The organism is Arcicella sp. GW458-12-2-14-TSB2 (assembly GCF_059423785.1).
In genome coordinates this window covers 1-56326 of sequence record NZ_JBWKYN010000010.1, presented here as the reverse complement: position 1 = coordinate 56326, position 56326 = coordinate 1, and the positions used below count along the sequence as shown (strand labels likewise).

40 protein-coding genes are annotated in these 56326 nt (G+C 36.1%); 17 read left to right on the top strand and 23 right to left on the bottom strand.

What is annotated here, in order from left to right:
• Nucleotides 1–199 precede the first annotated feature (199 nt).
• The 23 genes from AC07XN_RS02650 to AC07XN_RS02540 form a co-directional block, all read right to left on the bottom strand.
• Nucleotides 200–1654 carry a sulfatase family protein gene (locus AC07XN_RS02650; protein ID WP_494741958.1) on the bottom strand — a complete coding sequence of 485 codons (1455 nt, stop codon included), beginning with the start codon at nucleotides 1652–1654 and terminating at the stop codon, nucleotides 200–202.
• Between the two features lie 2 nt (nucleotides 1655–1656).
• Nucleotides 1657–3225 carry an arylsulfatase gene (locus AC07XN_RS02645; RefSeq protein WP_494741957.1) on the bottom strand — a complete coding sequence of 523 codons (1569 nt, stop codon included), beginning with the start codon at nucleotides 3223–3225 and terminating at the stop codon, nucleotides 1657–1659.
• A 2-nt stretch (nucleotides 3226–3227) separates the two neighbouring features.
• Nucleotides 3228–3647 carry a rhodanese-like domain-containing protein gene (locus tag AC07XN_RS02640; RefSeq protein ID WP_494741956.1) on the bottom strand — a complete coding sequence of 140 codons (420 nt, stop codon included), beginning with the start codon at nucleotides 3645–3647 and terminating at the stop codon, nucleotides 3228–3230.
• A gap of 137 nt (nucleotides 3648–3784) precedes the next feature.
• Nucleotides 3785–5656 (bottom strand): arylsulfatase, encoded by a 1872-nt coding sequence (locus AC07XN_RS02635; RefSeq protein WP_494741955.1) that lies wholly within the window; start codon nucleotides 5654–5656, stop codon nucleotides 3785–3787.
• 15 nt (nucleotides 5657–5671) lie between these two features.
• Entirely contained in the window at nucleotides 5672–5845 is a 174-nt protein-coding gene (locus AC07XN_RS02630; RefSeq protein WP_494741954.1) for a hypothetical protein, read from the bottom strand.
• Nucleotides 5846–5963: 118 nt separating this feature from the next.
• On the bottom strand, nucleotides 5964–7247 hold the full coding sequence (locus tag AC07XN_RS02625) for a hypothetical protein (RefSeq protein ID WP_494741953.1): 1284 nt from the start codon (nucleotides 7245–7247) through the stop codon (nucleotides 5964–5966).
• 60 nt (nucleotides 7248–7307) lie between these two features.
• Complete coding sequence (locus AC07XN_RS02620; protein ID WP_494741952.1) at nucleotides 7308–8714, bottom strand: DUF1254 domain-containing protein; 1407 nt, start codon at nucleotides 8712–8714, stop codon at nucleotides 7308–7310.
• Nucleotides 8715–8749: 35 nt separating this feature from the next.
• Nucleotides 8750–10369: a sulfatase-like hydrolase/transferase gene (locus AC07XN_RS02615; protein ID WP_494741951.1), complete on the bottom strand. Its 1620-nt coding sequence runs from the start codon at nucleotides 10367–10369 to the stop codon at nucleotides 8750–8752.
• Between the two features lie 97 nt (nucleotides 10370–10466).
• Nucleotides 10467–11384, bottom strand: coding sequence for a DUF4350 domain-containing protein (locus AC07XN_RS02610; protein WP_494741950.1), 918 nt, complete (start codon nucleotides 11382–11384; stop codon nucleotides 10467–10469).
• 25 nt (nucleotides 11385–11409) lie between these two features.
• Nucleotides 11410–12177: a DUF2490 domain-containing protein gene (locus AC07XN_RS02605; RefSeq protein ID WP_494741949.1), complete on the bottom strand. Its 768-nt coding sequence runs from the start codon at nucleotides 12175–12177 to the stop codon at nucleotides 11410–11412.
• Between the two features lie 99 nt (nucleotides 12178–12276).
• A complete protein-coding gene (locus tag AC07XN_RS02600; protein WP_494741948.1) occupies nucleotides 12277–14586 on the bottom strand; it encodes a sulfatase family protein in 2310 nt (769 codons plus the stop codon).
• 115 nt (nucleotides 14587–14701) lie between these two features.
• Nucleotides 14702–16093, bottom strand: a complete 1392-nt coding sequence (locus tag AC07XN_RS02595) for a sulfatase family protein (protein ID WP_494741947.1) — start codon at nucleotides 16091–16093, stop codon at nucleotides 14702–14704.
• Between the two features lie 19 nt (nucleotides 16094–16112).
• The gene (locus tag AC07XN_RS02590; protein WP_309917377.1) at nucleotides 16113–16583 is read right to left on the bottom strand and encodes a DUF6841 family protein; all 471 of its coding nucleotides are present in this window, start codon (nucleotides 16581–16583) and stop codon (nucleotides 16113–16115) included.
• 96 nt (nucleotides 16584–16679) lie between these two features.
• The gene (locus AC07XN_RS02585) at nucleotides 16680–18248 is read right to left on the bottom strand and encodes a RagB/SusD family nutrient uptake outer membrane protein (RefSeq protein ID WP_309917380.1); all 1569 of its coding nucleotides are present in this window, start codon (nucleotides 18246–18248) and stop codon (nucleotides 16680–16682) included.
• A 113-nt stretch (nucleotides 18249–18361) separates the two neighbouring features.
• Complete coding sequence (locus tag AC07XN_RS02580) at nucleotides 18362–21433, bottom strand: SusC/RagA family TonB-linked outer membrane protein (RefSeq protein ID WP_494741946.1); 3072 nt, start codon at nucleotides 21431–21433, stop codon at nucleotides 18362–18364.
• Between the two features lie 145 nt (nucleotides 21434–21578).
• Entirely contained in the window at nucleotides 21579–22289 is a 711-nt protein-coding gene (locus AC07XN_RS02575; RefSeq protein ID WP_494741945.1) for a thioredoxin domain-containing protein, read from the bottom strand.
• A gap of 35 nt (nucleotides 22290–22324) precedes the next feature.
• Entirely contained in the window at nucleotides 22325–23227 is a 903-nt protein-coding gene (locus tag AC07XN_RS02570; RefSeq protein ID WP_494741944.1) for a sterol desaturase family protein, read from the bottom strand.
• A 179-nt stretch (nucleotides 23228–23406) separates the two neighbouring features.
• On the bottom strand, nucleotides 23407–23580 hold the full coding sequence (locus tag AC07XN_RS02565; RefSeq protein WP_309917390.1) for a hypothetical protein: 174 nt from the start codon (nucleotides 23578–23580) through the stop codon (nucleotides 23407–23409).
• Nucleotides 23581–23606: 26 nt separating this feature from the next.
• On the bottom strand, nucleotides 23607–23729 hold the full coding sequence (locus AC07XN_RS02560) for a hypothetical protein (RefSeq protein ID WP_309917393.1): 123 nt from the start codon (nucleotides 23727–23729) through the stop codon (nucleotides 23607–23609).
• 82 nt (nucleotides 23730–23811) lie between these two features.
• Nucleotides 23812–24735 carry a hypothetical protein gene (locus tag AC07XN_RS02555; protein ID WP_494741943.1) on the bottom strand — a complete coding sequence of 308 codons (924 nt, stop codon included), beginning with the start codon at nucleotides 24733–24735 and terminating at the stop codon, nucleotides 23812–23814.
• 463 nt (nucleotides 24736–25198) lie between these two features.
• A complete protein-coding gene (locus AC07XN_RS02550) occupies nucleotides 25199–26287 on the bottom strand; it encodes a formylglycine-generating enzyme family protein (RefSeq protein WP_309917399.1) in 1089 nt (362 codons plus the stop codon).
• A gap of 96 nt (nucleotides 26288–26383) precedes the next feature.
• Entirely contained in the window at nucleotides 26384–28012 is a 1629-nt protein-coding gene (locus AC07XN_RS02545; protein WP_494741942.1) for an arylsulfatase, read from the bottom strand.
• 262 nt (nucleotides 28013–28274) lie between these two features.
• Nucleotides 28275–29879: an arylsulfatase gene (locus AC07XN_RS02540; protein WP_494741941.1), complete on the bottom strand. Its 1605-nt coding sequence runs from the start codon at nucleotides 29877–29879 to the stop codon at nucleotides 28275–28277.
• Nucleotides 29880–30493: 614 nt separating this feature from the next.
• On the opposite strand from AC07XN_RS02540, the gene AC07XN_RS02535 reads away from it, so the two are divergent.
• The 17 genes from AC07XN_RS02535 to AC07XN_RS02455 all read left to right on the top strand — a co-directional run bounded on the left by AC07XN_RS02535 (nucleotide 30494) and on the right by AC07XN_RS02455 (nucleotide 56259).
• A complete protein-coding gene (locus tag AC07XN_RS02535) occupies nucleotides 30494–31831 on the top strand; it encodes a DUF8692 domain-containing protein (RefSeq protein WP_494741940.1) in 1338 nt (445 codons plus the stop codon).
• A 216-nt stretch (nucleotides 31832–32047) separates the two neighbouring features.
• Nucleotides 32048–33691 carry a TldD/PmbA family protein gene (locus AC07XN_RS02530; RefSeq protein WP_494741939.1) on the top strand — a complete coding sequence of 548 codons (1644 nt, stop codon included), beginning with the start codon at nucleotides 32048–32050 and terminating at the stop codon, nucleotides 33689–33691.
• Nucleotides 33692–33810: 119 nt separating this feature from the next.
• Nucleotides 33811–35130: a TldD/PmbA family protein gene (locus tag AC07XN_RS02525; RefSeq protein ID WP_494741938.1), complete on the top strand. Its 1320-nt coding sequence runs from the start codon at nucleotides 33811–33813 to the stop codon at nucleotides 35128–35130.
• Nucleotides 35131–35385: 255 nt separating this feature from the next.
• Nucleotides 35386–37026, top strand: a complete 1641-nt coding sequence (locus tag AC07XN_RS02520) for a TldD/PmbA family protein (RefSeq protein WP_494741937.1) — start codon at nucleotides 35386–35388, stop codon at nucleotides 37024–37026.
• Between the two features lie 121 nt (nucleotides 37027–37147).
• On the top strand, nucleotides 37148–38485 hold the full coding sequence (locus AC07XN_RS02515) for a TldD/PmbA family protein (protein ID WP_494741936.1): 1338 nt from the start codon (nucleotides 37148–37150) through the stop codon (nucleotides 38483–38485).
• A 130-nt stretch (nucleotides 38486–38615) separates the two neighbouring features.
• Nucleotides 38616–39230, top strand: a complete 615-nt coding sequence (locus AC07XN_RS02510) for a DUF4159 domain-containing protein (RefSeq protein ID WP_309917422.1) — start codon at nucleotides 38616–38618, stop codon at nucleotides 39228–39230.
• A 3-nt stretch (nucleotides 39231–39233) separates the two neighbouring features.
• Entirely contained in the window at nucleotides 39234–40208 is a 975-nt protein-coding gene (locus AC07XN_RS02505; RefSeq protein WP_494741935.1) for an AAA family ATPase, read from the top strand.
• 34 nt (nucleotides 40209–40242) lie between these two features.
• Complete coding sequence (gene tnpA / locus AC07XN_RS02500; RefSeq protein ID WP_494741934.1) at nucleotides 40243–40704, top strand: IS200/IS605 family transposase; 462 nt, start codon at nucleotides 40243–40245, stop codon at nucleotides 40702–40704.
• A 208-nt stretch (nucleotides 40705–40912) separates the two neighbouring features.
• Nucleotides 40913–41773 carry a DUF58 domain-containing protein gene (locus AC07XN_RS02495; RefSeq protein WP_494741933.1) on the top strand — a complete coding sequence of 287 codons (861 nt, stop codon included), beginning with the start codon at nucleotides 40913–40915 and terminating at the stop codon, nucleotides 41771–41773.
• A 108-nt stretch (nucleotides 41774–41881) separates the two neighbouring features.
• Nucleotides 41882–43081 carry a BatA domain-containing protein gene (locus tag AC07XN_RS02490; RefSeq protein WP_494741932.1) on the top strand — a complete coding sequence of 400 codons (1200 nt, stop codon included), beginning with the start codon at nucleotides 41882–41884 and terminating at the stop codon, nucleotides 43079–43081.
• Nucleotides 43078–45288 carry a hypothetical protein gene (locus AC07XN_RS02485; protein WP_494741931.1) on the top strand — a complete coding sequence of 737 codons (2211 nt, stop codon included), beginning with the start codon at nucleotides 43078–43080 and terminating at the stop codon, nucleotides 45286–45288. The genes AC07XN_RS02490 and AC07XN_RS02485 overlap by 4 nt, the downstream gene beginning before the upstream one ends.
• A 16-nt stretch (nucleotides 45289–45304) precedes the next feature.
• Nucleotides 45305–46948 carry a hypothetical protein gene (locus AC07XN_RS02480; protein WP_494741930.1) on the top strand — a complete coding sequence of 548 codons (1644 nt, stop codon included), beginning with the start codon at nucleotides 45305–45307 and terminating at the stop codon, nucleotides 46946–46948.
• A gap of 202 nt (nucleotides 46949–47150) precedes the next feature.
• Nucleotides 47151–47840 carry an RNA polymerase sigma-70 factor gene (locus tag AC07XN_RS02475; protein ID WP_309917440.1) on the top strand — a complete coding sequence of 230 codons (690 nt, stop codon included), beginning with the start codon at nucleotides 47151–47153 and terminating at the stop codon, nucleotides 47838–47840.
• A gap of 133 nt (nucleotides 47841–47973) precedes the next feature.
• On the top strand, nucleotides 47974–48981 hold the full coding sequence (locus tag AC07XN_RS02470; protein WP_494741929.1) for a FecR family protein: 1008 nt from the start codon (nucleotides 47974–47976) through the stop codon (nucleotides 48979–48981).
• A 73-nt stretch (nucleotides 48982–49054) separates the two neighbouring features.
• The gene (locus tag AC07XN_RS02465) at nucleotides 49055–52390 is read left to right on the top strand and encodes a SusC/RagA family TonB-linked outer membrane protein (protein ID WP_494741928.1); all 3336 of its coding nucleotides are present in this window, start codon (nucleotides 49055–49057) and stop codon (nucleotides 52388–52390) included.
• Nucleotides 52391–52417: 27 nt separating this feature from the next.
• Nucleotides 52418–54097, top strand: a complete 1680-nt coding sequence (locus AC07XN_RS02460; RefSeq protein ID WP_494741927.1) for a RagB/SusD family nutrient uptake outer membrane protein — start codon at nucleotides 52418–52420, stop codon at nucleotides 54095–54097.
• 266 nt (nucleotides 54098–54363) lie between these two features.
• Nucleotides 54364–56259 carry a pectinesterase family protein gene (locus AC07XN_RS02455; protein WP_494741926.1) on the top strand — a complete coding sequence of 632 codons (1896 nt, stop codon included), beginning with the start codon at nucleotides 54364–54366 and terminating at the stop codon, nucleotides 56257–56259.
• Nucleotides 56260–56326 lie beyond the last annotated feature (67 nt).

Below are 56326 nucleotides of genomic sequence, written 5' to 3'. Positions count from 1 at the left end.
AGAAGCATTTGCTTTTTTTGTAAAACTATCGTTTTTTTGTATATGTGCCTTGGGCATAATAAAACCTCCTGTTTTTTGTGTTTGTCGTAATTCACAAAATAAACAAGGAGGTTTTTATTTGGCAAGCCATCCACAAAATTCGGGATGACTCATGTTTGATGATAAAACTAATGAGGACTGAGGTTTTTCTCATGAAAAATCAACTATACCCATTCCAAAAGGAGCTAAAGGTATCAGCAAACTCAACCTTCAATTTCAATAACTCAGCTTTTAATGCTAGCTTTTTAGCCTTGAATTCAGGCTTATCTGCCAAATTGTGCATTTCCCAAGGGTCTTCTTTAAGGTTAAATAATTGCGTATGTCTATTACCATCCACGTTATATTCCAACAATTTAAAACCGTCTTTTTTCACGCCTCTTTGAAAATGTTTGAAGGCAAAATACAAAGCAGGTCTTAAAGGAGTTTTTGGGTCTTTAAAAGCTTTTGCTAAACTTATACCTTGTACAGAAGACGGAATCTTAACATCAGATTTTTCTGCCAAAGTAGCATAAATATCAGAGAGATAACAATAACCATCAACCTTTTGATTTTTAGGAATGCCTGGTCCTGAGAAAATTAAAGGTACTCGGTTACTATGCTCATAAATACTTTGTTTACCAAATAAACCATGTTGCCCTATAGCTAACCCATTATCGCCAGCAAAAACAATAAGCGTGTTTTCAGCTAAACCATTCTCTTGAACGGCTTTCACAATACGTCCAATCTGGGCGTCTAAGTGAGAGATAGTTGCATAATATTCTTTTATCTGACGTATAGTGTCTTCTTCTGTTCTTGGAAATGGTGCTAATAATTCATCCCTTACTTTTAATTCTCCGTTATCAAAAGGATGTTGTGGTAAAAAATTAGGTGGTAGGCTTACTTTTTTATCCGCATACCATTGATTATACTCGGCTGGAGCCAGTCTTGGATCATGGGGCGTAGTAAAAGCCGTATAAATCAAAAAAGGTTCTTTTTTATACTTCTCTATGAAATGAATCGTTTCGTCTGCAAACAATTCTGAGCTATGCTTGCCTTTAGACTCATTTACTTTATTTGGAGCATAATTATTGTCTTTTGGCCCTCCGTAATTGTTGTCTGCCTTGTAGTCTTGTACAGGAAGATTATACTGGTCGCCCATGCCGCCGAAAAATACCTTTGCACCATCAGAAAAAGCACGATTATAAATAGTAGTACCATTGTGTTGCTTACCGATTCCAACGGTGTTATAATTATTTTTTCTCAACAACTCTGGAAAAGTCACATAGTTGTTGAAAATATCAAAACTGAATTCTTGATTATCTCTTGCCTGACGGTCAATGCTAAACAGGGTTCTGCCTGTCAATAACATGGCTCTGCTGGGCTGACATATTGCTCCTGATAAACCGCCAAAAACGTGAGCTTGTGTAAAAGCTGTTCCGTTCTTGACCAATGCATCTAAATTGGGCGTAATAATATCTTTATTCCCCAAAGCCCCAATGGTATCATGGCGTTGGTCGTCTGATAATAAAACGATAATATTTAATTTTCGCTCTTCCGCCAATCCTTTTAAAAAAGGATGCAAAGCCAGAGAGGCTCCCAATAAGGAGCTATTTTTGATAAAATTTCTACGGTTCATACTCATTTGATTTTATTCCAATCTTGTACACCTACTTTTTTAGACCAGATTTCATGTTCAGCCACTAGTTTTTGAAGTATAATTGGGTTGTCTTTTGCCTTGTTTTTTGTTTCAGTTCTATCATTGACAAGGTTGTATAACTCCCAAGGTTGGTTATTTTCGGCCACAGCTTTCCAATTTCCTTTTCTGATAGCTTTACTACCTTCATGTTCCCAGAATAGCGTTTTTTGTGGTGTTGTTTTACCTTCAAAAATACCTTTAAGACTTGTACCTTCTAAAGGAGTTAAGCTTTTCTCTTGAAAAGTAGTTGGGTATTTAACGCCCGCTAAATCTAAGCAAGTGGGAAATATATCAATCAAATGGCTAGGTCGTGTACTTTTGCTACCAGCTTTGATATGATTAGGGAAATACGCAATAAATGGCGAAGCTATTCCACCTTCATGGGTATTTTTCTTAAACAGCCTAAAAGGCGTATTGCTAACATTTCCCCAAGGGCTTTCGTAACTATCTATTGATGCAATCGAACCAGCTTTTCCATTTTTTTGAGTGACATAATTCCAGTTTTTTACATCGTCGGCACTGCCTCCATTATCCGAAAGGAATAATACTATCGTATTTTTGTCTTCTCCAAGTTGTTTTATTTTTTGTAACACTTCCCCAATACCAGCATCCATTCTATCAATCATGGCAGCATAAATTGCCATGCGAGTATCCCATTTGTCTTTTTCCTCAGGGCTTAATTTTTCCCAATCGGGCACATTTTCAAAACGATTAGATAATGCCCACTTTTGGTCTATAATACCCTTTGTTTGTAATGCTTTGTATCGTTTTTCACGAAGTTTGTCCCAGCCATCCAGATACTTGCCTTTGTACTTTTCAATATCTTCAGGTAATGCTTGAATAGGCCAATGAGGGGCATTATAGGTTAGATATAAAAAGAAAGGTTTATTATTTTTATGTTGTTTTTCTAACGCATGAATAGCAAAATCAGTAATGGCTTGTGTAAGATATTTTGAGGTATCTGAACGAGTAATTTCCTTACCGCCTTCTAAAAAAGTAACTATTCGCCCATCATTATACAGTGGTTGCGAATTGAAATAGCTACTGCCGTTGTTTTGCAAAGTAAAAGATTCATCAAAGCCACGATTGACAGCCCACGCTGATGGTACTAAACCCACGTGCCATTTACCTGAAACAATGGTTGAATATCCTGCTTGCTTTAATGCTTGCCCGATAGTAATACAATGGCCATTCAGATAGCCTTGATAGGACGGAAAACCTTTGTCTTGTACCATATCACCAATACCTGCTTGGTGCGAATACAAGCCTGTGAGTAAAGAAGCCCTAGAAGGGCAACACCGCCCAGCATTGTAAAATTGAGTGAGAATTAAACCGTTCTTGGCAAGTCTATCTAAATTTGGAGTGTTGATTTCAGAACCAAAGGCTCCAATATCAGAAAAACCTAAATCGTCAGCTAGGATGATGACGATATTAGGTTGCTTCTTCTGGGCTAATAATAGCTGAGGAATCGAGCTAAACAATAGCCCAATAAGTATAATTTTCTTTAACATTTTTATTTTTCTACAGGTAATCCTTTTACGACCAAACTATCTAATGCGCCAATATTATATCCAAAATTATAGCCAAATGTTTGTAAAGTATCTGCTGCTTTGCCACTTCTATTACCAGAGCGACAATAAAGGTAAATCTTCTTTGATTTGTCTAACTGCTTGATTTCATCCGCAAATTTTTCAGAACGAATATTGATATTTTGAGCGTAAAGTAGATGTTTTGTGCCATATTCTTCGGGTGTTCTGACATCAACTAAATAGGCTTTCCCTGTTTTGATTTCTTTCAGAATTTTCTTGCTCAATTGCTCTGTAACAACTACTTTATTCGCAGTTTTTTGGGTGTACGACTGATGTGTTGCCGTTTGTGCATTAGCCACGATTACTGTTGCAACAAGGATAAATGTTAAAAGATATTTTTTCATATATTTTGAGGGTTTTCTTTTTGATTCATGACTATCAATATTAAAAATCTGATGATTGAAAGCCTTATGCACAGAATTGTGAGTTAGTGATTATTACAAGATTAATAATCACTAACTCACAATTGACTAATTCACAATTACTTACCACCACCACTCAACTGAAGTCTGAATCGTTCAGCAGCGTGTTGTACATCAATTAATGGATAAACATTATACTTAGCTGCATCAGCATCAAAAAGAGCCTTCAATTCTTTAAGTTTTTCAGGGTACTTTTTAGCAAGGTTTACTCTTTCATTAAAATCTTCTGTCAGATTGTATAATTCCCATTCGTCTTTATCAGGATTGTTTTCGATAACAGGAAGTGTTTCGCCTTTAAAGCCAAAGGTTTCTAATGTATTTGGGTGATGTGCAGCACCCGCTTTCCAACCGTCCTTATAAATGGCTCTGTTGCCAAAAATAGTAAAGTACTGCTGTGTATGTTGCTCAGGAGCCTTAGCATTATCGAACGAATACACCAAACTTTTTCCATGAATTGGGTCTTGCTTGATACCTTTGATTACCTCTGGTTGAGTAACGCCTGTGATTTCTTCAATCGTTGGAAGAATATCAGTTACATGACCAAACTGAGTACGAATAGCTCCTTTTTCTTTGATACCATTCGGGTAATGAACAATTAGGGGGTTGTGTGTTGCACCTTCAGCATTGGCATCACTTTTCCAGAATTTGAAAGGCGTATTCGTTGCCTGAGCCCAACCTAAAGGATAGTTAGCTAAACTTAATACATTAGGTGTTCCGATTTTGTCGTATTCGGTCAAGATATATTTTTTGTATTCTTCTCGTGTTATTCCTTCTGCTCCAAAACGTAGATTTTTATTGGTTACACCATACTCAGTACCTTCTTTGCTACCGCCATTATCACCAATGATTACGAAGATTGCTGTATTATCTAATTGATTGGTTTCCTTCAAATGATTCACCAAACGACCCACTTCATAATCAGTATATTCCAAGAAACCGGCATATACTTCCATAAAGCGTGCATACAAATGTTGTTCTTCGGCAGGTAAATCTTTCCAAGCTTTGATAAAATCGTTTCTGTCAGGTAAAACAGCATTAGCAGGAATTACACCCAATTTTTTCTGATTGGCAAATACTTGCTCTCTGAAAGCATCCCAGCCAGCATCAAATTTCCCTTTGTATTTATCAGACCAAACCTTATCTACCTGATGCGGAGCATGTGTAGCACCCGGAGCGAAGTACAGAAAGAATGGTTTATTAGGTGCAAGCGTTTTTTGTTTAGTAATATAACTAATGGCTTTGTCTGTCAACTGTGCTGTTAAGTGTCTGCCATCTGGCTTGATATGCAAGTTATCTTCCACTAAATCAGGCTTGTATTGGTCAGTAGCTCCACCCAAGAAACCAAAATTATGGTCAAAGCCCTTACCTGATGGCCAGCGGTCGAATGGCCCTAAATCTGTACTTTCTTCGTCTGGGGTCAAGTGCCATTTTCCTAATTGATAAGTACTGTACCCATTTTCACGAAGCACTTCTGCAATGGTCCCTTTAGTAGACTTGATATGACCGTCATAACCAGGATAATCAGCCGAAAGATAAAAATGAGGGAATAGCCCCATGCCTACTGAATGATGATTACGACCTGTTAACAAAGCAGAACGAGTAGGAGAGCAAATGCCTGTTGTATGAAAATTAGTATAACGAAGACCACCCTTGGCTAATGCTTCAAAATTAGGCGTATTGATTACTCCTCCGAAAGCACTAGAAGCACCATAACCAACATCATCTAATATAATTACAACTACATTGGGTGAGCCTACTTTGGCTTTTTTCAAATAGTCTATTTTATATGGCGTTGAAGTGATGTGCGATTTAGTAATTTTCCCTTTCCATTCCTGCTCGGTTTGAGCAAAGACATTACTTGTCGAAGTGAGCAATATTGTCCCTGCTATAAGGGATAAATATTGATTCATTTTTGGTTTAATTTTTTTCATAATTTTATCAATGGGTTAATTGTATTGTTTATTCTGATTACTTACTTGATAACTACTGGTTGTTTTAAGTTTATTTTGTTGCTTTTTCTTAAATAAATCTGGATTGCTGATAACAGTAATGAGCAAGATGACAAGGGGAGGAATCAGCCCTATAAATCTTGTTGAAAAGGAAGTGATAGTTGCTTTCATGATATTTAACTATATATATTCTATCGAATTAGTATTACATTTTCAATGAGAATTTAACGTTGTTTAGCAATAAACAGCCTCTTTCCTCAAAAAATCATTACTGTTATTCAGCTTGGAATTAATGTTTTAATTCATCCGAAATAAAGGTTTTTAGTGCATTGGAAACTTCCAATAATAAAGCAGGAGAGGTATTGTTCTCATCATCAGTTTTCACATGGTGATAACGATGGGCATAAGCCAAACTAACTAGATTTTTATAGCCTTTTTCCTTGTATAAACCGCCTTCTCCACCTGCTTTTATCGTGGCTTTATTGGCTTCTGTTCCTTTCGCTTTTCTTGCTTTTAAATTAGCAAAGGCTTTTTCAAATGCGTTCGCTACTGATTCGTCATAATAGATTCCTCTGTTAGCATCTACTTCCTCTGTCTGGATATAAACGCCATTCTCTTTTTTCCATGCTTTTGCTGCTATAGCTGCCCCAAGGTGTATCCAAAGACGGGTTTCTTCTGGTTTAGGGGCTGCTTTCTCCGCAAATGTTAATGCGCCTAAATTGTCTAATTCATGACCAGAATTTCCTGTAAAGACAAAAGTATAATCAGTAAACTGAGAACGATTTTTACTCACCCATTCTGCTAAGCTTAACCATGTCGCCAAGCCCGGCCCACGTTCACCACCACAAGTGTACCAGCCACTGATAGGCGTTGAAATCACTACATATTGCTTCCCATTACCGATTTTCCCAACAATATTTCTAGCTTGAATTGGTTTACTATAACCTTTTATGGTAACAGCCACTTCTGTCCCCGACTTTATTACATCATTAAAAACCGTTGAATCTTTTGAGGCTACTTGCCATACTGGTATGCTCCAAGGTTTAGTATCTGCTCGTGTATTATGGGCTACAATTTCACCAGTATTACTGGGTGTAATTGCCACAATACCCTTCGCACCTGCTTGAATGATTTTTTCAAGGTGCTTTTCGATAGCCTCGTTCAATGCACCACCTGAAATTGGAAGCTTGGTTAATACTAATTTCCCTTTTAGCTTACTTACATCCGTTGTTTTATCACCATCAATTAATATTCCTTTTTGTGATTGATTTACCTTTGGGTCAACAGGCCAAAGCGGTAATAGGTCTAATTTTTTATTATCAGCAATAATATTACCGCCTTCAAAAAAAAATTGATTCACAGGAAAATTGACAAATTCCGTGCGGAAGCCTATTTTGTCTAATTCGGTTTTTAACCATTGTGAAGTAGCAAAATCAACCTTTGTGCCAGTGCGATGTTCGCCCAGAGAAACAAACTTTTTGACTGTAGCAAACAAATCTTCTCCTCCTTTATGCTGTGCAGATGCAACACTTATCACGCCTAAAAGGAGTATTGTACTTAATATTTTTTTCATATTTTTGATATTTATGCGATACACTATAGTCTCAGAGTATATTTGCCTATAGCTTATTATTTAAAGCACAATTTTTCTTATTGCTGGTTTTACCCAATTGCCCGTTTTTAAATATTCATCTGTTGCCCAATAGATTCTCACAGATAAATTGAAATCCTCTTTAGGAGCAGGTAGCCAATTGTTTTCTTTATCCGTACCTGGGCTATCATGTTGAATATAGATATCCAATGAACCATCAGCATTATATTTTAGGTTACTTCTGTCGCCAATGGCATATCTACGAATAGCATTCTCGGTTAGATAACCAGCTTTATCATAAAGTGTGATTGACCAAAAGGCTTTGGCTGGAGGCGTTTTATTAGGCTCAAAATGAATGACATACTGATTTTCACCATTGAGTGGTTTGTGGTCAGTATCTTCACGATAACCTTGGTAAACAGCATCTTCTGGTCCTAATGCTCCTAATCCAAAATAAGCTACCGCTGCTCTTTTTTGATAATTGGTGCCATAATGTCCAATGGTTACGTCAGGTTTGTTTTCGTTATTATTGGTAAGAATTGTTCTTGCTTTTTCTAAGGTATTTATTACTTCTATAGGTAAGTTTTGTAAAGCATTTTGAGTTGTTTGATCAAACGTATTTAGCGAGAATTTTTGTCCAGCTTTAATGCCAATTTTGGCAAATCTGTCTATTACTTTCTTGTCTGCTTCCAATGCAGGATTTTTTACTAAAAGCTCATTTAAATAAGTGAAATATTCTTCAGTGGTTAGTTTTTTAAGGGCTTCTACTACATTTCGTTTAGCTTTTAGTACTTGGATAGCTTCTGAAGATTCTACCGAATATGTAATTTTTGGGAATGTCGTAACTTCATTTTTGTCTAATTGACTTAATGGTCTCAATTTCAAACCATCTTGAATTTTACTAACAAAATTTTTTCCGTCTTCTGGACTATTTACTTGTATTCTACTGATAATCCAGACTACATCTGTGGGAGATTTTACTTCTTCAATCCCTTTTGGTAAAACACCTTTCCATTTCGGCCCTGTTATGATATATCGTTGGGCTTTTGTTCCAGTAGTTCTTTTGCCAAACGAAGCAAAAACATTTGTCCAAGCATCCATCAGTGGTACAACTGCATAGCGATCTTGTGTATCAGGAATCTCAAGAATGATAGGTTCTGTGCCTAAATCAAGAAAAGCTGAAGAATAAAAAGTATCATTATTAGGACGCACAACGGCTTTAAAAGTATGGTCAGGGAAAGCCCTGCTATGATGAAATTGATTAGAAGGTCTGCTACCTACAATTCGTGTTAAATCTGTCAGCACTAAAGGCAAACCATAAATATATGCTTCTTTGGCTATCGCCACCGTTTCTGTATCCGTACTATTAACGGTCTGAGCTTTCAACAAAGGGATTGATGAAAGGATAAGTGACGTAGTTAAAAATTGTCTTCTATTGATATTTTCCATTTTAATAAATAATGAGTTAGTGATTGCAGTATATTTTATAAATCCACCAAATACTTGTCTTTTCCAAAATTGAATTCATAGTGCATCAAGCTAGGCCACAGCGGTTTGATAAGTCCCTTTTCCCATGTTTGCAAAGCCACTTGTAGTTCTTGTACTTTAGCAGGGTTTTGTGATGCAACATTTGTGCTTTCAGATTTATCTTTCTGTAAATTGTACAACCATTGTTGTTTGTTTTTACCACTAATGACCAACTTCCATACTCCGCTACGAATTGCCTTGGCATCTCCCGAACGCCAGAAAAGCGCTTTATGAGCCTCTTGATTTTTATTTACTTTTTCTATCAAATTAACACCATCGTAAATACGGTCTTGTGGTAGTTTTGCACCAATGACACCAGCAACGGTACTGAAAATATCCAAGGAGCTAACAGGCTGTTGGTAAACAGTATTTGCTTTGATTTTACCCTTCCATTTCAGCACAAACGGGACGTTTATACCTCCCTCGAAATGCGAAAACTTTCCACCTTTAAGGGGTGTATTGGTAGTAGCATGTGTATACGTTGCTCCGCCATTATCACTAGCAAAAACAATCAGCGTATTTTCTTCTAATCCTTCGGCTTTTACTTTTTTCAGAATACGAGCAATCGCATCATCCAAAGCTGAAATCATCGCATAATACACTCGCTTATTTTCATCTTTGACGTGTGCAAAGCGGTCATAATATTGTTTTCTTACCTGAAATGGTGTGTGTGGAGCATTGAATGGAACATATAATAGAAAAGGCTTCTTCTTATTTATATCAATAAAAGCCTCTGCTTCCTCGGCAAATTTTTCTGTTAAAAAGGCTTTCTCTTCAATAATTGTCGTGTCTCTGCGAATTTTCCCTGTACCCACACGACCATTTCCCCAGATTACTTTATCTGTGAAATCTGTATGGTGATGGTTAATAAGGTCAGGGGAATCCTCGGGAGCATATAATGAAAATGCTTGATAAAAACCATAGTGATAGTCGAAGCCACGTTCTAAAGGAGTGAAGCCTTTTGTATGTCCTAAGTGCCATTTCCCGATAATACCTGTTGCATAACCCTCTTTTTTAGCTAAATCAGCAAAGGTGATTTCCGACTGTGGCAAGCCTTGTGATGCAATAGCATTGCTATTAGGATACTCAATTTTAGGATTTGGGTGCCAATCATTCGTATTGAGGATGTATTTAACCGTTAAATATTCTAAATTATTTTTGGGGTAGCGGTCTCCTGGCTGTAATTCATGTCCAAAGCGTTGTTGATATCTCCCCGTTAGTAAGCCTGCTCTTGAAGGAGAGCAGATAGGAGCAGATACATAGCCGTCAGTAAAGGTAACGCCTGAAGCAGCCAAAGAGTCGATAGTAGGAGTAGGGGCTGATTTGCCTCCGTACAATGAAATATCATATTTCCCTAAATCATCTGCCAATAAAATAATAACATTGGGCCTAGGTTTTGATGAACTGCTAGAATCAGGGTTGGCCAGAAACTCACGCTTCCCTTCTGCCAAGGCTTTATCAACTTTTACCAATGTATCATCTGTATTGATAGGACGAAGTAAATACACTGCTGCAATGCCCACTACTATTAGTATGGGTAATCCTATTTTTATTATTTTCTTTTGAAAAAGTGCCATTCTTAAACCGTGATATTTTTAAACTATTGAAAAGTGGATAGCTGTTTATTGTTTTGGAAGATATTCAATGATTTGATGATAATCTTGGCTATTCATGCTATTCTTTCTTATCTAACCAGTGAATAATATTTAATAGAAAAGCTAAGTTTTGGTCGGCCTCTGGGGCATTTAAACCAAAGCCTTTTTTATCTTTTCCTTTTAATTGCGCGGTAAACTGTGCTGCTTCGCCAAATACGGCTACTCGTCCTTTTCCAACTGATAAAACTGCTCCTTGGGATAAACCTTTGGCTGATATTCTAGGTGTTTTAGGACTAAATTTCCAAGCAGTATCAGGTAATAACACAATGTATTTATCATCAAATGTGAGCAATGATTTTGCCTGTGATGGAATTTTAAAGGCCTGTCCCGTAAAGGTTACTATGTGGTCAATTTTGTTAGTGATTTGATGTTCTTTTAAAGAGCCAGCTTTCTTTGTGAACGTGTCTAACTCTTTCTTTTTATTAGGGTCTTTGCCAGTAGTTGTGTCTGTTGCAAAACCATTATAGAAGGTAAACCCAAAGGCTTTACCTAGTTCACTTGCTGCCCCAGGAAAAGGCTGATGGTCGGCAATGAGTAGTAATGACCCTCCCTTTTCAACCCAATTTTTCACGGCGATAATTTCTTTTGGAGTAAAAGCCGATGGATTAGGCACTACCCATTCCGTAGTATCACTCGGATGAATGGCATTAGCAATCACTAGTATTTTAGCTTTATTAAGGCTTTCCTCGGAAAAAGCTTCCTTGTTTGCTGATACTTCGTAACCATCTTTTCGCAATACTTTGGCAAAAGCAAGGTAGCGATTACTAGCTGTATGAAAATTATAATGAGCTTCATCAATTTTTACAGATGAACCTTTCCCAAAAGGATAAGCTGGGGTACTTATATTAGGTTCATAAGTGGTATCCTGTATCTGTTGAGCAAAGCTAGCACTGGAAAAAATCAGAGCTAACAAGGCAATTATAACATTCTTTTGCATGACTTTAATTACTACGTTTTAAGCACTAATTTATCTGTTTCTTAAATTGGCTAAAAAGATTATCTAAGGTTAATACGCCCCAAATAATATTTGAATAATCTATTTCATTTCCTGAATTTCTTTCTTGTATGCCCCATATATAACCAAGACTTGTTTTTATATTTTTGGTTAGGGGATAGTTAAAGCCTAGGTAAACTCTGTTTTGGTCGAAAATATTGGGATTACCCTGTACTGCTTTCCCAAACTGGATAAATATCTCATCATTAGCTACCAAGGTTACAGGCTTTGGCAACCATGCTGGTTTAATGGCTTTTTCAAGTCGAAGCATATACCGAACGCGCCAATTGGGCTGAAATATTCCATTATTTAATAAATCTCTTTGTCGATATTCTAGCCCATATCTATTAATTAAATTGAAGTATCTACCTTTTACTTCATTATCAATTCTTGCTGAAACTCGCCATTCTGTAATTTCGGGTTTATCGGTGTCAGTTGGTTGAGCGACCAAAATCCAGCTTTTAAAATATCCAAGTGGAGAAAAAGAAAACTTTGTGGTTGGCGAAACTGTGAAATGCAACCAGCCCCAATAGCTTGTAAATTGATTGGTAGCAAATATATTTAAGTCTGATTGTTCAATATTTTGCCGTCTGTGCTGTAAATACAATTCCCATCTAACCTTTTTATTGATAGTATCAGTAAGGACTAATCTTCCCCACGAAAGATTATGATAATAGTTTTTTTGAGCTTGACTTGAAAATGCAACTAAGAGGAAAAAAAATAAGAATCGTTTCATATTGCCAATAAAAGCTCAAGTATTTTGGTTTAAATATTTTTTAGTCAGTTAACTTATAAGCTGGCAAACGGCATTTACCAGCTTATTAAGTTGCTTATTCTACTTCAAATCAATCGTCACATTATTTATCTTTCCTGCATAACTAAATGGTACATTGTATTTTTCTGTTACGGCAGTAATTTGGTCTTTTCCCACTTCGATGCTTTCATAAAAGCCAACAGTTGGTAAAGTTCTCGTTACTTTTATTTCACCTACTTTTTTCTCGTTGATGTACAAAATAGCCGTTGCAGGAGCATTGTTAGTATTTTCAGCACCTTCGTAGTTGAAATCTACTTTCAATAAATTTTTCCCTGCTTTGATTGGCTCGCTTGAAGTAACATATACTTTTTCTTCGCCATTGTTGTAAGTAAACCACAATTGATTTTTCTGAACATATAAACTCAATCCGCCTGCTCTTCCTCCAATCGCTAATAACACACCATCAGCACCTTTTTCAGGTACAACTACATCAGCACTAATGCTTAATGAACGACCGCCCAATTTTGGCGCAGAACCTTCAAATAACTGTGAAGTTTGCGGATATAAAACCAATTGTTTGCGGTTGTCAAAAATGGTTGGCGAAGGTGCAGGTACTGAACCAGTACCGTCTTTCAATGGGTATACATTGTATTTCCAAGCCTGAGCATCAAACAATTCTTTGAGTTCCTGTAGTTTCTCTGGATACTTGGTTGCTAAATTATTACGCTCGTTGAAGTCTTCGTTTAGGTCGTATAATTCCCATACATCTTTATCAAATGGCTGTTTTTTTACGTGCAACGTACCTGCTTTCCAACCATCTTTGTAAATCGAACGAGAACCCATGATTTCATAATGTTGTACAGTATGGCGAGAAGGCGAATTTGGATTGTTAATGCTAAAAGCCAAACTTGTTCCTTCAATTGGTTCTTGCGGATACCCATTAATTACTGTCGGTACTTTTGCACCAGTCAATTCAATCGTTGTTGGTAAAATATCAATCAAGTGCGTATATTGATTACGAATACCGCCTTTGTCTTTAATGCCTTTTGGCCAGAAAAGAATCAAAGGATTATGCGTTCCGCCCTCTGAATTGGCATCTTGTTTCCAATGTTTGAAAGGCGTATTAGTAGCCTGAGCCCAACCCAAAGGATAATTTGGACTTGAATATTCTGTGCCGATTTGGTCAATTAAAGCAAGATTTTTCTTCAAACGTTGTTCTGGTGTCAAATCTGGATCATAATTACGATGCGCTCTTCCTTCAAAAGTTCCTTCTTTACTTGCCCCGTTGTCACCAACCGAAACAATCACAAGCGTATTGTCTAGCTGACCGCTTTCTTTCAAGAAATTAAGTACTCTCCCAATTTCAAAGTCGATATGGGTTAAGAAACCTGCATATACTTCAAAAAATTTGGCATAAACTTTCTTTTCATCAGGAGATAATGAATCCCATGCTTTTAAGCCCGGTCCACGTTCTGGTAAAACGGCATCTTTAGGAATTACGCCTAAACGCTTTTGGTTTTCGATAACGATTTCACGGTATCTATCCCACCCAAAATCAAATTTTCCTTTGTATTGGTCACTCCAATATTTGTCAACTTGGTGTGGTTCGTGACCAGCCCCTGGGGTAAAGTATAAAAAGAATGGTTTTTCAGGAGCAAGTGATTTTTGCTCAGCAATTAGGTTAATGGCTTTATCTGCCATTTGAGTACTAAATAATTTACCTTTTTCTGGGACTACTTTCTTGGTATCTTCCCAAACCACTGGATAATATTGGTCGGTTGAACCACCTAAAAATCCATAGTAATGGTCGAATCCTCTACCCGTTGGCCAACGATTGAACGGCCCAATTGGCGTAGCATCTTTGGCTGGCGTCAAGTGCCATTTACCAACAGCATAGGTATTATAACCATTCTCACGTAGTATTTCAGCAATAGTAGCTTTTTCAAAAGGCATAAAGCCGTCATACCCTGGGGTTCCGCCACCTGTTTGTGGGAATAAACCCATGTGAACCGAATGTGAGTTACGCCCAGTCAACAAAGCTGCACGAGTTGGTGAGCAAATAGCAGTTGTATGAAAATTTGTATAACGCAAACCATTAGCCGCCAAACTATCCAACGTAGGCGTTTTGATTAAACCTCCATAAGTACTTACTGCACCAAAGCCTACATCATCGAGTAAAATCCAGACTACATTAGGAGCATTTTTAGGAGCTTGAGGAGAATGTTCTGTCCAAACTTCTTTCGTCTCTTGGAAAGTTTTACCCAATTTTCCTTGAAAAGGAAGCGTTGGGTCGTGTTGGGCAAAAATACTTGAACTGGCTAATACCCCACCTAATACTAAGGAAGTCGTCAGTTTAGAAAAACGATTTACTTTTTTTTGAATAATCATCATGCTTTTCAATGTTAATATTATATCTATCGACTTTATATATTAATTGAGGAAGTTCAAAGAGGATTTGAAAAGAAAGCCTTTATACAGGATATTATATTGCACTACCTGTGAATTGTTACTTCTTCAATTCTGGATGACGCTGGAAATATTTTTTGATATGTACATCATCAGCAGGTAAACGCTGTGGTAATGTTGCTACATTTTGACCAATGCTTTTTGCTTTTTTATCTAAAGCCGCTAACAATTCAGCTACTTTTTCAGGATTGCTTATGTATAAGTTTTTAGTTTCTGATACATCATCTTTCAAATTGAATAAAAAAGCTTCTGTAGCTGGAATATCTTTTCCGCTTAAATAATTTTTAGATGCTGGTTGTGCTAAACGAATTTTCCAATCTCCTTTTCTGAAAGCTTCTATTTTACCGTTTGAATAATAGATAAATTCGTCCCCTTTTCTTTTCCCATTGGCTGTTAATATTTGGCTAACATCTTCACCATCAATCGGATTAGGTAAAGTAGCTTGATAACCTGCTAATTTTAAGATGGTAGGAAAAATATCTAAATGCAAGGCTAAGTCTTCATAAACACTTCCAGCCTTTATTTTGGCTGGCCATTGAAAAACAGTTGGCACTCGCTGTCCACCTTCGAACGTTGTACCTTTGCCATTTCTTAAATTTCCAGCCGAACCACCTTCGATATCGAAGATTGTCCAAGGGCCATTATCACTTGTAAAAATCACCAAAGAATTTTCTTCGATACCATTTTTTTTCAAGGCTTCAATTACTTGTCCTACACTCCAATCCAACTCTTCAATCACATCGCCATATAATCCTCTTTGAGATTTCCCTTCAAATGCTGGTGAAGCGTATAAAGGTAAATGTGGCATTGTATGCGGTAAATAGAGAAAGAAAGGTTCCTTTTTGTGTTTTTCAATGAAAGTTATCGCTTCATCAGTATACGTTTTGGTGGTATAATGCTGATCAATATTGTATTGAACTACATCATTGCCACGCAAATAAACAGTTCCTTGCATATCGTTGCTGTAAGGAATGCCAAAGTATTCATCAAAGCCATTTTGTAGCGGTAAAAATTGGCGATGATGTCCCAAATGCCACTTTCCAATAATTCCTGTTGAATAACCTTTGGTTTTGAGGGCTTCGGCAATGGTCAGTTCTTCTTTAGGAATACCATTAAAACTTTCTGGAAAAAAAACACCATCAATTCCCTGACGACGAGGATAACGGCCTGTTAATAAGCCAAATCGTGAAGGACTACAAACGGGCGAAGTTGAATAGAAAGACGTAAATTTCAAGCCATTTGTGGCTAGTTTATCAATATTGGGCGTGCGTATATCCTTTGCTCCAAAGGTACCAATATCTCCATAACCCAAATCATCGGCCATGATGATAACAAAATTTGTTTTTTTGCTAGGAGCATTTTGAGCAATTAAAACCGAAGTGGATAATATACTGAAGAAAAAAGCAAAAATGCCTTTAATTGAAAATCTCATGATAGCTTTTGAGTAGGAATTATTCAGCGAAACTTGAACGTAATTTTACACCCCATTTTCCATTTTCTTTAGTGACAACATACAGCGATTCGTACGTCTGAATCAATGAACCATCCGCACGATAGCGTGAGAATTGTGTATCAACATGCACTTTATCATCTGATGCTTGAATGATATTTCTATGATTCCACTTGCTATGATGCCAGCCTGTTTTGCCCAGTTGTATAAACACCGTTGAATCTAAAATACCAGCTTTTTCTAATACTGACATTTTGCCACTTGCCAAACGATAATGTGGAAAATGGTAAGTAGCCTGCCAAGCTTTAGCATCCTTTGCGTTGAAGGTATTCATATAGTCGTCTAATACTTTAAATACTTCTTTTTTTACCTCAGGATTACTTTCATGTGTGCCTTTTCCATCAAAAGTTTTCTTGACAAATGAGAAAAGTGTTACTGAAAACAGCAACCCTATAATGATATTCTTTTGCATAATTGAATGAATTCAAAAAAAAATAAAGATGTGTCAGTAATTTGTGAGTTGTGGACGAATAGTTACTTTATTCGTCCACAACTCACTCAACATCAATTATTTCCAAAGCGTATTTTGTTCCAATTTTGGATTATTATCAATCTCAGACTGTGGTATTGGGTACAAGCGATGCTTGTCTGTCGCATTGGTTTTACCAACCTTAACTAGGTTGCTCACAAACGTACTTTTACCTGTAGCATCTTTCTGGCGAATCAAATCGAACCAACGTTGGTATTCAAAGACTAACTCTAAACGGCGATCTAGATACAGGGCTTCACGGAATTGGTCTTTAGTCAGCCCTTCCGTAAGGTTGGGTAAGCCTGCTCTGTTTCTAACTTTATTCAAAGATTTATAGGCCTTAGCTGTAGGACCATTCAATTCATTTTCAGCTTCTGCATGAATTAGTAATACTTCTGCATAACGAATGATGGCTACGTTTGCCGCAGATTCACTAGTCAATGAAAGTGAATTCGGATCCCAAGTTTTATTAAAAAACGGAGTTGAGTCATTCGGTACGGCAGTGTTTACAATTGGTAAAGCGTATTTTCTACCATTTGTAGGGCTAGTAAAGTTGGTAACAAACGTTACTCTTTTTCTTTTATCGGTAGGCTGATACAACTTATATACACTAAAGAATTTATCATTACCTACAGTATAAAAACGAACCATATCTGCATAAGCCCCCGTCAAACCTGGAATACCCGTCAAGATTGAGCGTGGATTTTGGTTATTCCCTTGTCCCAAAGAGTTTGATTTGAACTGAGCCGAGAAAATATGCTCTTTACCGTTTTTGGTTGCTGGTAAAAACACATCTGCATAATTAGCAAACAAGTCGTAGCCATAAGCTCCTGTGCCACCATCAGCAGGTGATAATACTTCCTCTGCTTTTTTAACAGCATCCTGATAGTGTTGTGTTAGATTCAGTGGCAAAGATGCCTTTGTTAAATAAACTTTAGCCAACAAAGCTTTAGCTGCCCCAGCAGTGGCTCTACCTACATCGGGTGATGAATATGAAACTGGTAAAGTACTAGCTGCTTCGGTTAAATCTTTTTCAATTTGCTGATATACCTCTGTTGAAGGCGATTTAGCAATGGCGTAATCGCCTGCGTTAACATATTTCTGATAGCTTGTAATCAATGGAACATCTCCATACAAACGTACCAAATTGAAGTAGTATAAAGCTCTCAAAAATTTAGTTTCTGCCAACAATCTATTTTTTAGTGTAGCATCAAAAGTAATGCTAGGGATTTTTTCTAAAGCAACATTCGCTTTTTTAATAGCAGCATAGTGCTGTTGCCATAATTCGTATACACGAAGATTAGAAGATGAATGTGCCAAAACTGCTAACGAACGAACATCTGGGTTTGTAGCTCCTGGTCCTGGGTCTTCATCATCGCCGGCCATGTTCATACCTGTATTGAACAAGGTATTGTAGGGTGTTTGAACAGAACTTCCACCTGAATTTAATAAGAAGTAAACAGCATTTACGGCGTTAATAGCATCTGTTTGAGTTTTGTAATATTGTTCTTCAGAAATAATTGACTCAGGACTTTCTTTTAAAAATGATTGGCAAGAGCTAGCAGCAAATCCTACGCTAGCAAGAGCTATATATTTGAATAATTTCATGATGATCTAATTTAAAATGATAAAATGGCTTTCGGGTTTCAGTCATCGGCTTTCAGCAAATGGTTAAATATGTTATAGCTTTAATCCGAAAGCCTACACCTGATAGCTGAAAGCTAGAATGATAATGATACCCCAACTTGATAAGACTTATTGTTTGGATATACACCCGAGTCAATACCTTTGTTAATCAATGATTGACCGTTCAAACTTACTTCTGGGTCATAGCCAGTATATTTTGTCCAAGTAGCAGCGTTTTGTGCTGAGATATATACTCTTAAGCTTTTGATATTGACTTTTTTGACAATTTTAGCTGGAATTGTATATCCAAGCGAGATATTTTTCAAACGATAATATGTAGCATCTTCGATAAAACGATCTGAAATAGTAATAGCTGGGTCTTGATAAGCTGCCTTTACATCTGTATTGGTATTGGTTGGCGTCCATCTGTTTAATAAATCAGTAGAAGCATTTACATAACCCGTACCCAATTCAAGGTTAGCTCTGTTGGCATTATAGATTTTACCTCCAATAGACGCTTGGAAGAAAATAGCTAAGTCAAATCCTTTGTAATTGAAAGTGTTGGTTAACCCTGCTGTAAAAGCGGGTTGGTTTGAAATCACCACACGGTCGTAAGCCTGACTGATTACACCATCTGGAACACCATTCGGTCCACTGATATCTTTGTATTTTTGCCCACCTGGACTTTTGTTAGCTTGTGGTGTAAGAGCAACATCGCCAGATTGGATAATGCCATCTGTTTGATAAACAATGAATGACCCCAACGGATAGCCTACTTTTGCAATAGAAGGAGAAGAAATAGAAGGAATGATTTGATCTACACCGTCGCCAAGATTTAAGATTTTATTGCTGTTGTTAGAATATACTAAAGTAGTATTCCATTTCAAATCGCTATCAATATTGTGTGAATTGATATATAGTTCAAATCCTTGGTTGGCCACAGCTCCGATGTTTTGGTAAATAACAGAAGCTTGTCCGTTATAAAAATCAGATAGTCCAGAAGTACCCGGTACTGTTCTTGTCAACAATAAATCGGTTGTTTTTTTGTAATAATAATCTGCCACAAGCGAAATACGGTTATTGAAAAGACCCACATCAATACCCCCATCAATTTGGAAGGTTTTCTCCCAACCTAAATTCGGATTAGGTACAGTATTGGGTGCATAACCCGAAACCGTTGTATTAGAGAAGTTGTATCGGAAATAGCTTAACTGAGATAATGATTGATATGAAGGAATATTTTGGTTACCCGTCGAACCAGCGCTCAATCTTACTTTAAAGCTACTAACGTTCTTAACATTTTGGAAGAATTTTTCATTACTCACATTCCATCCAAAGGCCGCAGAAGGGAAATATCCCCACTTATTGCCATCTCCAAATCTTGATGAACCATCCGCACGAAGTGTCAACGTTACCAAATATTTATCATCATGAACATAGTTTACTCTTCCTAAATAAGAAGCTAATGCCCATTCGCTCGCAAATGAGCTTGGTGTTCTAGCAGTAATTCCTGTACCTAAGTTATTATATGAAAAGGCATCAGTAGCAAATCCAGCAGCCTCGGCTACTGCTCCTTTTGATTTTGACTGCTGTGCAGTAAAACCCACAACTGCATTGATTTTATTTTTAGCATCAATCTCTTTGTCATAGCTTAATGTATTCTCATTCAGCCAGTTGCTAGTGAAAGCAGTACCCACGATAGCGTCACCAGAAAGTGCTAAACCTTCCGCTGTACTGCTTGGCAAGTAACGATTCTGTTTGTTATCAACGATATCAATACCAAATAACACTTTTGCTTTCAAACCTTCAGCAAGCGTATATTCACCCGCTACGTTTCCTAAGATACGGTTGGTAATTGTTTCATTCAATTGATTGTATAAAGAGTTAATCGGGTTTTGTAAGCCTGACTCAAACGGGCTGTTTACTACAAAAGTACCATCGTCTTTATAAATAGGCAATGACGGAGGAGTAAGTAGTAAATTACCTACAATAGCCGCTGGTGCTACTTGTGATTTAGTTGTACTTACTGATAAGCTAGATGTGATTTTAAAGCGTTTATTATAGTCGTGGTCTAAGCCAAATCTACCTGAGTAACGGATGAAATCAGTATTTTGAAGTACACCATCTTGTTTAAAGTAGTTTCCTGAAATCGATAATCTTGTTTTATCTGACCCCGAAAGGATTGATAAACTATGGCTTTGAATGGCTGCTTTTCTGAATGCAGCTGCTTGCCAGTCTGTTCCAACACCCGAAGTATCTAAAGAATAGCCTGTAACCGATGGTAGAGATGTTGTCTTACCTGAGTTTTTAGCAGCGTCTTTTCTAAGTGCCCACCAGTCTTTTGCATTCAAAACAGGTAGTGTTCTGATCACCTCTTGAACACCATAGTAAGCATCATAATTAATAGAAGATTTCCCTTTTGAGCCATTTTTAGTAGTTACAATCACAACTCCATTAGCACCACGTGAACCATAAATAGCAGTAGCCGAAGCATCTTTTAATACATCTATTGATTCAATATCAGCAGTATTAATCGATGATAATGGGTTGATTTTTGAACCATTTGTTACACCTGCATCATTCAATGAATAATCATTGTTGATAGGAAAACCGTCAATCACGTATAATGGGTCACTACCAGCAGTGATAGAATTGTTACCACGGATTTGAACACTAACCCCACCGCCTGGCTGTCCTGAAGTTTGCGTAACGATTGCACCAGCAACAGAACCTTGTAAAAGACGTTCTACGGAAGCCACTGGCTGAGATTTTATTTCTAAAGGTACTGACGCAATTGAACCTGTAATATCACTTCTTTTCTGAGTACCGTAGCCAACTACAATTACCTCATCAAGGCGTTGTCCTTTTGATTCTATCAAAGAAATGTTAAGATTTTCAAATTCAATAATTTCTATTTCTTTTTTCTTGTATCCTACAAACGTAGCGATAACAGTAAACGGAGGTTTTTGAGAGGTTTTGAGGATAAACTTACCAGTGGCATCTGTCGTTACTCCTATAGAAGTTCCTTTTATAGCTATTGCTGCCCCTATGATTGGTTCTTTCGTTCTGGAATCAATAATTTTTCCTGTCAATTGTTGAGATTGAGCCTTCATCGAAATGAAAACTAACGTCAACATAAAAATTAATCTTAGTAATTTGTTTTTCATTTTTATTCTATGGATTATATATACTATTAAGGGGTTTCATTTATACAAAATGAATACTGGGGGTAACAGTAAGGGTTATTTGATTTTAATAAAGTTTAATCATCGGATATAGCAATTACTACCTATCCGATGATTTAAGAAAATACTACAAGGCTTGTGCCAGAGCAGTATCTAAAACACCTTTCAATTCAGCAATTCCACTTTTTTCAAAAGTCACTTTTCCTTGTTTATACAAAATAAGATAAGGGAATGAAGTAACCTTCTTCAAGGATGCAATTAATTGTGGACTTTCTTCTAGGTCTATTTCCACAATTTTTAGTGCATCACCATGTTCTTTTCTCAAGGTTTCCAATACTGGCTTTACCTTTTTACATGAACCACAATATCTTGATCCAACATCTACTAAAACAAGTTTGTTAGAAGCTAAAATATTGTTAAAATCATTGAGTGTTAATCCTTTTTTAGCAGTAGTAAAAACCGTTTTGCCTTGCCCAACCCATGCACCAATGCCACCATCTAATACATACACTTCTTTGAAACCTTTACTTGCCAAGTCTTTTGCAAATACTACACTTCTACCATTAGCGATTGAATAAACAAACACTGGCTGGCTAGGGTTAAGCTTTTCAATGAAAGACGCATCTTGCGGAATTAGATTGATTGCTCCATTAATATGGTTTTGAGTAAACTCTTCCGCACTTCTGGCATCAATAATCTGCGGTTTTGTTTGTTGCTGAATTTTTGAAGCAAAAATAGCTACTGAAACTAAGTTTTTTGTCTCCGTATCGCTTTTCTGTGCCAATACAGTTGTATTTAGTACGAGTGATAGTACAATAAATTTTAAGGTCTTAATCATTGTTATGAATTTAAGATTTGAATAATGTTTAGTAATTAAGCGTATTCCAATGCTACTGGCACTGATGTCGGCTCATCTTCTGCTACTTCAGGCCCATTAGCTGATAATTCGCTTCCTTCTTTTTTAGATTTTAAAATTGGCCACAATAACTGTGCATACCATTCTTCACTTTGATAGTTTTTGATACCATAAGCTGCAGGATACTGTCGGGTAATGAGTGCCGTACCGAAAATAATATCCCATAAAAAGAACATATTGCCGAAGTTTCCTTTGTAATGACCAACACCATCATCTGTAGAATCTGCATGGTGTGCATGGTGAGTAGCAGGTGTTGAAATAGTACGTTCTAATACCCATGCTACAGGATGTAACCATTTGTTTTCATAGAATGGCTTATCCCATTTAATACTTGAGTGAGCCAATTTAGTAATCAACGATTTCAGTCCTTTTACAAATAAGGCTGGATAGCCCAAACCTAAATAAACCAATACGGTAGTTACGTAAGACTGTGAAAAGAAAATCGTGTAAATAATATTTTGTCTCGAAGCCATAGCCATGCCCATATATGGAGCAGAATGGTGTGTACGATGAAAACGCCACATAAATGGTACTTGGTGGTGTAAACGGTGATACCAATATTGCGTTAAATCGTCATAAATAGCAATAATTAAAGCACCGAAAACGAAGGGAATCCAAGTAAATTCATTTTTAGCATGAGGTAACACAAATGGTAATACTTTCAACCCGAAATATGCGACTACGGGGCCAACTACTAATTTGGGTAATGTATAGCAAGCAATGTCTAATAGTTTTTCGTTATTATTCCATTTTTTGCCGTATAGACCCAAAGAGAATTCTGCAAAGCCTAAAATAAATGTTAATGCTGTAAGGCCCCAGCCGTTAAGGTTTTTAAAAATTTCTTCGATAAAATGTACCATATTATTTGTTAGCTTTAAGGTAAATATTAGTCATATTAATATATAGATTTAATAGATTAAAAAGGCGAGAACATTTACTTATTACAAGAAATCTGGAACGAACCAAAATATTTTCAATGATTAAATATTATTTATATCTTTTGTATAGCGTCTTGCATATCATGTTTTTATATTTCTATCTATTCCTTGGCGCTTGCAGAAGTAGTTGTTGTGTCTTTTACTTTGTTAAGCCAAGGTTTTTCACCTTTATAATAGAACCATCCCCAAAGTAAGATAACAGGGAGTGCGTAAATAAATAGACTAATTAATGCGTCTCGAAAAATTTTCCGAGCAAGGCTTTTTTCTAAGGTCATTTTGAGTGATTTTAGGAAATGGCTAATTAATTTAATAAATGTTCTACCAATAGAATACCTCCCGTTAGGATAGTAACTGGTATTAAAAATACAAGGATACTGATTAGCACTTTTTTCCCAATAGTGCTAAAATCTTGAAGAGTCATCATTCTGAGTATAAGTTAGGTTCAACTACATCAGCCTATTTAAAGCTGATGTAGCGATATGAAAAGAAGTAAGACAAAGAAAAGGCTAATTTTTGCTCTTAAATGAATTGTTTGATTCTACAAAAGCACTTTTATTATCATTTGCATCATTCAAGCCTACAAAGCCTAATTCTTTGACATAAGCTTGCCCTTCATGTTTTGTCCAGTTCACAAAACGCTTCAATTCTTCATTTTCAGCATTTTTATGGGTGATAAAATACACGTTTTCTGTAGGAATAGCTTTGCTAGTAGGGTTTTTTTCTAAGAACGAAATAAGTAAATCTAAGTTTCCATAAATTTGTTCTTCTTTATCCAATTTCCCATTGTTGTTTAAATCAATCGGGAAGATAGTAAAGTCTTTCAAAGGCTGTCTTGTTTGTAAATCATATAAGTAACCTAGGTTATTATACGTAATGCCTAGTGGATCACGTTTAATAGCTTCTAATAGATTTTTATCATCTCCTGTAATTCCTTTGCCTACAATGTTTTCAGCATCGTCTCCTAAATAACTAGCAAAAGAGATGGAAGAGCAAACTTTGCTAGCACGCGTATATACTTGGTATTTCGGTGCGTCTTTGTCTTGCTCAAGTGCATCTTCGGGGTCTTCTAAAAAGTATTTTTTCAATTCTTCTTTCTTTACACCTTTCTTTACTAATGTCTGAGCTAAAGGAGTCTTTTCATTACCAACGGGTAATAAGGCAAATCTGCTTACTGGCGTAATTTCTTTGTCATCACCAAACGCAGTTGGCTCAGCATGATATGCGATGATCTGAATGGTAACAGATTCACCAGCATTTTTGGCTAATTGTACATCCGCTTTAGGATATATTTTTTTATACTCAGTAATCCATTTTTCAATAAGGGGATAGGTAAAGCGTGTTCCTCCTAAACTTACTTTATTATTATTATCTTGGGCTTGGGCTGTCAATGTGCCAAGTAAAAGAAAAAGACCTGTTAATTTTGCTTTCATTTTTTGATTTGTTTACGTTACATGTAAATAATTGTAAGGAATAAGCATACAAATACCTAGAAGCTCTGACCATAAAGCATATCAAGTATCTTGAATCTTATTTAAGAAAATAATTTGATGTTTGGCTATCAACAACAACAGCAACAGCAAGAAAAGGAAGCAAGAGATTGAACCACCTTGAGTGTGAAGTCGTGACCATTATTTTTTGAGCATTCCATTTGACTAACGCTTAATTAAAAGTTACGGTAAATTAGGCAATCATACATTGTTGGTGGCTAACAAGATAATTGCGATGAAATTATAAGTCTATAATTTCGATAGACAAAGATGGTTTAATGTTTTTAGAAAACCAAATATTTTCAAAAAAATATTCGGTCTAAAAAAATTAATTTACTGATAATCAACACAATGGAAAAATAATATTCAAAAAGTACAAATATTATTTCCAATATTTCAATGATTACTAATTTTTATCTTTTACACATCTAAATCCTAAATTATTACTAGCACTACTTGTTTCTCCTTTGCCTCTACTTCCAGCTATATAGCGTATACAATACTGATCACTGCATAGAAACGAACCACCTCTTTGCACGTGCTTTACTACGTTGGGCTCTTCGGGGTCATAGCTTGAACTTGGCCCTTTAGGATTAACTTTCGGACTGTTTTTGTAATAATCTGGTCTATACAAATCGCTACACCACTCCCAAACATTTCCATCCATGTCATATAATCCATAAGGATTCTTTGGGAAAGATTTTACGGGTGCTACATCATTGTAACCATCTTCTAAGGTATTGCCACTTGGGAAATTCCCTTGAAAAATATTAGCAAACCATTTATTGTTAGGCTTTAATACATTTCCCCAATAATATTTAGTAGCAGTTTTCCCCCCTCGTGCAGCAAACTCCCATTCAGCTTCAGTGGGTAATCGCTTACCTGCCCATTTGGCATAAGCTAGTGCATCTTCATAACAAACCTGTACAACTGGTTCATTTTCATGTCCTTTTATAGTGCTAGTAGGTCCTTTGGGATGTTGCCAGTTAGCACCTGCTACATAATCCCACCATTGAAGGTGATTATCCAATCCTACATTTTCAGTGGGAGGCGTAAAGACTGCTGAGCCTGCTACCAATTTATCAATCGATACTCCTGGATAATCTGCTGGATCTAAAGGACGTTCCGCTACAGTTTTATAGCCAGTTGCTTTTACAAATCGAGCAAATTCAGCATTGGTTACTTCATGCTCATCCATTAAAAAGCCTTTTACAGTTACCGTATGTTTAGGTTGAGCATCTGGATATTCATCAGTACCCATTGTAAATGTTCCACCCGGAATTTCTACCATATTCTGATAGCTTAGTGCCTTGCCTGCTGTAACATTGGTTTTATCAGAAGCAAACTTATTTTTAACAAAAGTTGGACTTTTTACTTTGCAAACGGCAATTTTATCTCCAGCAGCAGGTTTCTGTTGAACAGTCTGGGCATTGCCTTGGAGCATTAACCAAGCAAAACCACTAACTCCTAAAGCGGTATAAATTATTTTTCTCATGTTGAATAGTAGCTTTTTAGCATTGAGTATTAAGCCTTGAGATTACTTTACAAAAGTACTTTTAAATTTCACACTCAAAACTCACCGCTTGATTTATTATTTACTTTTTCTAACTGGTAAAAGCGGAGCAGTAGGTTTAATAGTATCATAATCTACTACACCATTTGCGGCAGCCCATTTGAAATAGTCATTTGAAAGCGCATCTACTATCAATGGATATTTGGCTGCTACATTCTGTGTTTCACCTCTATCTTTATCTAAATCAAACAACTGCCATTGATAAGAAGGATAGATAGAAACTAATTTCCATTTGCCTTTTCTTACGGCTCTATTGCCTGCTCTTTCCCAGAAAATACCTTCTTCGCGTTGTATTTCCTTGTTGTCAAAAAGCAGCCCTGTCAAACTTTTTCCCGGTAATTGATTGGTTTTTACGCCATTAAATGTTTCAGGATATTTTGCTTCTGCCAATTCATAAAAAGTAGGTGCTAAATCAATTAAATGTGCCGTGCCTTTACTGATAGTCCCCGATTTTATTTTCTTTGGAAACCATGCGATGAATGGCGAGCTGATACCACCTTCGAAAGCAAAAGATTTGAATGAACGGAAAGGCGAATTTGATAAGAATGACCAGTTTTTCCCTTGCGATTCAAATGAGCCAGAAGTTCCTACAGGACCAGCGTTTTTCCCTACTTTATTGCCTAAGTGTGCTACATCTTCCGCAGGAGCACCGTTGTCAGAAATAAAAACAATTAAGGTGTTTTCATCTTGTTTCAGTGCCTTTAGGCTTGCTATTAACTTCCCGATGCCTTGGTCAACTCTATCCAACATAGCTGCATACACTTCCATTTTAGCTTTCCAAAGTTCTTTTTCATCATAGGTTAAATTATCCCATTCAGGAATCTCTGCATCTTTTTCTGCAATGGTTTGTTTTTCGTCCAGAATACCTAATGATTTTAATTTAGCTAAACGATTCTTTCTGAGAACATCCCAGCCCAAATCGTATTTGCCTTTATACTTAGCAATGTCTTCTGGTAAAGCTTGTAATGGCCAATGTGGTGCCGTATAAGCTAAATATAAAAAGAAAGGCTTTTCTTGATTAGCTGGCTCACTGATGAATTTAATCGCATGATTCGTTACTTCATCCGTAAAATAATATGAGTTTGGTTTTGGATGAATTTGTTGATTGTTTTCAATCAAGCTTACAGGATACGGTCGCCCAAGTGGAATATCTTCTGCATCAAAATAATTGGCACCACCGCCTAAAATACCATAAAATTGATCAAAGCCTCTTTGGGTAGGCCATACAGATTTATCTTTGCCTACATGCCATTTTCCAGAAAGATAAGTATTGTAGCCCGCTGTTTTAAGTACTTCGCCGAAAGTTAATGACTCTTTATTCAAAAAACCTTGGTATGGAGGCGAACCCAAATCAATATCAAAATAGCCAACTCCAGCTTTATGAGGATATTGTCCTGTAATCAATGATGCACGCGTAGGCGCACAGATTGAATTATTATAAAATTCTTTAAGTCTGATGCCTTCAAAAGCCAGTTTGTCGATATTAGGTGTATTAATTTCTGAACCATATGCTCCAAGATCAGAATAACCCATATCATCTACCATGACTAAAATGATATTTGGCTTTTTGTTTTGGGCAAAAGTATATTGAGTAGATAGGCTCAAGGCAAATAAAATCCCTATCCAAGTAAATGCTCTATTTTTCATAAGAATGATTATGCTAATTTATCGTCTTTAAAATTTGTAATTGAGCGAGAATATTTAAAACCCTTCATAAATTCCTATAAAAGATATTTCCCTTATGTAAGGCCTTACTTTTCTTGTCTTGACACAAGAAAAGTAACCGCGCGGCGGACCGCAAAAGAAAGTCAAGAAATTCCAAACTCGCTCCGCTCAAACAGTGGAATTTCGAAAACTGCTAACGCCAGTGATATTCTAATATTTATAGTAGTAAAATTTTCACAGCTCCTTAAAACCTCGTTCCATTTCCGATTTGAACCGCAGGTTTTATTTTATCATAATTTTCTACATTATTTTTCTTTGACCATGCTTCATAGTCAGCAATTAATTCTTTTACGATATCAGGATTCTTGGCTGACAAATCTACTGTTTCACCACGGTCTATATCCAAATCATAGAGTTCCCATCTTTTTTCTGGATAAGTAGATACTAATTTCCATTTTCCCTTTCTTACGGCTCTATTACCACCACGTTCCCAGAAGATGGGCTGTTCACGATTCACTTCTGTACCTTCAAATAATAATTTCTTCAAGCTAACCCCTGCTAAAGCATTGGTTTTTATACCATTATAATTTTCTGGATATTTTGCACCTGCTACATCATAAAAAGTAGGAGCTAAGTCGATTAAATGCCCTGTTCCACGAGCGATGCCTCCAGCTTTGATTTTTTTAGGAAACCAAGCTATAAATGGCGAACTGATGCCTCCTTCATGGAAATTGTTTTTATAAGAGCGAAATGGCGTATTAGACAACGAAGCCCAACTTTGGTCTTGGTATTCATAAGAACCTGACGACCCAATAGGACCAGAATTTCTAGCACGTTTTCTGCCTAAAGGTGAATACCCACCTTGAGCACCATTGTCGGAAATGAAAACGATTAATGTATTTTCATCCTTTTTAAGCTCCTTTAATTTGGCTAACACTCTTCCTACGTTTTGATCAACACGATCGAGCATGGCAGCGTATACTTCCATTTTCTTTTGCCACAATTGTTGCTCATCATAAGTAAAAGCATCCCAACTAAGCACTTCTTCATCGCGTGTAGCAATAGGTTGTTTAGGGTCTACCAATCCTAATTGTACTTGTTTGGCATGACGAATAACTTTTAGAGAATCCCACCCTAGTTTATATTTACCACGATATTTGGCAATGTCTTCTGGTAAAGCTTGTAAAGGCCAGTGTGGAGCATTGAAAGCTAAGTACAAGAAAAATGGTTTTGAACTCTTGTTTTGTTCTTCAATAAATGAAAGCGCTTTATCTGTAATAGTATTTGTTAGATATTCTCCCTCTTTTAGGTTAATTCTTTTATTGTTTTCTACCAATTCCACTGGCGCATCTTTTGCGTCGGCATAAAAATTACTAGCACCACCGATGAAGCCATAGAATTTATCAAACCCTCTCTGATTTGGCCAATACAAACTATCGTTGCCTACATGCCATTTACCAGAAAGGAAAGTATTGTATCCTGCTGTTTTAAGTACTTCGCCAAAAGTCAAAGATTCTTTATTTAAAAAGCCTTGATAAGCGGGCAAACCCAAATTGACATTAAAATATCCTACACCCGCCTTATGGGGATATTGACCTGTAATTAATGAGGCACGCGTAGGAGCGCAAATAGAGTTATTATAAAATTCTTTCAGCCTGATACCTTCAAAAGCTAGTTTGTCAATATTAGGAGTATTGATTTCTGAACCATAAGCACCTAAGTCTGAGTAACCCATGTCATCTACCATTACTAAAATAATATTGGGAGGCGTTGAGCTTTTTTTCTTTTGTGCAAAAGATACCATTCCCAGCGACAAAAGACTAAATAAGAATATGTATTTAATTTTCATGAAATGGATAATTCTATTTAAACTATGGATTAAGTTATATAAAATTTTTAAATTAATACTTTGTGTATTATAGAACATGCAAGATGTAATCCATAATGTTATGGAATAAATGATAGTCCAGAAATGAGGAGATAGGCTATTGTTATTAGCTACAACAGCAACAATTTTGATTTGAAAAAATGGAGCTTGCCACTGTACGGAAACTTTCCCTACATTTTAGAAAAATGTATAAATTATTTGTGTTCATAATTATTTTTTTAAAACTGTATTGACTCTTTTACTTGTTGGTGGCTAACAAGCAAAACTATTAGTCTATAATTTCTATAGGCAAATATGGTTTGTTGTTTTTAATTTTGCAAATTTTTTATTTAAAATATGTATTTCTTGCCTATGGCGAGCATCTATCAAAACAAAAGAGAAATAAGATGTTTTTAAGTGAAGTCAATAGTGGTTAGCAGCTATTGTATAAAACAAATAATAGGAAAATGTTAAATGATTATTTATTTTAGTATGATTTTAAACTAGCGTTTGTGTCCTTAAGGAAGAAAATGTATTGTTAAATGCTTATACCTAACTGAATTATAAAGCATTATAACATTAATAATTGTATGATAATGAATTTACCGAAAGAGCAAACAGAAATTTTTTCTGTGAAGATTTCTGTACAAAATGTTTATCGGATATGTTTGGGTGTATTCTGTTGTAATCTTTTTTTTCTATTCGGAACTTGGCTGAGTAAACAAACTTTTCTTGAAAGTGCCAAGTTTTCTGTACAGCTTATAATTGTTCTTTTAGATCTTACTAATGAGAACATCGTAGCATCATGGTATGCTTCAATGCTGTATTTCTCAATAGCCATAATTGCATTCTTATGTTTCTTAATTGATAACCAACACTCTGAAACATTGGCAAATAAGGTTTTCAATAGCCTCTGGATTATTATTTCTGCTATATTTTTCACATTATCTTTTGATGAGATGGGTTCATTTCATGAAGTAATAGGTGAAACCGCACTGCTTAAAAAATTAGGAGATGGAATAAGTACAGGCTGGTATCTGTTTTATGCTTTTATAGCCATTATAGGTTTAATAATGTTGTTATTCTTTTTTGTGAAATTCAGGCGCTATAAAATAGTATTATCGTTAAGCTTTATTGGTGTGATTTTACTGTTGAGTAACCCATTTCAAGAGCAATATGAAATGTCATCATGGCAAAACGCACCAAACCCTGCTACTTGGAAACGCCCAATGCTATTCTTATTAATCGAAGAGGGATCAGAAATATTTGCTTCATTTTTTTTATTTGTTTCATTCATAGTTTACTTACTTAAAAAGAGAACAGTTTCATCAATGGGGCAAATGTTTATAAAAATAGAGTTTGCTCTAAGTAAGCATTTTCTTGGGTATCAAGTTTTTACTATAATAGCATTAGGTATACTTATGCAGGTAGTATATCACTACCCTTGGACTATTTCTGGAAGAAGCGACACAGGGTTACCACAAAACTGGTTTCCATGTATTGCTAGTTTTAGTGCTTTTATTATTTGCTTATATTTCGACTTTTCTTTTAAGAAAAAAATGGGCTTTTTAAGAAGTATTTATATAATCCTTGCTTTTGTATGCCTGTCAACTTCAATCTATTTTGGCAGTAATATGTATTATTATTATACAACCTTTATTGCCAAAATTAAATTTATGCTTTTTGGCGCCATAATATTAATAGGAACAATTGCAATATTAGAATTTAAAGGATACATCATCAGGGTACTTATACTAGGCTGGATTACTTTTTTTGCTTTATCTATTTATTGCACTGATTTCAACGCAACCGTTTGTGGATATGTATCCTTTTCGTTTCTTCTCATTGCTTTTTTACTTCACTATAAACGTCTTTTATTATTGAAAGACGGCTATCACTATATGGTTTTATTCTTTCCTTTCTTTCTTATCTAATAGGATAAAATCGTACACTTTTCTTTATAATTTCAAAAAACTCTAACAGATGTCGATAAACTTGTGCTTTTTGTCGAATAAGGAGATGGTTTTTGCGTTTTTATTTACTATTTTTAGATTATGCTGTTTTATCCATTTTGTAGAATAGGGTTGAATAGTCTATTTTGTCACGATTTTTACCTCATTTAATTTTAACTTCAATCAACAAACCCCAATATGAATAGAAGGGATTTTATCCAATTATCTGGTATGGGCTTAGGAGCCATGATGGGCTCGTCCGTTCCTGTTTTGGGAAATATGGTTACAGCAGAACGTTTGCTAGAACCTGCTGCAGATGTAGCCTTTAAAAAAAGAATGGCTGACATCGCTTTGAACGCTACCAAATCTCGTGGTGCTACTTATACCGACGTTCGAATCGGTAGATATTTACAACAATTCTTGTTTACCCGTGAAAACAAAGTTCAGAACATTGTTAATGCTGAATCGTATGGCGTGGGTATCCGTGTAATTGCTAACGGAACTTGGGGTTTTGCCGCAACAAGTGATGTTACACCCGAAGGCATTGCCAAATGTGCAGAAACTGCGGTAGCTATTGCTAAAGCGAATGCTAAAATCCAAAAAGAGCCTGTAATTCTTGCTCCACAAAAAGGTGTTGGTGAGGTTTCATGGAAAACTCCTATCCAGAAAAATGCATTTGAAGTACCTGTTCAAGAAAAAATAGATTTGTTGATGAAAGTAAACAGCGAAGCCCTGAAAAATGGTGCAGGGTTTGTTACTTCCAACTTGTTTTTAGTGAACGAGCAAAAATATTTTGCATCTTCAGATGGCTCTTATATTGACCAAGATGTACACCGCATCTGGCCTACTTTCACGGTAACTGCGGTTGATAAAGCGGCTGGCAAATTCAAAACACGTGATGCCATTAGTTCTCCAATGGGTATAGGTTATGAATATTTAGATGGTTTGGCAAGCGAAAAAATTGCGGCACCAAATGGTTTAGTAGGTTATCGTAATTCATACGACATGGTAGAAGATGCTATCATGGCAGCTAAGCAAGCTAAGGAAAAAATGACAGCTAAATCGGTATTGGCTGGTAAATATGATTTAGTACTTGACCCTAATCATTTAGGTTTGACTATCCACGAGTCGGTTGGCCACCCAACTGAGCTTGACCGTGTATTGGGCTACGAAGCCAATTATGCTGGAACTAGCTTTGCAACATTAGATAAATGGAAAACGAAGGCTTTCAACTACGGTAGCAAACAAGTGAATATTGTAGCTGACAAGACACAGCCATATACATTAGGTACAGTAGGATATGATGACGAAGGCGTACCTTGTAAAGAATGGGATTTGATTAAAGATGGTATTTTGGTAAACTACCAAGCAATACGTGACCAAGTAAATATTTTAGGAGAAAATGCATCACACGGTTGTTGCTATGCCGACAACTGGAACTCGGTACAATTCCAAAGAATGCCAAATGTGTCTTTACGTCCTGGTAAAGAAAAGTTGAGTGTTTTTGACATGATTAAGGGCGTTGAAAAAGGTATTTATATCATTGGTCGTGGTTCATATTCTATCGACCAGCAACGTTATAACTTCCAATTTGGAGGTCAGTTATTTTATGAAATCAAAAACGGTGAGATTGTAGGAATGCTAGATGACGTAGCTTATCAATCAAATACACAAGAGTTCTGGAATTCTTGCGCACAGATTTGTGATAAAGACGATTATCGTACATTCGGTTCGTTCTTTGACGGGAAAGGACAGCCTTCGCAAGTAAGTGCTGTTTCGCATGGAAGTGCCACGACTCGTTTCAACGGTGTAAATGTGATTAACACAGGACGTAAAATATAGTTTAGCTCAGCTGTGAGCAATCAGCTTTCAGTCGTCAGCTTTCGGAATAAATTATTTTTCAATCCGAAATCCGATAGCCCAATGCTGATAGCTCGAAGAACTCTTAATCTCGAAAAAAAATGTCAATTATATTAACAAAAGAAGAAGCTAAAAAGATAATAGACAAAGTTTTAGCATTTTCAAAAGCTGATGAAATGAGTGTGGCACTAAGTGGAAGTCGCACGGGAAATATTCGTTATGCTCGAAATTCTGTTTCTACAAGTGGGGAGTCATTAGACCTCTCTTTGGCAGTAACAGCAGTATTTGGCAAACGTGCTGGTACAGCAACCATCAATGAATTTGATGATAAATCCTTAGAAAAAACTGTTAGAAGAGCAGAGGAAATAGCCAAATTAGCACCAGAAAACCCTGAATATGTACCGATGCTCGGGCCACAGAAATACATAGAATCTGGAACGTTTGCACAAAGTACAGCAAGCATTGACCCTGATTACCGTGCAAAAGCTGCTTTTGAAAGTATTGACCCTTGCTCTAAAAAGAACTTGACAGCCGCAGGGTATTTAGAAGACTCTTCAGGCTTCAATGCCATCGGAAATAGCAAAGGACTTTTCGGTTATAACAAATCTACTTCCATTGATTTTTCAATTACAGTGCGTACAGCAGATGGTTTAGGTTCTGGCTATGCTATTCGTGATTTCAACGATGCTTCAAAGCTGAATACAAAGTCGGCTACTGAAGTTGCGATGCAAAAAGCATTGGCTTCAAGTTCAGCAAAGGCATTAGAACCAGGAAAATATACTGTAATCCTTGAACCTGCGGCATTGATTGATTTATTGCAAAATATGATGCGAAGCTTGGATGCCAGAAGTGCAGATGAAGGAAGAAGTTTCTTGAGTAAAAAAGGTGGGGGTATACGTCTGGGAGAAAAATTGTTTGACGAAAGAGTAAGTATTTTTTCAGATCCTGCTAATATTGAAATTCCTAAAGCAGGATTCTCAGGGGATGGTCGTCCACAAGAAAAAATCTATTGGATAGAAAATGGCGTAGTTAAAAACCTAACCTATTCAAGATTCTGGGCAGAGAAAAAAGGAGTGAAAGCTACACCACCACCATCAGGATTTATCATGGCTGGCGGTTCAGAATCATTAGCTGACTTGATTAAAGGTACAGAAAAAGGTATTTTGGTTACACGTTTCTGGTATATCCGTGCCGTTGACCCTCAAACATTATTGTACACAGGACTTACACGTGACGGTACTTTTTATATTGAGAAAGGAAAAATTAAGTACCCAATCAAAAATTTCCGTTTCAACGAAAGCCCCGTAATTATGCTTAATAATTTAGAAGCAATGGGTGCTCCCATGCGTGTAGGAGGCAGTTTGGTTCCTCCGTTAAAAATAAGAGACTTTACCTTCAGTAGTTTATCTGATGCTGTATAGTTAATAAAAGGTGGATGGTCTGAATTGTCAGCCATTCACCTTCTTTATTTAACCATTCATCAAAATCATACTTTTCAAAGTATTTATATCTTCATCAAAAACAATATATTTAGGTATTTGGAAAAACCTATCGAACAGGTTTGAGGAATTATTTATTGATATTTTTGTAATACTCAAAAGCACCAATAAGTATAACCTCTCAACTGTTTTCTAAGTATTTTTCCTCTATCTATTCAACTAAAAAAACTAAAAGCTTTGAAAAGAAGAGATTTTATTCAAATGTCAGGCTTGGGAATGGGTGCGTTGATGCTTCCCAATATTCCAATCGTCGGAAGGCCTGTTTCCGCTGAGGCTCTTATGGATGGCTACGTAGATGTAGCAGTCAAAAAAAGATTAGCTGATGCTGCACTCAATGCCGCCAAAGCTAAAGGAGCAACTTACACAGATGTAAGAATTGGGCGTTATCTCAATCAATATGTTGTAACACGTGAAGACAAAGTTCAAAACATTGTCAACACAGAATCTTATGGCGTAGGCGTGAGAGTAATTGCCAATGGTTGTTGGGGTTTTGCAGCCGTAGTGGATGCCAAATCAGAAGCTGATACAGCAAGAGCCGCTGAAGAAGCTGTAGCTATCGCTAAGGCAAATGCTAAATTGATGACTCAGCCTGTACAATTGGCTCCTCAGAATGGCTATGGCGAAGTAAGCTGGAAAGCTCCTATTCAAAAAAATGCTTTTGAAGTACCTATCAAAGAAAAGGTAGATTTATTGCTTGGAGTGAATGATGCTGCCATGAAAAATGGTGCCAATTATGTAAACTCGGTACTTTTCTTAGTAAATGAGCAAAAGTATTTTGCTTCTTCGGATGGTTCGTATATTGACCAAGATATTCACAGAATTTGGCCAATCTTTAATGTGACTGCTATCGACCCTAAATCTGGGAAATTTGAGACACGCAGAACATTGAGTGCTCCAATGGGAATGGGTTACGAATACCTACAGACCAACCCTAGCGATAAAATAACAGGTATCACTACTCGCTACAACAAGGGTTATGATATGTTAGAGGATGTTATCGCGGCCTCAAAACAAGCTAAAGAAAAACTTACTGCCAAGTCAGTTGAAGCAGGTAAATACGATTTAGTATTAGACCCATCACACTTATGGTTAACCATTCACGAATCTGTGGGTCACCCATTAGAGCTTGACCGTGTATTGGGTTATGAAGCCAATTTTGCGGGTACTTCATTCGCTACACTTGACAAATGGCAAAGTAAAAACTTCAATTATGGCAGTAAACAAGTAAATCTATTTGCTGATAAAACTCAAGTAGGTTCGTTAGGTGCTGTAGGTTGGGACGACGAAGGAGTAAAAACCAAACAATGGGATTTAGTAAAAGAAGGTACTTTGGTAAATTATCAAGCCATTCGTGACCAAGCACATATTATTGGTGAAAAAGAATCTCATGGTTGTTGCTATGCAGATAGCTGGTCGTCAGTACAGTTTCAACGTATGGCAAATGTTTCGCTTGCTCCGGGCAAAGAAGCGTTGTCGGTAGATGAAATGATTAAAGATGTTAAGAAAGGAATTTACATTGTTGGCGACGGTTCATTCTCGATTGATCAACAGCGTTATAACTTCCAATTTGGCGGACAATTGTATTATGAGATTAAAGATGGAAAAATTGTAGGAATGCTAAAAGATGTAGCCTATCAATCAAATACACAAGAGTTCTGGAATTCTTGCGTAAAGGTTTGTGATGATCGTGATTATCGTTTGGGCGGCTCGTTCTTTGATGGTAAAGGTCAGCCTTCGCAATCAAGTGCAGTTTCTCATGGTAGTTCAACGGCTCGTTTTAATGGTGTAAATGTAATTAATACAGCACGTAAGATTTAATCTAGCTATGAGCAGTGAGCCTTCAGCTTTGAGTTTTTTATAAAACATCAGAGTAATAAAAAGCTTAAAGCTCATAACTCACAGCTTAAAGCTTATCAAACTCTTTAATCTCGAAATCAACATGTCAATAATATTAACTGAAAGTGAAGCTAAAGCCTTGTTAACAAAGGTCTTAAGCTATTCAAAAGCAGATGAATGCGAGGTAAACCTGCTGGGAGAAACCCGTGGGAATCTTCGTTATGCTCGAAATGAAGTATCAACCAGTGGCGCTTTAACTAACCAAAACCTGACTGTTCAGTCGGCTTATGGGAAAAAGGTAGGGGTAGCAACCATTGATGAATTTGATGATGCTTCTTTAGAAAAGGTAGTACGTCGTTCAGAAGAATTAGCGAAGCTTGCTCCTGAAAATCCTGAATATGTAGGCTTATTAGGACCACAAACTTATATTAAATCTACAGGGTATTTTGATTCAACAGGAAGTGTTACACCTGATACACGTGCAGAGGCCGTTGCAAAAAGTCTGAAACTATCTAGAGAGCAAAAATTAGTTGCTGCAGGCTTTTTAGAAGACCAAAAAGGCTATACAGCCATGATGAATTCAAAAGGACTTTTTGCTTATTACAAAAGTACTAATGTGAATTTTTCATTGACTGTTCGTACAGAAGACGGTACGGGTTCTGGCTATGTAGCTAAGGGTTATAGCGATGTGAATAAATTAGACACTGCGGCTGCTACTAAAATCGCTATACAAAAATCATTGGGTTCAAAAGGTGCTAAAGCATTAGAACCTGGAAAATATACCGTTATTTTAGAACCTACGGCTGCGGTAGTATTGTTGGAAAATATTTACTACGATATGGATGCCCGTAGCGCTGACGAAGGACGTTCATTTTTCAGTAAGCCTGGGGGCAAAACGAAACTAGGAGAAAAGATTGTTGACGAAAGAGTAACGTTTTTCTCAGACCCTACCTATCCAGAGTTGCCTGCATCACCTTGGGCTGGTGACGGTCAACCACAAGAAAAATTGATGTGGATTGAAAAAGGAGTTGTTAAAAACCTTTCTTATTCAAGGTATTGGGCCAAGGAAAAAGGCGTAAAACCTGTTCCTTTTCCTAATAACATGATTATGCCAGGAGGAACGGCTACATTAGAGGAAATGATTAAAAGTACGCAGAGAGGTATCTTAGTTACTAAGCTTTGGTATATACGTTCAGTAGACCCACAAACGTTATTACAAACGGGACTTACACGTGACGGTACTTTTTATATTGAAGATGGAAAAATCAAGTATCCTATCAAAAATTTCAGATTCAATGAGAGTCCGATTATCATGCTTAACAACCTTGAGATGTTAGGTAAAACTGAGCGTGTAGTCAGCACAGAATCGAATCAAAATTACATGGTACCGCCAATGAAAATCAGAGAATTTACCTTCTCATCACTTTCGGATGCGGTATAATATTTAGCTTTCAGATTTCGGTCGTCGGCTATCGGTTATCTAATTTTAGAATGTAGATTAATTTAAAAAACAAATCTAACGTCTGGTGACCGACTTCCGACGGCTGACATCCGAAAGCCAACTTGACAATATGAAACCATTTATTTTTACAAGAATTCAATATGCTTCTGGAGATTGGGATACAGACCAACGAATGCCTTCAAATATCCTTAATTCTTTGGTAGAATATACAACCATACCCATTGATGATAAAGAGAAAGTAGTACTATTGAGCAGTAATGAGCTTTTCAAGAGTCCTTTTTGCTATCTGAGTGGGCATAAATTAGTAGAATTCTCTAGTAAAGAACGAGACAATTTTCGCAAATATGTAGAAAACGGAGGTTTTGTATTTGTGGATGATTGTAACCATGATATTGATGGACTTTTTGCCAAATCGTTTGAACAAGAAATGGGAAGAACATTTGGAGAAAAAGCCTTACAAAAAATCCCGAATACTCATCCAATTTACAATTGCTTCTTTCACTTTGATGGCCCTCCAACAACAAGTTTTGAACTTAACGGTTGGGGCGACGACCTTGTGCATGACTACCTAAAAGCCATTATTATTAACGGACGAATTGGTGTTTTGTACAGCAACAAAGATTATGGATGTGAATGGGATTATGACTTCCGAAATAAACGGTGGCTCGCAGAAGACAATACAAAATTTGGAGTAAATATCATTCAATACGCACTAACAGTTTAGACATTGGAAAATAAAGACCTTACTTATTATAAAACATTGGTGGCTAAATTGCCATTACTAAAAAAAGAAATTGCTAAAGTAATTGTTGGACAAGAAGAAGCGATTGATGAAATCCTTATTTCTCTCTTAGCAGGGGGACATTGCTTACTCGAAGGTGTTCCTGGTCTAGCAAAAACGCTGATGGTAAAAACCATTTCAGAGGCTTTGGAGATGGCATTCAAAAGGGTACAATTTACCCCTGATTTAATGCCAGGTGACATTGTAGGAACAGAGATTTTGGAGGAAGACCATGAAACTGGGAAGAAATTCTTCAAATTTAGCAAAGGTCCAATTTTTGCAAACATCGTTTTGGCGGATGAAATAAACCGTACGCCACCCAAAACTCAGGCTGCTTTGCTAGAAGCCATGCAAGAATATAAGGTAACTTATGCAGGGACTAATTATGATTTGCCAAAGCCTTTCTTAATTATCGCTACGCAAAACCCTATCGAACAAGCGGGTACATATCCACTTCCAGAAGCGCAATTAGACCGTTTTTTGTTATATATCAAACTGGGTTATCCTTCTGAAACTGAAGAATTACAAGTATTAAAAAGTACAACAGGCGTAGGTAAGCAAACTTTGCAAACCATCATGACTGATGAAGATATTATTACTTTACAGCAGCTAACACGTCAGGTACATATTAGTGAAGAATTGATTGTAAAAATCAATCAACTCGTAAGGTCAACGCGTCCAGCTAATTCTGATTCAGCTTTTGTAAAACAATGGTGTGATTGGGGAGCAGGACCAAGAGCAGGACAAGCCCTAGTATTATGTGCTAAAGCTAGAGCCGTATTGCACGAACGTTTTGCCGTTTTACCCGAAGATATCAACACCCTTGCATTCCCGATTCTAAGACATCGTGTTTCCCTTAATTTCAGAGCCGATGCCGAAGGAATTACTACAGATGATGTCATAAGAGAGTTGTTGAAATAATAGTCACCCAATTCAAATCTACACTAATATCTATATGGCAAACACTTATACGCAAATACACTTACATATTATTTTCGCTGTTAAATACAGAGAAAGTATTATTCGAGATTCTTGGAAAGATGAATTATATAGATACATCACAGGAATTGTACAAAGTAATAAACATAAAATGATTGCTATTAATGGTATGCCAGACCATATTCATTTACTTGTTGGCATAAGGCCGACGCAGTCTATTTCAGAATTGTTGCAGGATATAAAAGGTAACTCTTCTAAATGGATAAATGAAAAGAAATTCTTAAAAAGTAGATTTGAATGGCAAGAAGGTTATGGAGCTTTTTCTTATGGGAAATCACAACTAAAGAATGTGATTACTTACATTGAAAATCAAGAGGAACATCATAAGAAAAAGACCTTTAGAGAAGAGTATTTAGATTTTTTGAAAGTTTTTGAAGTTGATTTCGATGAAAAATATATATTTAAAGACCTACAATAAAATATATCATCCCTACGGGATTCTTTAACGGAAATTATATATTTTTCTACCGATATAGTGTCTCTACGAGACAAATAAAATCAATTAAAATATCGGCACAAAAAATAAGAATATTTCGACAAATAAATCCCGTTAGGGATTAAATATCGGTAGAAAAAACAAACAATAAACGGTTTAAAAGTCCCGTCAGGGACGACATAAAACATTCATGCCATTATTATCCACCGAATTAATAAAACTCAACAACCTACAACTGGCTGGTAAATTAGTCAGTGAGGAGCTAATGTTGGGGATTCATCATAGTAAACGCTTTGGCTACGGAATTGAATTTGAACAATATAAGCATTATCAAGCTGGTGACGACCCTAAGCGAATCGATTGGAAACTATATGCAAGAACTCAGAAACATTTAGTCAGAGAATCTTCAACTGAAAGTAATTATCATCTTAGATTTATCATCGATTTATCAGGGTCGATGAATTATACAGAGAATGGTGTAAGTAGGTTACAATATGCTAAAATACTGTTGGCTTCTTTAGCTTATCTGAGTTATCGTCAAGGAGATATGATGAGTTTGTATGCCTTGCAAAATGGAGAAGTACAAACATTAGTCAGTTCAGGGAAAGAGTCTTTTCAAAGAATTTTATATGCCTTAGAAAAAGCGAAAGCTAGTGGAGATTGGTTAAACGAAAATCCTAAATTTCCCATCTTTCAACAAAAGCAAAAAGAGGTTGTCATTTTTGTTTCCGACTTTTTACAAATCAATGAAGAATGGTTGAATTTGATTAAGAATCTAGCTAATCCGCATCGAGAAGTAATGGTTTTTCAGGTATTAGGCAAACAAGAAATAGATTTTGATTTAAAAGGCTTTTTTCGTTTTAAAGATTTAGAAACTGGTAAAGAAGTTGAATTGCAAGCTGAAAGTATCAAAGCCGAAGTATTGAAAAATGCAGAGAGTTATCTTAAGAACCTGACATTGGCATTACAAATTCCTTTTGTGTATTTACTCAGAACCAGCCTTGAAAACCCTATTGCTAATGTAATCAGTGAATCTTTGAAAAGAAGGTAAGGGTAATTTTGGTTATTAACTTTAGCTTAAAACATCTTGCTCTGAATTGGAATTTTAATATACTTTGATTTGCATAAAGCCTAAAGCTTATTGCATAAAGCAAAAAAAATGGAATTATTAAATCCTTTGATGCTGTGGGGAGCATTGGCGATTGCAGTGCCAATTATCATTCACTTTTGGCATCAAAAAAAAGGAAAAGTTATAGACTGGGCAGCAACAAATTGGTTAATCGAAAAGAATCTTCAACAATCTAGAGGCATTCGATTAGACAATATCTTTTTGCTTATACTCAGGTGTTTATTATTGCTTTTACTCTGCTTGTTATTAAGCAAACCATTATTGCATACGTTAAACAGTCATCAGGAAGCTCATAAAGTTCATTTGGTTCAGAAAAATTCATTTGTTGTCAATAACTATAAATTTGAATTAGAAGAGGCTTTAAAAAAAGGAGAAAAATGTTATTGGATTACCACGTCCTTAGAAGCTGTAACCGACTTTAACCAAGTTGCTAAAAACGAAAATATTGGTGGTATAACAATACAAAATAGTTTGAATCAACTAAGCGAACTAATTGGTAACGAACAGATTAATATGTACTTCGTTAATTCAGAAACATTAGCGAGCTTACCTCATATTTTTGTGCCAAATACTTTTTCGATACACAGCTTAAAGGATTCAAGTCAACAACAAACTAAGCCTTATCTGGCATTTGAAGATAATAAGAAAGTCTTCATTGGTTCGAATAAACTATTAACCGTTGCTACTGATAACATTCCAAATGGAGCAGTAAAGCATACAGGTTTGATAAAAGTGCTCATTGAAAATAATGATGATAGTGAAAAGCAAAGTATTAAAGCTTCTCTCGCAGCATTATCACAAACCTACCAATTGGCATTCCAGTTAAGCGAAAAGGCAGAAAATAATGTTTCTTATGACATTATATTTAGCAACAGTCCTCTTAAAAAAGGGCTTACAAACAATACACTGTATTTTTTCTCAAATACTAATAAGTGGGAGGTAACAGAGCAGCAGACAAATCAGATATTAATTCCTGATTTATTAAATTCACAACATACCGAAATGGTTTATAATGGTTTACTCCCTGAGTTTTTAGGAGAAAAAATTATTCAGCATTTTGGTTTACAAAACGAGTACAAAGCATTAAGTCATCAACAACTCAATTCATTATTTAAGGCACAGAAGTACTTTAAAGCATTATCAAATGATTGGTTTCCAAAGTCATTGCTCTTGATTTTTATTTTACTGTTAGCTTTAGAAAGATGGATTGCCATTTATAAAAACTCATGAATCAACTAAAACAAATTATCACAAAAGTCAAGCTTCAGCTATATATTATGGCTGGTTTGATGTGCTTATTGGTGGCTGGTTCGGCATATTTCTGTTTGTTATTATTAGTAAAGTCTTCAGCTTTAGCAATAGCTGGTTTTATACTAGCCTTGCTTATAATGGCATTTATCACAAAACTTTTTCAAAACAAAAGCACAGAAACTATTCATCTGATTCATCAAAAAATTGAAAATACAGAATACAGCCTTGAATTATTAGCCATTGAAAGTCCTAATTTGGCACAACAATTACAATTAGAAAGGCTTTTCTCACAAAACCATTATCAGACTCCATGGGTTTTTAAGAAAAACTTGATAGTCTATTTTGTAGTTTTTATGTTCTCATGGTTTTGTTATGCTTTTGTACCGAATTTACTAAAGAAACAATCACAAAGTGTGGAAGCAGAAAAACAAAGTGTCTCACACGCATCTCAACAAATTAGTATTCCTGTTTTTACAAAAGCCAAACTAATTGTTCAAGCACCTGCTTATACAGGTTTAGGTATTGTTGAAAGTCAGAACATGAATGCATCAGCCATTGTAGGTTCGTTATTAAAATGGCAAATACAATTTTCTAATGCTGAACACCTTTCTGTGAAACTGGTTAATAATCAGGGGGATGAAATTTCTTTTAACAATAATAAAGGATTATTTGAGCATTCCGATCAGCTCTTAAGCTCGGGCTTATATGCCTTTAAAGCCTATTGGAATGATTCATTGATTTATCAATCAGACTATTATCGTCTGGAAGCCATTCCAGACTTAGCCCCAAAAATAGAACCAGCCTCTAAAGAACTATACAAATTACATTATTTAAAAGACCCTAAAAATGTACAGATTTCAGCTAAGATTTCTGATGATTTCTTGGTAAGTCAGGCATTTATTGTAGCTACCTTGGCAAGAGGTTCTGGGGAAAATGTGAAATTCAGAGAAGTAAAAATTCCTATTTCCAATGTCAATTTTAAACAAACCAATGTGATTAAAAACATTGATTTAAAGGCTTTAAATTTTGCTCCTGGCGACGAACTTTATTATTACTGGGCAGCATTTGACAATAAACGTCCAACGCCAAATTATACAAAATCAGATACGTACTTTATTGTTTACAAAGATACGACTCAAGTCGAGGAAGCAGATTTGGCTACAATGGCAATGAACATCATGCCAGAGTATTTCAGAAGTCAGCGACAAATTATAATTGATACTGAAAAGTTAATTGCCAAAAGAAAAAAGCTTCCTGCTAAAGAATTTAATAGTACTTCTAATGAAATTGGTTTTGATCAGAAGGCTCTTAGATTACGTTATGGACAATACTTAGGGGAAGAATTTGAAAATTCTATTGGCTCTGCCAATGCTTTGCCTAATGAAAACGAAGCAGGAGGGGATTTATTAAAAGGATTCCGCCACGCACACGATGAAGGTGAACATGACCAAGAAGCGGGCGAAAAGCATGAAGAACATGACCACGGTGGGAATAAACCAGATACGGATAATAAAGACCCATTAGCTGGTTTACTAGCAGATTACGTACACTCACACGATGATGGTGAAGCGAATACCTTCTATGAGCAGTCTACTAGAAGTCTATTAAAAATGGCTTTAGAACAAATGTGGCAGTCGGAATTACACCTACGGATGTATGAACCTGAAAAAGCGATTCCGTTTGAAAAAAAGGCCTTAGAATATTTGAAATCGGCACAACATAAGGCGCGTACTTTTGTGAAAAAGACGAGTTTTGACCCACCACCGATTAAAGAAAAAGAAAAACGTTTAACGGGCGAATTGACAAAGTTTAATGAGAAGTTTTCATTTGAAAAGAACTATTCTCAACAACAAATTGAAAGTTTGGTAGCAGAAGTAATAGGCATTGCTAGCACAAAGGCTGAGAACCAAAAATTATCGGTACAGAATAAGCAAAAGGTATTATTGTTAAGTACGATAATGAGCTCAAAAATTATCAATAGCAGTTTGAACAATTGGTCAATTCTGACAGCTTTGCAAAAAATGATTAATGATAAAGATTTATCAAAAGCTGAAACAATTTCTTTGCAGAATAAGCTCTACCAATTGCTTAACAAAACACTTCCAAGTAAAAACAACCTTTCAAGTCCGTCATATTTAGGAGAAAAGAAGCTAGAAAAAGCCTTTTGGAAGAATGTTAGTTTATAAAAAATAAAATTCATCAATGATATTAAATCTATTTACGATAAATTCTTTTGGTACTTTCGACTGGCTTATTGTTCTGGCTCTGTTGGCTTTACTGTTTGTACAAATTGTGGCGATATGGCAAAAAAAATCTGGTTCAATGTCAAGAATTTGGTTAAAAACTGGATTGAATTTGTTACTTTGGCTGACTGTCTGCTTATTTTTCATTAATCCTACCATCGAAAAATCTATTGATTCAAATAAAATATTATTAGTAAGCGACAATATTCCTCAGCAAGCTATTCAAACAGTAAAAGATAGTTTAAAAATTAGCGAAGTATTTTCTCAAAAAGCTTTCAATCGTCAAGTCATTGATAATCCACAATTGATTAGTCAGCTTGGTAAAATTTATTTGTTTGGCGAAGATGCAACGCCAGAATTATTGAGTAAACTCAATCAAAAAAGCATTTATTGGATTCCTTATTTTCAACCCGATGAATTACAAGAAATACATTGGAAAGGCGTGCTTAATAAAGGAGAAATACAGCAGATAGATGGTAAAATCAACTCCTCAAAAGCACAAATGCTTCGATTGAAGTATGGCAATCAAGTGATAGATAGCCTAAAATTATCAAAAGGGTTCAATGGCTTTCAGTTACGCTTTACTAATTTTTCTATTGGCAAAACAGCTTTAGTATTAGCTTTAGAAGAGAAATCGTTGCAAGAAGTTAATTTTTTCAGCCTCAAAAATCAACCTAAACATTTTCAGTTTATCTTATCAAATCCTGATTTTGAGAGTAAAACTTTAGCCGACTGGCTCGGAAAAAATGGCAACCAAGTAGAAACGATTACCACAGTAGCTAAGAATACACAAAGTACATTTTCAATTAATGCTACCAAGAAATTTGTACCAGATATTATCATTACAGACCCTTCAAATGCGGGAAATAGTTTGGTAAAAAAGGCTTTTGCAGAAGGGAAAAGTATTTTATTTATCAATGTAGAAGAACCTGATGTTGCTATAAAAAGTATCAATCAACATCTAGGAACAAAATGGAAAGTAAGAAGAACTTCAACACAAGAAAACGTTGTTATTTCGCAAGACCTGACGGCTCATCCTTATCAGTTTGAACCTGTAGCATTTCAAAAAGTCGTTTTTGAATATCCTATTGCGATACAAAAACATTATGGCAAAGTGGGCATTAGTTTGTTAAACGAAAGTTTTCCTTTGATACTTAGTGGAGATAGTATTACTTATACTAAAATCTGGCAAAGTACATTTCAGGCACTAAATCCGTCTTCTGACAATGCTATTCGTATTGATGCTCCTCTTTACCCAGATGTTGTAGAAAACCTTAAAACTATACAGAATACTGAAAACAGGATTATCGTTGCGAAAGATACTGCCTTTAGCACTCAATCGGGTATTAATCCCTTATCTGCCGAAGCAAAATATACTTTTAGAAAAACTGGATGGAATACCTTTCAGGATAGTTTAGCAGTATATGTCGAAGAAAATCAAAATGATATTGCCAACGCAAAAAGTATCAAGCCATATTTAAAAGAAAGTATTGATAGTACAGGCAATACAGCTCAAAGTATTTCAACAAGCCTTCCCGAATGGCTTTGGTATGTTTTAATTGTGTTGCTTCTCACAGCCTTATGGCTTGAACCTAAGCTTTAATCTTCTTATCTCTATCACTAGACAGGGACTTAAGTCCCTGCCTAGTGATAAGGGTTTTACTTGCCTATTTCCCCTCCATTCTTCCAATTTTAAAATTTATTCAAAAAAATCTCCAAATGACTAAGGGGCTTTTTGATAGATTGTGTCTTACCTTTATATACGATAGAATAATTCAAAGAATTTTTTGTTAAAATCATAGCTTATGAGTCCCTCAAAAATACATGAATCCGTTGATGAATTAAGTAATCTTACGGTTACTCAGCTAAAAGCTTTAGACGAGGAAGCACAAGATATTACACTTGAGGGGAAAACTGCATTCAATGATTCTGAGCTTTTCATTCGCAAGGCTTTTGAGGAATCTCCACAAAAAGGTTGTGAAATGTTGTTTAGGCGTTATCATAAAATTCTTTGCAGTCATGCTGTGCGTTTTGTGTATTCAAAAGAGCTTGCAGAAGATTTAGTCAGTGAGGTATTTTGCAGATTTTGGAAAACCAAAGCTTACCTTACTATCACTTCTTCCTATCGTTTTTATTTGTTTAGATGTGTTCGGAATGAGGCTTACAATCATATTCGTTCTGAGTTTAAACAGTTGGATGAGCTAGATTCAGCTATTCATTTTGAATCAGCTCTTGGACAAAGACCCGATAGCATTACGCAATTTGAAGAGGTATTTCATCAGGTAGAAGAATTAGTAGAATCGCTCTCCCCACAATGTAGAAAAGTATTTCTGTTAAATCGGTTTGAGGGCAAAAAATATCAGGAAGTCGCCACCGAATTGAACATTTCTATCAAAACGGTTGAAGTACATATTGGTAAAGCATTGGCAATTATTCGGAAAGGATTAAAAGAACATTGGTTAATTAGTATTGTCTTATTTTTAATGCAGCATTAACGTTAGGTCATTCATATCTGATTTTAAATGCTATAACAAGATAAAACTAAGGGGATTTTACAAAAATAGTGTCTTAATAATATAGACCAACTTCTAATACTATTATCCGATTCTATTAAAGCCTTGAAATACAATGAAACTAGAAATAACATACGAATTAATATTTGACCATTTTGCTCGCAAGACCTCACCTTTGCAACGCAATCTTATTGAAGAATGGCTAAAGGATGAAGCCAATGAGGAATTGTATTATCAGTGGCTAGAAGAATGGGAGAAAAGACACCCTCAATATTTAGCCGAAAGCAATGAAGCCTTGACTGGTTTTACTAGCTTTATCAAAAGTAATCCTCACGACGAATGGCTCACCGAAGATGAAGTAACAGAACAATTATCAGAAAATAATAACCGCCGAAGAATGAATTGGCTAATTGCCGCCTCAATTGTATTGCTAATAGGTTTAACGGCTTTTATTTTCCAAGATAAAATCATCTATCAAAACTATCAAACTACTTTTGGTGAAACGCAGTCTTTAGTCTTGCCAGATGGTAGTAAAGTAACCCTTAATTCAAATTCATCACTTCGTTTACTTCGCTGGGGTTTTGGCCAAACTAATAGAGAGGTTTTTTTAAACGGAGAAGCTAATTTCTCAGTAAAGCATACAGTTGACAATCAGAAGTTTATCGTAAAATCTGCTAACGATTTTGAAGTAGTAGTGTTAGGTACTGAATTTACGGTGTATGCTAGAAAAAGAGGCTCAAAGGTTATTTTGAATAAAGGTAAAGTACAATTGCGTTATCAAGAAGGCAAACAAAGCAAAAATGTAATGATGAAGCCGGGTGAATTGCTAACACTTGACCGCCACAATCATGTACAAATCAAAGAAACTGCCGAACCACAAGCCTATTCGGCATGGGAAGAGAAACGCTTTGTCTTTGAAGAAACTACCTTAGAAGAAGTCGCCTATTTATTAGAAGAAAATTATGGATTACAAGTAGAAATAAAAGGTTCAGAGCTTTCAAAAAGAGTGCTGATGGGCTCGTTCAGGGCAGAAAATGTAGATGAACTTTTAAAATCAATTTCAGAATTATTAAACATTAATGTGGTCAGACAAGGAACACACGTGCAATTGTCGGAATACTAAAAACATTTCCTAAAAAACATCTCCTCCATTTATTATGAAAAAACGATTACAAAAAGCCTCAAAAATGGGGCTTATGGTCACTCTCATGCTTCTTGGTAAGCAAATAGGCCTTTCGCAAGCCCTTGCTATGGTGCAACAAATGCCTCAAAATTCGCAGGCAGAAAGAGCTCCATTCTCTAGTAAGAAACTTAAAGATGCTTTATCGGAATTAAAAAACCAGTATAAAGTAGAAATCATGTTTGAACTGAAGACGGTTGAACGCTACATGGTTCAAGCTGGAAGCATTAATAATAATTTGAGTATCGAAAAAAATCTTGATCATTTGCTTTCTCCGTTCGGACTAACCTATAAAAAAGTAAACAAAACTTCTTATTTGGTTATGGACGGAAAAAAAGAAAAAGGAAGAGGTGATTCGGGAACACCCTCTTCCGAGAATATTTCCAACCAGAAAAGTGTAGAACTTAATAATACGGCTAATACTTCCATGTCGGATGTACAAGCTGAAAGTATAGCCATTGTAGAACAAACCGTTTCAGGAAAAGTAATCGACGAAAAAGGCATGGGCTTACCCGGTGTGAACATCGTTATTAAAGGAACGAATAGAGGGGTAAACTCAGATGCAAATGGTAATTATAAAATAGCAGTACCAGACGATAAGGCAGTTTTAGTATTCAGCTTTGTAGGCTATACTAATAAAGAGGTTTTAGTAGGGAATCAAAAGAATATCAATGTTTCTTTACAAGTGGATGATAAAACTTTAAGTGAAGTAGTGGTAGTAGGGTATGGTACTGTACAAAAGAAAGATTTAACAGGCTCAGTTTCTGTATTAAAATCTGCTGATATCGTTGCTACGCCAACGAGTAATGCCTTAGAATCTCTACAAGGGAAAATTGCAGGGTTAGATTTAACCAGAAACGATGGTCAGGCAGGTTCAAGCTTAAGCTTTACTTTACGTGGAAACCGTTCATTAAGTGCTTCTAACTCTCCTTTGATTTTAGTAGACGGTGTACCTTATAGTGCCTCTGCATTAGAGATTAATCCATCGGATATTAAAACGATGGTGGTATTGAAAGATGCTTCTTCAACAGCTATTTATGGTACACGTGGTGCAAATGGCGTTATTTTGATTACGACTAATAGTGGAACATCAGGCAAAACAAAAATTTCATTTAGCTCATATTATGGTGTACAAGACAACGCTGGCTTAGGAGCTATTCAAAATGGTGAAGAATACGCAACTTTCAAAAGAGAGGCGTTCCGTACTAGAGGAATTACAGATGATGCGGCGATATTCAATCCTGAAGAATTAGATGCGATCAAAAACCACAAATTTGTAGATTGGCGAGGTGAAATCTTAAAGAAAGGCTCTATTCAAAACCATGAAATTTCGTTGAATGGTGGTAATGAAAAAACAACTTTTAATATTTCATTCGGTGCTTATGGTGAAAAAGGTTTGTTTAAAAATGATCAATTGACACGTTATAATGGAAGTGTGGGTGTTAATCATCAGTTGTTCCAAAACGTAAAAATTGGTTCGAAGATTTTTTACACTTATCGCGATAACGACATCCGCCAAGACCCTTTGAATCAGGCCAATAAAATAAATCCTTATGGTACTCCTTACGATGCTAATGGAAATATTATTATTTATCCTGTAGCTGGACAAAGCTTTAACATTACGCCATTGGCTGATGAAGTACCAGGGGTTTACACCAATAATTTGTTAGAAAAAAGGATTTTTAATGCTTCGTATTTAGACTGGGAAATTATCAAAAATCTTACATTCAAAACTTCTTTTGGTTTAGATATTCAAAACAGTCGCCGAGGATATTATTATGGTGCTCAAACCATTACTAGAGCTGGTAATATCTCTCAATCTGGTATCGAAAGTGCTAATGTTTTAAATTATACATGGGAGAATACCTTGACATATCTTAAAACCTTGGGCAAACACGATTTCAATTTCTTATTAGGAAATAGCTTTTTAAGTCGTTCTACAGAATCATTCTCTGGAACAGGCTTCAATCAAGTATCAGAGACCACTACCTTTTATGATTTAGGTGCAAATTCAACGCAAGTAGCCATTAAAAGTGGTTTAGTAGAAAGCACATTGGAATCGTTCTTCGGTCGAGTAAACTACCAATACAATAATAAATACTTGTTAAGTGCCAGTTTAAGAGCCGACGGTTCATCAGTATTGGCAAAGGGTCATAAATGGGGATACTTCCCTTCGGTAGCTTTGGGTTGGAGAATCTCTGAGGAATCTTTTATGAAAAATAGCTCATTGTTCACTGATTTAAAACTAAGAGGTAGTTATGGTATTTCAGGCAACTCTGCGATTTCTCCTTATCAAACTTTGGGCGGTTTAGGAAAGGTAACTTATTCTTTCGGTGAAACGGCAGCGTATGGTTATTATCCTAAGGCTATTTCAAACCCTAATCTTTCTTGGGAAACAACAGCAACAACCAACGTAGGTATTGACTTTGGTATATTGAATAATAGAATAAACGGAGCAATCAATTACTACCAAAGTAATACTAGCGATTTGTTGATGCAACGTGTTTTACCTAATACCTCTGGTTACACAAGTGTGTACGAAAACGTAGGAAAAACAGCCAACAAAGGGTTAGAAATAGAAATTTCAACATTGAATCTTGTAAGTCAATCACCTCAAGGTTTAAAATGGTCAACTGATTTCACTTTCTCGACCAACAAAGAAGAAATCGTAGCATTAACAGGCGGAGCTGATAGAGACTTAGGAAACGGTTGGATTGTTGGTCAGCCTACCCAAGTATATTATGATTATAAAAAGATTGGTATCTGGCAATTAGGACAAGAATCTGAGGCTGCAAAATATGGTCAAGTACCAGGCGACATCAGAGTACAAGATGTAAATAATGACGGTAAAATCACACCAGATGCCGATAGAATGGTAGTAGGAACGCCTCGTCCAAACTTTAACCTTGGGGTAAATAATAATATCAGCTACAGAAATTTTGATTTATCTATCTTCTTCTTTGCTCGTGAAGGACAAATGATTAAAAGTGAGGCAAGTGGGAATTACAAGATTGATGGTAGAGAAAATGGTCCAAAAGTAGACTATTGGACTCCAGAAAATCCTACTAACGACCACCCTCGTCCAGATATGAACAAAAACCAAAACAGCACTTATATGAGTACGCTATATTATGTAGACGGTTCATTCTTGAAAATCAAAAACATCTCTTTAGGTTATGAAATACCTTCAAAAATAAGCAGTAAATGGGGCATCTCGAGAATTAGAATTTACACAACCATGAGAAACTACTTTACATTCAGCAAGTTAGCCCCTTACGATCCAGAACGTGGCGGAAGTTTGGCTTTCCCAATGACCAAGCAGTTGATATTCGGTTTAAATGTTAATTTTTAATTTATCGATTTTTTAAATACCAGCATTATGAAAAAGATACTCACATTCGTTATAGGCGTTGCCGCTTTCGGGCTATCGTCATGCTCAGATTTTTTAGATGAAACCAATAAAAGTGGACTAACAGGCGATACTTTTTATGCCACCACTACAGGAATAGAATCGTTAGTAAACAGTACTTATACCCCATTACGTTTTTGGTATGGCAAAGAAGGTGGCGCTACCATGACAGAATTAGCTACCGACCTTTTTCTAAAAGGAGGCGACTGTCATCATCCAGAAATTGCCGATATGAGTGCCAATTTTAATAGTCAAAGCCCTATTATACAGGTGTATTGGAGTAGACTTTATGCAGCAATCAACTATTGTAATACTGCTATCGAAAAAATACCTACTTCTCCTTTACCCGAAGCTACTAAAAAATTGCGTTTAGGGGAAGTATATTACCTAAGAGCGATGTACAATTGGCTCATTGTCGAAACGTGGGGTGGTGTACATTTATCTACCAAACCAACAATAGGCGTACAAACTACCTCTACTAGAAGTTCTGTTGATGAGTTTTACAAAGTGATATTTGCTGATTTAGACCTAGCTATTGCTAACCTAGGGGGAAGAGTTAATCATGAAGGCGGACGAGTAACTAAACCTGCTGCGGAAGCATTCAAAGCAAGGATGTTATTAACCAGAGGTCAAAATGCAGAAGCAGCCGCTTTGGCAAAAAAGGTAATTAGTGATTATAATTTCAAATTATTCAGTGATTATACAGCCCTTTGGGATATTAATAATAGTGAAGGCTCAACTAATTCAGAAGTGATATTCTATGTAAATTATTCTGCTGATAACTTATTAAACCCTGCTGATTTAGAGTTTGATGGCAATTCTACTGCCAACGCTTTCAGACCTGAAGGAGGGAATCAACTACACTTAATGTTTACCCCTCGTTATGACTTTCATGCAGGAATGATTTTGGATATTCCAAATAGTATTGGTTTTCAACGTTATGCCTGTACCAGAAGATACCTAGAGCTTTTCAATAGTGATATCGACCAACGTTATGATGGTACTTTTAAAGAAGTGTGGAAAGCAAACGGCGGTCAGATTGGGGTTTATACTAGCATGATTCAGGGAGATACAGCCGTATACTGGAGTCATAAAGCACTTTCATCGGCTTTCAAAGCAAGTAAAGCTAAAAAATATGAGCTGAAAGACATCAACGATTTATATAATGCAGACCAATCGTTAGTAGATTTCCGTAATTTTATCGAAATGCATAAACACAACAGTACAACAGATAGAACAGCGATTTTTGAATTTAGAAGTAAAAGAGATGCTTTCGTAACGAGAATTGCTGAAATGTATTTGATTGCAGCCGAAGGAGAAATGAAGGCAGGTAATACTGCTGAAGCGGTAAAATACATGAACCTATTAAGAACAAATCGTGCTAAACCCGGACGTGCCGCTGATATGCAGATTACTGCTAGTCAATTAAACATTGACTTTGTATTAGAAGAGCGTGCCAGAGAATTAGGAGGTGAATTATTACGTTGGTTTGATTTAAAAAGAACAGGTAAGCTAGTAGAATACATCAAAGCTTATAATCCGAATGCTAAAACCAATATCAAAGATTATCAAGTATTGAGACCAATTCCGCAGTCGCACTTAGATGTCATTACCAATAAATCTGAGTTCCAACAAAACCCAGGTTGGTAAGGTAATGGTGATTTAGTGAGTTGTGAATGAGTGATTAACAGTCAACTAAATACATTATAATTTACCTTTCTATTAGCTGGCGAATTAATTCGTCCGTTAATAGAAAAGTAAAATCAGTTGGTAAGCAATTTTCGTTTATCAACTGATTTTATGTTTAAAATAGGTAATGTTAAAACTATCCATAAAAACCCTTTGGAGAAACATTAGTTTTCAGAATATTTAGTCTTTATAATTTAAGGATTTTTCGATTTACCTACATAACTTTTATGAGAACAAAACACAACTATATTTTTATACTTTTACTATGCTTGATTTCCTTTTTGGGAAATAGTCAAGCCCTAAAAATTCAGCATGATTTAGTTGTTGCTAAAGATGGCTCGGGGGATTTTAGATACATTCAGGATGCCATTGATGCTGTTAGGGTTTATCTTCCCAACCAAATTACGATTCGTATCAAAAAAGGTATCTATAAAGAAAAAGTGAACATTCCGAGTACGCTAAGCAATATTGCTATTATTGGTGAAGACAGTACGATTATTTCATACAATGATTTCTCGGGTAAAGGGAAAATGGAAACCTTTGATTCTTATACGTTAAGAGTATTAGGCAATGATATTACCTTAGAAAATCTTATCATTGAAAATACTGCTGGGAGAGTAGGTCAGGCAGTGGCTTTGCACATTGAAGGAGACCGTTGTGTAATCAAAAAATGTAGCTTCTTAGGCAATCAAGATACTATTTTCGCAGCAGGCGATAATTCTCGTCAGCATTTTGTTGATTGCTACATTGAAGGAACTGTCGATTTTATCTTTGGACCAGCCACTGTTTTATTTGAAAACTGTATTATTCATAGCAAAACAAATGGCTATGTTACCGCTGCCTCTACACCAAAATGGGTGAATTATGGCTATGTTTTCAAAAACTGTAAACTAACGGCTTCGGCAGATGTCAACAAAGTATATTTAGGTCGCCCATGGAGAAGTTTTGCCAAAACAGTTTTTATCAATTGCGAATTAGGAAAACACATTTTACCAGAAGGGTGGGACCCATGGGGAAAAGTTGAAAACGAAAAAACAACATTTTATGCCGAATATGGAAGCACAGGAGAAGGTGCAAAAACTGATGCTAGGGTAAAATGGTCGCACCAACTTTCTGAAAAACAGATAAGTGAATATACGTTAGAGAATATATTTTCAGGCAATCCAAATCCAGCATTAAATAATTTCTGGCATCAACCTGCTCGTTTTGGCATTACGGGGAAAGTTGACACATCATATAGTAATTACAGTGCTTATGTGAATAGTAAGAAATCTCATCCTGTTACTGAGATTGTACCCGAAAAGTCATTACCAACTGTATCTGAAAGCAAAGGCATTACCTATGGGAAAATTGGAAACAGAGCATTATTGTTAGACGTTTTCTCTCCTAAAAAGAAAAGCGAAAAACCATTGCCTGCCGTAATGATTATTCATGGCGGTGGATGGCGAACTGGCAATAGAACACAGCACTACCAATTAGCAAGGCGATTAGCTGACCAAGGTTATGTATGTTTTACACCAGAATACAGATTATCCACCGAAGCACTTTATCCAGCCGCTGTACATGATTTAAAAACGGCTCTTCGTTGGATGCGTGAAAATGCTACTGAATGGGACATTGATACTAACAAAATTGCAGTACTAGGATTTTCAGCAGGAGGAGAATTGGCATCATTCATGGGCGTAACGGCCGATAATCCAGTCTATGAAGGAACAAATGGTAACTTAAAATTCTCTAGCAAGGTACAAGCAATTGTAGATATTGATGGTACACTTTCTTTCGTACATCCAGAATCTGGTGAAGGCAATGATTCAAAAGGCACTTCCGCCGCTACTTATTGGTTTGGATATCCTAAAAAAGACAATCCTCAACTTTGGGATGAAGCATCACCATTATTCCATGTTGGAGCAAATACCCCTCCGACACTCTTTTTAAATAGTTCTGTAGATAGAATGCATGCTGGTAGAGACGATTTCAGAAAGGTGCTAGACCAATATAAGATTTATTCAGAAGTACATACTTTTGCAGATGCCCCCCATTCTTTTTGTTTATTCAATCCTTGGTTTGAGCCTACGGTAAAGTATATTTCGGTTTTTTTGAAGAAGACTTTAGTTACAAAGTAGGTTTAACTTATAATTTATTAAATTTTAAGAATAACAAATTTCTATTAGGGTGCGACTTAAGTCGCAC

Excerpts from the sequence above, each read along its gene's own strand:
- AC07XN_RS02525 (WP_494741938.1), top strand. The coding sequence starts at position 33,811 with ATGTCAATTATATTAACAAAAGAAGAAGCTAAAAAGATAATAGACAAA.
- AC07XN_RS02475 (WP_309917440.1), top strand. The coding sequence starts at position 47,151 with ATGAGTCCCTCAAAAATACATGAATCCGTTGATGAATTAAGTAATCTT.
- AC07XN_RS02650 (WP_494741958.1), bottom strand. The coding sequence starts at position 1,654 with ATGAACCGTAGAAATTTTATCAAAAATAGCTCCTTATTGGGAGCCTCT.
- AC07XN_RS02585 (WP_309917380.1), bottom strand. The coding sequence starts at position 18,248 with ATGAAATTATTCAAATATATAGCTCTTGCTAGCGTAGGATTTGCTGCT.
- AC07XN_RS02535 (WP_494741940.1), top strand. The coding sequence starts at position 30,494 with ATGAATTTACCGAAAGAGCAAACAGAAATTTTTTCTGTGAAGATTTCT.
- AC07XN_RS02615 (WP_494741951.1), bottom strand. The coding sequence starts at position 10,369 with ATGGCACTTTTTCAAAAGAAAATAATAAAAATAGGATTACCCATACTA.
- AC07XN_RS02630 (WP_494741954.1), bottom strand. The coding sequence starts at position 5,845 with ATGAAAGCAACTATCACTTCCTTTTCAACAAGATTTATAGGGCTGATT.
- AC07XN_RS02460 (WP_494741927.1), top strand. The coding sequence starts at position 52,418 with ATGAAAAAGATACTCACATTCGTTATAGGCGTTGCCGCTTTCGGGCTA.
- AC07XN_RS02595 (WP_494741947.1), bottom strand. The coding sequence starts at position 16,093 with ATGAGATTTTCAATTAAAGGCATTTTTGCTTTTTTCTTCAGTATATTA.
- AC07XN_RS02620 (WP_494741952.1), bottom strand. The coding sequence starts at position 8,714 with ATGGAAAATATCAATAGAAGACAATTTTTAACTACGTCACTTATCCTT.
- AC07XN_RS02570 (WP_494741944.1), bottom strand. The coding sequence starts at position 23,227 with ATGGTACATTTTATCGAAGAAATTTTTAAAAACCTTAACGGCTGGGGC.
- AC07XN_RS02635 (WP_494741955.1), bottom strand. The coding sequence starts at position 5,656 with ATGAAAAAAATTAAACCAAAAATGAATCAATATTTATCCCTTATAGCA.
- AC07XN_RS02540 (WP_494741941.1), bottom strand. The coding sequence starts at position 29,879 with ATGAAAATTAAATACATATTCTTATTTAGTCTTTTGTCGCTGGGAATG.
- AC07XN_RS02550 (WP_309917399.1), bottom strand. The coding sequence starts at position 26,287 with ATGAGAAAAATAATTTATACCGCTTTAGGAGTTAGTGGTTTTGCTTGG.
- AC07XN_RS02545 (WP_494741942.1), bottom strand. The coding sequence starts at position 28,012 with ATGAAAAATAGAGCATTTACTTGGATAGGGATTTTATTTGCCTTGAGC.
- AC07XN_RS02510 (WP_309917422.1), top strand. The coding sequence starts at position 38,616 with ATGAAACCATTTATTTTTACAAGAATTCAATATGCTTCTGGAGATTGG.
- AC07XN_RS02515 (WP_494741936.1), top strand. The coding sequence starts at position 37,148 with ATGTCAATAATATTAACTGAAAGTGAAGCTAAAGCCTTGTTAACAAAG.
- AC07XN_RS02645 (WP_494741957.1), bottom strand. The coding sequence starts at position 3,225 with ATGTTAAAGAAAATTATACTTATTGGGCTATTGTTTAGCTCGATTCCT.
- AC07XN_RS02560 (WP_309917393.1), bottom strand. The coding sequence starts at position 23,729 with ATGATGACTCTTCAAGATTTTAGCACTATTGGGAAAAAAGTGCTAATC.
- AC07XN_RS02530 (WP_494741939.1), top strand. The coding sequence starts at position 32,048 with ATGAATAGAAGGGATTTTATCCAATTATCTGGTATGGGCTTAGGAGCC.
- AC07XN_RS02580 (WP_494741946.1), bottom strand. The coding sequence starts at position 21,433 with ATGAAAAACAAATTACTAAGATTAATTTTTATGTTGACGTTAGTTTTC.
- AC07XN_RS02600 (WP_494741948.1), bottom strand. The coding sequence starts at position 14,586 with ATGATGATTATTCAAAAAAAAGTAAATCGTTTTTCTAAACTGACGACT.
- AC07XN_RS02480 (WP_494741930.1), top strand. The coding sequence starts at position 45,305 with ATGATATTAAATCTATTTACGATAAATTCTTTTGGTACTTTCGACTGG.
- AC07XN_RS02565 (WP_309917390.1), bottom strand. The coding sequence starts at position 23,580 with ATGACCTTAGAAAAAAGCCTTGCTCGGAAAATTTTTCGAGACGCATTA.
- AC07XN_RS02485 (WP_494741931.1), top strand. The coding sequence starts at position 43,078 with ATGAATCAACTAAAACAAATTATCACAAAAGTCAAGCTTCAGCTATAT.
- AC07XN_RS02575 (WP_494741945.1), bottom strand. The coding sequence starts at position 22,289 with ATGATTAAGACCTTAAAATTTATTGTACTATCACTCGTACTAAATACA.
- tnpA (WP_494741934.1), top strand. The coding sequence starts at position 40,243 with ATGGCAAACACTTATACGCAAATACACTTACATATTATTTTCGCTGTT.
- AC07XN_RS02590 (WP_309917377.1), bottom strand. The coding sequence starts at position 16,583 with ATGCAAAAGAATATCATTATAGGGTTGCTGTTTTCAGTAACACTTTTC.
- AC07XN_RS02455 (WP_494741926.1), top strand. The coding sequence starts at position 54,364 with ATGAGAACAAAACACAACTATATTTTTATACTTTTACTATGCTTGATT.
- AC07XN_RS02470 (WP_494741929.1), top strand. The coding sequence starts at position 47,974 with ATGAAACTAGAAATAACATACGAATTAATATTTGACCATTTTGCTCGC.
- AC07XN_RS02625 (WP_494741953.1), bottom strand. The coding sequence starts at position 7,247 with ATGAAAAAAATATTAAGTACAATACTCCTTTTAGGCGTGATAAGTGTT.
- AC07XN_RS02605 (WP_494741949.1), bottom strand. The coding sequence starts at position 12,177 with ATGAAACGATTCTTATTTTTTTTCCTCTTAGTTGCATTTTCAAGTCAA.
- AC07XN_RS02640 (WP_494741956.1), bottom strand. The coding sequence starts at position 3,647 with ATGAAAAAATATCTTTTAACATTTATCCTTGTTGCAACAGTAATCGTG.
- AC07XN_RS02490 (WP_494741932.1), top strand. The coding sequence starts at position 41,882 with ATGGAATTATTAAATCCTTTGATGCTGTGGGGAGCATTGGCGATTGCA.
- AC07XN_RS02465 (WP_494741928.1), top strand. The coding sequence starts at position 49,055 with ATGGTCACTCTCATGCTTCTTGGTAAGCAAATAGGCCTTTCGCAAGCC.
- AC07XN_RS02555 (WP_494741943.1), bottom strand. The coding sequence starts at position 24,735 with ATGAAAGCAAAATTAACAGGTCTTTTTCTTTTACTTGGCACATTGACA.
- AC07XN_RS02495 (WP_494741933.1), top strand. The coding sequence starts at position 40,913 with ATGCCATTATTATCCACCGAATTAATAAAACTCAACAACCTACAACTG.
- AC07XN_RS02610 (WP_494741950.1), bottom strand. The coding sequence starts at position 11,384 with ATGCAAAAGAATGTTATAATTGCCTTGTTAGCTCTGATTTTTTCCAGT.